Consider the following 57,671-nt stretch of genomic DNA (forward strand, 5'->3'; position numbering starts at 1 on the left):
CCACCGCCGCGAGCTCGTTCACCGTCGTCTCCGACAGCACCATCACCGCCGTCTCGCCGGCCGGCAGCGGCACGGTCCAGGTCACCGTCACCACCACCGGCGGCACCAGCAACGGCCTCCCCTACACCTACACGGTCCCGCCCGCCCCGACCCTCATCGTTCTCAGCCCCAGCCAGGGCACCGCCCTCGGCGGCAACACCGTCACCATCGTCGGCAGCGGCTTCACCGGTGCCAGTGCGGTGAAGTTCGGTACCACCGCCGCGAGCTCGTTCACCGTCGTCTCCGACAGCACCATCACCGCCGTCTCGCCGGCCGGCAGCGGCACGGTCCAGGTCACCGTCACCACCCCCGGCGGCACCAGCAACGGCCTCCCCTACACCTACACCCTCCCGCCCGCCCCGACCCTGAGCGTTCTCAGCCCCAGCCAGGGCACCGCCGCCGGCGGCAACACCGTCACCATCGTCGGCACCAACCTCACCACCACCAGCGCGGTGAAGTTCGGCACCACGTCGGCCTCGTTCACCGTCGTCTCCGACAGCACCATCACCGCCGTCTCGCCGGCCGGCAGCGGCACGGTCCAGGTCACCGTCACCACCACCGGCGGCACCAGCAACGGCCTCCCCTACAACTACCTGGTGCTCCCCACGCTCAGCGGTGCGGCACCGAACCAGGGTCCGCTCTCCGGCGGCAACACCGTCACCCTGACCGGCACCCATTTCACCGGTGCCAGCGCGGTGAAGTTCGGTACCACCGCCGCGAGCTCGTTCACCGTCGTCTCCGACACCCAGATCACCGCCACCGCCCCGCCGGGAACCGCCGGGCCCGTGAGCATCACCGTCACCGCCCCCGGCGGCACCAGCGCCCCCAACGTCTTCTACTACTACGTGAGCAACCCCGCGCTCACCGGTGCGGCGCCGGACCAGGGTCCGCTCTCCGGCGGTACCACCGTCACCCTGACCGGCGCCAACCTCACCACCACCAGCGCGGTGAAGTTCGGTACCACCGCCGCGAGCTCGTTCACCGTCGTCTCCGACAGCACCATCACCGCCGTCTCGCCGGCCGGCAGCGGCACGGTCCAGGTCACCGTCACCACCCCCGGCGGCACCAGCAACGGCGTGGCCTACACCTATCTGGCGCTCCCCACGCTCAGCGGTGCGGCACCGAACCAGGGTCCGCTCTCCGGCGGCACCGCCGTCACCCTGACCGGCGCCAACCTCACCACCACCAGCGCGGTGAAGTTCGGCACCACGCCGGCCTCGTTCACCGTCCTCTCCGACACCCAGATCACCGCCACCGCCCCGCCGGGAACCGCCGGGCCCGTGAGCATCACCGTCACCACCCCCGGCGGCACCAGCAACGGCCTCACCTACACCCGTCTCCTGCCGCCCAGCATCTAGTGCCCCGTGATCCTCTTCGTGCCACCCCGCGTTGCCGTCGGCGCGCCCGGACCGACCGGCGGTCGGGGAACGGAGTCGCGACGCCCGGACAGGACAGCAGCATTGGCTGCAGCGGTCCCTCGGAACCGACCATCCCGATTCCGAGCACCCGGCGCGAGCGAGCTCCGTGCTCCGCCGCAGGTAGGGCCCAACGGCCAGGCCAGGTCCGCACCGGACGGCCGAAGCGTCAGCGGGTCCACCGGTTGGCAACGAGAACCCAGCGGACAACCGCGTCCGCCACGACCTGGTCCAGTTTCGCGATCTGCCGCAACGCGGCGACGTCGCCCACGGCCGGCGGAACACCCGCCTGCGTGAGCGCCTCGGACAGCTCCACCCACCTGTCGACGTTCGCCGGGATCTGCAAGGTGTCCGTGGCCGGTTTCCTCAGGACGACGGTCTCCTCGTCGGCCGGGCGTGGGCCGGGGACGATGGGGAGCATGAGCGTCCAGGCGTCGGCGGGATCGGAGAGGAGCTGGTAGTCGCCGTGAGCTGTCACGCATGAATCAACACCGATTCGGCTCGTCCGGGTGCGCCGGTCGGTGTTGGTTCACCCGTACGCCGCGTGTGGGCCCCAAATTGGTCCGCGACGGGCGGCGGGTGCCGGGCTCCGGGCCTCCCCCACAACGTGTGGGGGAGAGAGAGTCACCTCAGCGGCCGGTCCCGCCGAACCCCTAGGTGGCGACGCCCGCGCGCAAGGTACCGGCAAGGTGCCGCGCGATGACCTCGATATGCGGCGGGTCGATCAACGACAGGTGGTCGCCCGGCACCGGGACGATCTCCAAGGAGGGGCAGAGCGGCGCCCACCCCAGATCGGGCTCGTCGCGCAGGTACCGGGGATCGAGCGCAGTGATCATCACTTGCGGCTCCTGCGCGCGGTAGAGCACGACGTGCTCGGCATACGGACGCGGCCGATAGCGCTCACCGATCCGGGCGTCGACGTACGAGGTTCGCTGGTGCTCCAGGATGCCAGGGCTCATGTACAGTCCTGTCCCGGCGACCAGGCGCATGACTGTGCTGATCTGATCATCATCTGTCATGGAGGCCAACTCCCCGTACGGCAGGGGCAGGTGGTGGCCGAACGTGGTCTCGACGTAGTCGGCGAACCGCCTGAATCGCTCCAGCACGATCTCCTTCGAGTCCGCGCCGGGCAGAGCCGCCGGCAGGATGGTGTCGATGAGACCGAGAAAGCCCACGTCCTCGCCGCCATCGCGCAGCTGTGCGGCGACCTCGTAGGCCTGACAGCCGCCGAAGGACCAGCCGAGCAGCTGGTAGGGGCCCTGCGGCTGGATTTGCCGCATCATGCCGAGGTAGTAGTTGGCTTTCTCCTCCATGGACGCCAGCGCGTCAACGCGGTCGAACCCGTAGACGGGCTGGTCCGCCGGAAGAAGCCGGACGAGCGGTCGGTACACGGACGTGGGGCCGCCGGCTGGGTGGAAGACGAACAGCGGGGCGCGGGTGGTCGTACTCCCGGGATCGCGCAGGACCCGCAGCGAGGTCCCGCCGTCGCCGTTCACCGCGGGGCGGATCAGGTCGGCGATGGACTCCACGGTGGGGTGGGCGAGAATCTGCTGCGCGGTGAGGACAGGTGGGGGCTCGGCCAGCCGGGCGCGGATCCCCGTTGCCAGGGCGTGTGCGACCGCGTCATCGCCACCTGCGGCCCGGAGGTTCTGCTGGACGCCTTCGGGGCGTCGGCCGAGCACCTGCTCCCACACGCCCGCGACCAGCCGCTCGGCGGCGTCCCGGGGTGTGATGGTCGTCGGCAGCGGCTCCCGCGTGCCGGATCCCACGGTCGCGTCCCCGTGCTGCCGCGCGGAACGGAGGCTGTCGTCCGCGCCGGCCGGCTCCGGTGTGCCGGGTAGGTCGAGGGCGCTCAGCAGTCCGTCCGCCAGGTCGTCGAGGCTGCCGCCGCGCAGCAGCAGGTTGCTCGGCAGGACGATGCCGAAGTCCTGCTTGACCGCGTTCCTGATGCGAACGGCCATCAGGGAGTCCAGTCCGAGCGTGGTGAGCGGGACGGAGCCGTCGATGTCCTCGCTGCGATAGCCCATGACGGCGGCGGTGCGGTCGGCGAGCCGTTGGCGGACCACTGCCGGCGCCCGGGTGCCGAGGGTACCCAGCTCGCCGGGGCCGCCCCAGTGGTCGGGGCCACCGGCCGCGTCGCGCAGCAGGTCCGTGAAGAAGGGCACGGATTCCATACCCGGGTAGGCCTGGGCAACGCGGCGTGCGTCCAGGCGCACGACGCCGGTATGGGGCCGCCCGCTGGCGAGAAGGAGCTGCATGGCATCCAGCCCCTGGGTCGGCATGAGGGGTTCCAGCGCCATGGCCGCAGCGTCCGGTGCCGCACCGACCCGAGCCCAGGGGCCCCAGGCGATGGATGTCGCGGGAAGACCGGCGGCACGGCGGTGCCGGACCAGCGCGTCCAGCCAGGCGTTGGCCGCGGCGTAGGCGGCCTGGCCGGGGGAACCGAGGAGAGCTGCGGCAGAGCTGAAGACCAACCACCAGTCGAGGCTGTGGCCTGCCACGGCCGCCTCCAGGCAGAGGGCGCCGTCGACCTTGGCCCGGAACACCTTCTCGACGTCGTCCGGTTCCAGGTCCGTGATGATGCGGTCGTGCAGCACCCCCGCTGCGTGGGCGACACCGCGCAGGGCATGGCCCTCGGCCAGCGCGGCCTCGACAAGGCGTACCGCGACCTCGGGTTCCGCGATGTTGCCCTGCACGACCGCCACCGACGCCCCCAGGAGCCGCAGGTCCTCCAGGACGGCCTGCGCCGTCGAAGCCGGTGGGCGGCGGCCGTTCAGCACGAGTCGGCCGGCACCGTGCTCGGCCATCCGGCGGGCGGCGGCCAGTCCCAGCCCGCCGAGACCGCCCGTGATGATGTAGGCGCCGTCCGGGCGTGCGAAGCGGATCCCGGCGGCTTCACCGGCCGGATCGGCGGCAGCGAGGCGGGCGATGTACCGCGTGCCGCCACGCCAGGCGACCTCGTCGGCCTCGGAGTCGGCAAGCAGCTCCTGGATGAGGTCGTCGGCGAGATCCGGGCCGCGATCGACATCGACGAGGCAGGCTCTGAGCTGGGGTTGCTCCAGGGTCAGGACACGGACCAGACCGCGAAGGCAGCCGCGGTCGGGGATTCCGGCCTCTCCCGGGGCCACCGGCACGGCCCGCTCGGTCACCAGCCAGAGCCGCGGGGTGGTACCCCGGGGCGGCATCGGGCCGGAGGCGAGGTGCCGGGCCACCTCGACGGCAGCCTGGACGGCTCCGCGGGCTCCGGGCCCCTCGGTCGGTCCGGTGAAGAGCAGGACGACCGAGCCGGCGGCGCCCGCGGTGTCCTGGCTCCAGGCATCCAGGAGCCGGCCGGCGGAGCCGTTGCGGCAGTGCCCGACGGTCACCTTGGCTCCCCGGCGCTCAAGGGCTGAGCTGAGCGGGGGGACGAACCGGCTCTCCGTGCCGGACGTGTCATCAGATCCGGTGGTGAGCACCAGCCAGTTGGCTGGGACGCGGTCGGCGGCGGGGAGCGTGGTGACCTCGTCCCAGACGATCTCGTGGGTGGTCTCCCGCAGCAGGAGTGGGACCTCGGCCGGCTCGGGGACGCGTAGTGCCAGGCCCTGCGCCTCGATCACGGTACCGCCGTCGTGGCCGGCCAGGCGGATGTCCCAGAGGCCGCGCGGCGGCGGCCGGCGGTCGGCGCCCGCGGATGATCCGGCGGCCTGGCGGAGACGGCGGTGGAGGCGGTACGGGCGCGGCGGCGTCCGGAGCTCGCCCACCCGCAGGGTGCCGACCGCCACGGGGAACACCCCGCCCGAGCCGGCGGCCGGCGGATCGCCGCCCGGTTCCTTCGTGGCGGAACCGACTTCCTCCTGGGGCCAGGAGGCCGCGTGCAGGCAGGCGTCCAGCAGCTCGCCCAGCACCTCCCGCTCCAGCGGCGGTGCGTCCGACCCGGCGGGGTGGGACGGGGTGACCTCGATGGCGAAGCCGTCGTCATCGTCCGACGTGTCGGGAGCGGGGGGCGGGCTCGCCGGTCCGGTCTCCACGGTGGCTGAGGCATGGCGCAGCCAGGTGCCGGCGGCGGAGCGCGTCTGGATGCTCACGGCGGCCCGATCCGGGCCGGTGGGCTCCCAGACGGTCGTGATCGCCGTGCTGTCGGACACGGGCAGGAGGTGATCAAGCGTCAGGTCCCTGACGAGGACGCCGTCCGTCCGGACGCCGGTGGCGTCGGTTGCCGCGGCGAGGAAGATCTGCGCGCAGGCCGCCAGCGTCAGTACCGCCGCACCATGGAGTCGCCGTTCGGTGTGGTTCCACCCGTCAGTGCCGACGTCGCCCTGCCACAGGACGCGGCTCGTGCCGGGTACGTCCACGCGCAGACCCAGCAGCGGGTGTCCGCCCGGGCGAGTTGTCCGCCTGCGCGTCGCTCCGCCGACCCAGTGGCGGGCATGCCGCCAGGGCGGGGCAGGCAGGGCGGTCCGACGGCCTGTCGGCCACAGCAGGTCGTGCCGACGTTGGGCTCCGGCCAGATGCAGCGTCGCGAGGGAGGTGCGCAGGACCACGGATTCGTCGTCGTCCCGACGCACGGTGGGCAGTACGAGGGTCGTGCGGCCAGGTACCTCCCCCAGGGTCTCCCGCACGGGCAGGGCAGCGATCGGGTGGGGTGAGATCTCCAGGAAGATGCTGTGACCGTCGGCCGCCGCTGCCGCCACCGCGTGCCGGAGCCGCACCGGGCGGCGGGAGTTGGCGCACCAGTAGTCGGCGTCGGCCACGGGCACCGTGCGCGGGTCCTCGGACACCGTTCCGTACCAGGTGATGACGGGCGGCCGGCCGCGGATGTCCCCGAGGGCTCGGCGCAGGGCGGGCAGCACGGGGTCCACCGCGGCCGAGTGACCGGCGCCTTCGACGTCGAGCAGGCGGGCGTCACAGCCCGCTTCCTCCAGTTCGGCGACCAGCCGGGCCACCGGCTGCGCGGGACCGGTGACGGTGCACCGCAGTGGCGAGGAGTGCACGGCGACCTCAATGTCCGGGAACCGCGCCAGCGTTGCGGCTCGGAGTTCCTCGGACAGCGCGACCGTGGCCATGGCACCGAGGTGTGCTCCGGCGACCGAGGCGAGCAGGGCGGAGCGGCTCAGCATCACCCGTAGTCCGTCACGTGCATCGAGGGACTCCGCGACCACGGCTGCGGCCACCTCTCCCATGGAGTGGCCGATGACGGCCCCGGGTTCGACGCCGTAGGCCTGCCAGGTTCGGGCGAGCGCCAGCTGAAGGCCGTACAGCAGGGGCTGCGTGCGGTCGACGGCGGTGACCGGTACACCGCCGGCGATCAGGTCGCTCAGGGGTGTGCCGGTCTCGGCCGCGAACACCGGGTCCAGGTCGTCCACGGCCGCGGCGAACGCGGTGTCGTCCGCGAGGAGGCGGTGGCCCATCCCGTGCCACTGGGCCCCGTATCCGGAGAAGACGAACACGGGTCCTCGGTTGGTGAGGGCCGCGGTGTCGGCGATTTCGGCGGGGCGCACGACACCGGGGACGGGCCGGTCGTGTGCGAGCGCGAGGAGTCCGGCCGCGAGGGCCTGGTGTCCGCGTCCCACGACAGCGGCCGTTGTTGTGCCGCGTGGGCTGTGCCCGAGGGTGTACGCGATGTCCCGCAGCGGCGTCCGTCGGCCGGGCCCGGACGTCAGGTGGTCGGCCAGACCACGGGCCGTGTCGCCGAGCCGGTCTGCCGACCGGGCGGTCACGACCAGGACGTGCGCGCCGCCGTCCGCAGCGGCGGGCTCCGGGGTGGTCGGCCCGCCGTCCTCCCGGGCCGCCTGCGCCTCGGTACCGGCCGGGGCCCACTGCTCGACCACGGCACACGCGTTGGTGCCGCCGAAGCCGAAGGCGGACACGCCCGCCAGTGCCCGGCGAGGCCGCTCCCGCGGCCACTCGACGGCCTCGCTGACGACGCGCAGGCGCATCGCGGCGAAGTCGATGTGCGGGTTGGGCGTGCGGAAGTGCAGGCTGGCGGGAAGGACGCCGTGGTGCAGCGACAGCGCCGTCTTGATCAGACCCACGATGCCCGCCGCACCTTCCAGGTGTCCCACGTTGGTCTTCACGGAACCGATGAGCAGCGGCCGGTCGGCCGGGCGGCCGCGTCCCAGGACCGCGCCCAGGGCGCCCGCCTCGATGGGATCGCCGAGCAACGTACCCGTACCGTGCGCCTCGACATAGTCGATGGCGTCCGCGTCGGCGTCGGCGTCGCGGAGGGCATCGCGCAGCAGAGCCTCCTGAGCGGCCGGATTGGGCGCCATGATCCCGGACGAGCGGCCGTCGGAGTTGACCGCCGTACCCCGGATGACGGCGAGGATCCTGTCATCCGCGCGCAGCGCGTCGTCCAGTCGCTTCAACACCACGACGCCGCATCCCTCACCGCGGACGATGCCGTCGGCCGCGGCGTCGAAGGCCTTGCACCGGCCGTCCGGGGCCAGTGCACCGGCCTGGTCGAAGTTCGCGGTGATCGCCGGTGACAGCAGGACGTTGACCCCTGCGGCCAGCGCGGTGTCGCACTCACCGGCGCGCAGGCTCCGGCACGCCTGGTGCACCGCGACGAGCGACGACGAGCAGGCGGTGTCGATCGTCATGCTCGGGCCGTGCGCGTCGAGCACATAGGACAGCCGGTTGGCCGCGATGCTCCCCGCCGCACCGGTGCTGGTCCAGGCGCTCACACCCGTCAGGTCCGCCACGGTGAGGTGACCGTAGTCGAGGGAGCTGAGACCGACGAACACCCCTGTCGCCGTGCCGCCCAGGGCTGACGGCGGCACGCCGGCGTGGCCGAGTGCCTCCCAGGTCACCTCCAGCAGCAGGCGCTGCTGCGGGTCCATCAGTTCGGCTTCGCGGGGGGTGATCCCGAAGAAGTCGGCGTCGAACCCGGCGATGTCGTCCAGGAAGGCGCCCCAGCGGCTCGTGCGGGCGAGCGCCGCTGCCGTGTCGGCCGAACCGTCGTCGAAGTCCTGCCAGCGGTCCGCGGGTACCTCCCCGACCGCGTCGCCGCCCGCAAGGAGGTACTCCCAGAAGGCATCCGGCCCCTCGACGCCGCCGGGCAGACGGCAGCCGATGCCTACGACCGCGACGGGCTCGTTGCGAGGATCTGCGCCCGTCCCGGATGTGCGCGTTGCGTCCTCGTTGACGGGTGCGGCCTCGTCGTCCGCGCCGGGCGGCGCTGCTTCCGTCGTGAGGCGGTGCACCAACCGGTCGATGGTGGAACACTCCCACAGCAGGGTGGCCGGCAGGACCATGTCGAGAGCCTCCTCCAGCTCCCCGGAGATGGTCACGGCATCACGGGACGTCAGACCGTACTCGGCGAGCGGCCTGTCGTCGTCGACCTCGTCCGGCCGCGCGGCCGACCGCTCGCGGACCAGCCGACGCAGGAGGTCCCGGATCCGAGCGCCGCCGTCCGCCGACCGCGGTGCAGCAGGGTTCGTGCCGGACCCCGAACCACCCGGTGTGCTCCCGCCGACGCCTTCGGCCGTTGTCATGGCGTCCTCCTCCCGGATGCTGCCTCAGGTATCCCGGCGCTCGTCCAAGCGCCGCTCAGGTAGCGGTCACGACTGGCGCGGCGGGCAACCTTGCCGCTGGTGGTGCGGGGAACGGTGTTGCGCGGTGCGAGGACGAAGTCCCTCACGGCCAGCGCGTGGGCGGTGGCGACGGCCACGCGCACCAGGCCGGCCACGCTCCGGCGCTCCATCTCCGAGTCCGCGACGGACGGGGCGTACTCCGCGACGATGACGAGCCCCTCGCCCTCCTCGGCGGGCACGGAGAAGGCAGCCACGTGATCCCTGCGGATGGCCGGATGCGCGTTCTGCACGGTCAGTTCGAGGTCCTGGGGGTAGTGGTTGACGCCGTCGATGATGATCAGGTCCTTGAGGCGGCCCGTGATGTAGAGCTGGCCGGCGTGCCACACTCCCAGGTCGCCGGTGCGCAGCCACTTCCCGGCGCCCTCACCCGGTTGTTCCTCCGCCAGGACCGCCCGGAAGGTTTCCGCACTGCTCTGTGGGCTGCGCCAGTATCCGCGTCCGACGTTGGGACCGCTCACCCAGATCTCCCCCACGGCGCCGCCCGGTTGCCGCCGGCCGGTCGCCGGGTCCACGATGGCCACCGCCTGCCCGTAGGGGTGACCGCAGGCGACGAGTTCGGTGACGGTGAGCGGGTCGGCCTTCGTGGCGACCCTGGCGACACCTCCGGCCAGCCGTTCACGGTCGAAGGCGGTGACCTGCGGCTCCTTCTCGGCCGGTGACGCGGAGACGATCAGCGTGGCTTCCGCCAGCCCGTACGAGGGGCGTATCGCGACTCGGCGGGCCCCGCAGCCGCCGAAGGCGTCCATGAAGTGGTTCAGCGTCGAGGGGCGGATCGGCTCACTGCCGTTGATCATCACAGCGACCTTGTCCAGGGCGAGGTCCTTCCGGTCCTCCTCGCGCACCCGCCGTGCGCAGTAGTCGAAGGCGAAGTTCGGCGCGGCCGTGATGGCCCCGGGGTACGCGGACAGCAACCGCAGCCACCGCACGGGTTGCTGCACGAAGGCCATCGGATCCGTGATCACCGAGTGGACCCGGCGGACGACGGGGAGGAGGGCCATCAGCAGCAGGCCCATGTCGTGGTACAGCGGCAGCCATCCGACCATGTGGTTGCGATCCCGGTGGATGCCGTAGGCCTGCGCCAGGTGCCCCACGTTGGCGACGACGTTGGCATGGGTGATCTCGACACCGGACGGTGTCCTTGTCGACCCCGAGGTGTACTGCAGGTAGGCACAGTCCTCGGGCCGGGGCCGGACGCCGGCCAGTTCGCCGGACACGCCCCGGTCGGCGTGCCCTGACGTGAGATCTTCGATGGCCAGGACCCGGGTGCGGTTCGGAACGCGTCTCTCGGCGCAGAACGCCGCCACGGCCGACCGCTCGGCGCGCGTCGTGAGGACGTGCGTCGGCCGCGCGTCGGTCAGTGCCGCGGCGAGCTTGTCCGCATGGCGGGGCAGGCTCGGCGGGAAGAGCGGCACGGCGATGGCACCGGCGCGGATGGCCGCGAGGAAGCCGACGATGTACTCGGGGCACTGGGAGGCCACCACGGCCACCGGTTCACTGCCGACGCCGGCACGACGCAGAGCGGCGGCCGCCGCCTGCACCCGACGATCGAGCTGCCCCCAGGTGGACACGGCGGTCCGACCGGCGCCGCCGGCGGCGAAGTCGACGAAGGTGAAGGCCGGCGAGTCCGGGGCGTGCGCCGCGGCTTGGGCCAGGAGGTGACCGAGTGTGCTTTCCTGCGTCACCGGCATCTGAGCGTCGCCAAGGTGACTGCCGTTCAGGATGGTCATGACTGCACCTTCCGTGGGTCCGGCGTTGCGGCCCGCACGCCGCCCACGCCGCACGGGCGGGCGGTGGCAAGCTCCTGCTCAGTCGTGGAAGAGACGGAAGCGATCCTCACCGATGCGTGCCCGCCCCACGGGGTCGGTCACGCCCAACCCCGGCTCCGGGGCGAGGCAGAGCACCCCTACCTTCCCGATGTGCTCGTTGACCTGCACGCTGCGGACCGCAGCGGCGACGTCGTCCAAGGAGTACGTCTTCGAAAGCGTGGGTACGATCCGGCCCATAGTGATCAGCCGGTTCACCTCACACTGCTCGTGCAGGTTCGCGCCATGACTGCCGATGATGCGCTTGAGCTTCATCCAGAGATAGCGGTTGTCGAACTCGTGCCCGTACCCGGTGCTGGAGCCGCACGTCACGATCGTGCCTCCCCGGCGGGCGATGAAGACCGAGGCCGCGAACGTCGCCTTGCCCACGTGTTCGAACACGATGTGCGGGTCCTCGCCGACCGCCGCGCGTATCGCCGAGCCGAGTTTCTTCCAGCCTTCGGGCCGCTGAAGCAGCGTGGGGTCCCCGCCCCCGATCTCCGAGCGGTCGATCACCACCTCGCAGCCGAGCTTGCGCAAGGTGTCGGCCTTCTGCGCCGAACTCACCACACCCACCGGGATGCCACCGCCATTACGCACGAACTGCACGGCGTAGGAGCCCAGACCTCCGGTCGCTCCCCAGATCAGTACGACGTCGCCCTGCTTCATCCGGGCACCGCGGTCACTCACCAGCATCCGGTACGCGGTGGCGGCGCACAGCGGGTTGACCGCAGCCTCTTCCCAGGTGAGCAGCGCGGGTTTGGGCAGCAGCTGGCTGGCCCGCGCGACGGTGAAGTGAGCCAGCCCGCCGAAGTTGGTCTCGAAGCCCCAGGCGCGCTGATCGGTGCCGAGCATCCCGTCGCTGTGGGTTGCCGGATCCTGTCCGTCGACGTAGGCCGGGGTGACGACCACATGGTCGCCGACCCGCCAACGCCGTACGGACGACCCGGTCCGCACCACGACTCCGGACGCGTCGGACCCCAGAACGTGGTGCGGCAGGTCGTGTCGTGCGTCCCAGCCACCGCCCCGTCCCATCTGTTGCAGGAAGTGGAAGGTCGGAATCGGCTCGAACATCGCCGACCAGACGGTGTTGTAGTTGACGGCGCTGGCCATGACCGCGACCAGCGCCTCGTCCGGTGCCAGATCAGGCATGGGGACCGCGTCTATTCGCAGCGACCTGCGCACGTCCTTGTCGGGCTCACCCTTGAACATGTGGACATCGCTGAGCCGCACGGTCGCCGCAACGAACCGCTCGGGTAACGGCAGAGCGTCCAGTACCTCGCTCCCACAGCCCGCGATGACTGCTTCGGACAGAGTCATGTTCATGGCGTCTCCCGTGTGGCGCTACCCGCGGACCGGAAGGCATTCCGGCACCCGTGGATCAGGGACCAGCTTTCTGCGCCTCTCTTCCTCGTGGACGGCAGACCTGCCGTTTCCGCGGTGCGTCCGGCCGCAGGCGCGGGCTAGTTCCAGCAAGACATGGACCGCATCGCCTCGCAATCCGAGTGGCACCAACCACCGCCTTCGCGCTGAACGCCGAATCCGGCCCGGAAGCCCCGGCCACAAACCGGTCGGGCGCCCGCTTCTCCCGGGGTACGACTCCATTTGCCGCGGACGGGCGTAGCCAGCGGCTGGCACCGTGGGGCGTTCGAGCATCTCCAGGCGCGTTGTGACGGGCGGTCAGGTCGGACGCCCGTCCTGGGGTGCTCGGGTCAGGGTGTCCTGTTCGGGAGCGGTCCGGTCGGGCGGGGCGACCTCAGGCCTGCCACTCGCGGGCCGGGTCGGCGGGCCCGGCGGGTGCGGGACGGGTGGGGCCTGTACGCGAGGAGCGGGGAGCGGCTCGGCGATGGCCGCGGAGATGGCCGCGGAGATGGTGAGCCCGATGGTTCAAAACGGCGGCCAGGCCGGCTACCGCTACCTGACGCGTCCGTGTGGCATTTCCGCCTCGCGGGGGTGGATGGTGAAGGACGTGGTTCGCCGGCGGCTTCCCGAACCCCGCCTGCGCATACCGGAATCGGGGCCGTATGGCTGAATTCGAAAGCTCATATCGCATGAGGGGCGGCGCGTACCCGAAGGATCGCCCCCTGTGAGGATGACGCTGGATCCGTCGTCCTTCCGACCGGCGAAGGACGAGAATTGGAGACAGCAATGCGCATGAAGATGAAGCTGGCCGCGCTGACCCTCGCGGCTGCGGCGATCGTGGGATCCTCGGCGGCGACCGCCAGCGCCAGGTCGGGTGGACTCGACAGCCTGTTCGGCTTCGGAAGTTCCCAGCACAACGACTGCAGCACCAGTTCCGGCACCATCCTCAACACCTCTGTGGGCGCGGCGACGGGTGACCTCTCCTTCACCACCGACTGCGTCAACTTCGATGAGACGGGCAGGGCGAACCAGAGCAACGACTGCGACACGTTCGGCGGCATCACGACCGTCCTCAGCGGCACCGCTCCCACGGGCAAGATCGACGTCAACACCACGTGCGCCAACATCTCCCGCAACCCCTGGGTCAACCGCGAGCGCTGAGCACCCCGCCCGCCCTCGGGACACCCCCCGGGGCAGGGCGGTGCGCGACTCTGACCTATGACGCGGTTCCCGGGCACCTTCCGTGGATCGTGTCCCCCCTCAGGCCGGGCAGGGCCGCCCATGCGGCTCTGCCCGGCCCGCCGGTTCTGCGGGCGCGGCGCCGGGGCCGGCGATGCCTCAGCCGCGAGCCAGCAGGTGGGCCGCCTCAAGGGCCCAGTAGGTGAGGATCTGGTCGGCCCCGGCCCGGCGGATCGAGGTGAGCGTCTCCAGGATCATCCGCTCCCGGTCCACCCAGCCGTTCGCGGCGGCGGCCTCGACCATCGCGTACTCACCCGACACCTGGTATGCGGAGACCGGCACCGGCGAGGCGTCGGCGATCTGCCGCACGATGTCCAGGTACGCCATGGCGGGCTTGACCATCACCATGTCCGCGCCCTCGGCGAGGTCCTGCGCCAGCTCGCGCAGCGACTCCCGGGCGTTGGCCGGGTCCTGCTGGTAGGCCTTGCGGTCGCCCGTGAGAGACGAGCCGACGGCCTCCCGGAACGGGCCGTAGAACGCCGAGGCGTACTTGGCGGTGTAGGCGAGGATGCCGGTGTCCTGGTGGCCCGCCGCGTCCAGCGCCCGGCGGACCACGCCGATCTGGCCGTCCATCATCCCGGACGGGCCGACCAGGTGGACGCCCGCATCGGCCTGCACCACGGCCATCTCGGCGTAGCGCTCCAGCGTCGCGTCGTTGTCCACGCTGCCGTCGGCGGCCAGCACACCGCAGTGGCCGTGGTCGGTGTACTCGTCCAGGCAGAGGTCGGACATCACCACGAGCGAGTCGCCGGCCTCCGAGACGACGTCCCGGATCGCCTGCTGGAGGATGCCGTCCGGGTTGGTGCCCTCGCTGCCGATCGCGTCCTGCACCTCGGGGACGCCGAACAGCATCACCCCGCCGAGGCCGGCCTCGGCCGCCTGCGCCGCGGCGCGGCGCAGGGTGTCCCTGGTGTGCTGGACCACGCCGGGCATCGAGCCGATCGGCACCGGCTCGCTCACACCCTCGCGGACGAACAGCGGCAGGATCAGCTCCGCCGGGTGCAGCCGGGTCTGCGCTACCAGCCGGCGCATCGCCGGGGTCGAGCGCAGGCGGCGCGGGCGTACGTACGGGAATTCAGCGGACACGGCTTCTCTCTCCGAACGGTCGAGCGTGCAGCGTTGAGACGCCGGGGGAGGCTGCGGGCCTCCCCCGACGCGGGTACTCGGCGACTCAGCGGGCCTTGCGGCGCGAACCGGGGCGGCGCTCGCTGGGCCGGTAGACCGGCTCACCGGCGGCCGTGGCGGTGTCACGACGGCGCCCACCGAAGTCTGCCAGTGCCTGGGCCAGGGCCGAGGCCGACGGCGCCGGGGCCATCACGTCGACCCGCAGGCCGTGCTCCTCGGCGGTCTTGGCGGTGGCCGGGCCGATGCACGCGATGATCGTCACGTTGTGCGGCTTGCCCGCGATGCCGACCAGGTTGCGCACCGTCGAGGACGAGGTGAAGAGCACGGCGTCGAAGCCGCCGCCCTTGATCGCCTCACGGGTCTCGGCCGGCGGCGGCGAGGCACGCACCGTCCGGTACGCCGTCACGTCGTCGACCTCCCAGCCCAGCTCGACCAGGCCGGCCACCAGGGTCTCGGTGGCGATGTCGGCGCGCGGCAGCAGCACCCGGTCGATCGGGTCGAAGACTGGGTCGTACGGTGGCCAGTCCTCCAGCAGACCGGCGGCGGACTGCTCTCCGGAGGGGACGAGGTCGGGCTTCACACCGAAGTCGACCAGCGCCTGCGCGGTGGTCTCGCCGACCGCCGCGACCTTGATGCCGGCGAAGGCGCGGGCGTCCAGCCCGTACTCCTCGAACTTCTCCCGCACGGCGCGCACCGCGTTCACCGAGGTGAAGGCGATCCACTCGTAGCGGCCGGTCACCAGACCCTTGATGGCCCGCTCCATCTGCTGCGGGGTGCGCGGCGGCTCCACCGCGATGGTGGGCACCTCCTGCGGCACCGCGCCGTAGGAGCGCAGTTGCTCGGACAGGCCGGTGGCCTGCTCCTTGGTGCGCGGCACCAGCACGTTCCAGCCGAACAGCGGCTTGGTCTCGAACCAGGAGTGCGAGGAGCGGTGGGCGATCTGCTCCCCGACCACGGCTATCACCGAGGTCGCCGGATCCACCGGGGCCGAGACCGGCGAGGGCAGCACCCGGGCGGCCTTCAGGTCGGCGGCGATGGTGGCCAGCGTCGCGGTGAAGGTCCGCTGGCGGGTGGTGGTGCCGGAGAGCGTCGCGCAGAACGCGGCGTCCGGCTTGCGGCCGTTGGCGACCAGCGCGTTGGCGGTGGCCGGCAGCTGACCCAGCGTGGTGCGGACGACCAGCGTGGTCTCCGGCGCACCGAGGTCCACCGGACCGCCGGCCAGCAGCGCCGCGCCGTCCACGAAGCGCACGTCCGTACCGCCCACACCGCGCAGCGGCACGCCGGCGTACGCGGGCACGCCGACCGACTGGGCGACGCCCGGGATCACCTCGAACGGGACGGCGGCCTGCGCGCAGAGCAGCATCTCCTCGGCGGCGCAGCCGTCCAGGCCCGGGTCACCGTCGACGGTGCGCACCACGTGCTTACCGGCGGCGACGGCCTCGGTGACCAGCTTGGCGAGGTCGAACCCGCCGTCGGCGTCCTGCGCGCCCAGGGTGTGCACCTGGACGCCGGCCGGGCAGTGGCTGCGGACGGCGGCGGCGGTGAGCGGGTCGGCGACGAGGATGTCGGCCGAGCCGAGCACCTCGACCGCCCGCAGGGTCAGCAACCCCGGATCCCCCGGTCCCGCGCCGAGGAAGGTGCAGCGCCCGGTGGGAGCACAGGCTCCGGCCGGGAGCGGGGTGTCGGTGGCGGCGGTGGGGCTCATCGGGCTCGCTCCCCCATCAGAGTGGCCGCGCCGCCGTCGAGCAGCCGGGCGGCGAGGGCGTGGCCGAGGGCCTGCGCCTGCTGCTCGGCCGTCTCACCGGGGGCGAGCGGACCAGAGGCGGACATCGTCAGCAGGGTGCGGCCGTCAACAGTGCCGACCACACCTTCCAGCTGAAGTTCTTTCGGACCGGCCCAGGTCGCGAGAGCCGCGACGGGGGCCGAGCAACCGGCTTCGAGGGCGGCCAGCAAGGCGCGCTCGGCGGCCACGGCGGCCCGGGTGGGGCCGTGGTCCAGCAGGGCGAGCCCGGTGGCCAGCCCGGTGTCACCGGCCCGGCACTCGATGGCGAGTGCGCCCTGGCCGGGGGCCGGGAGCATCAGCTCGGCGTCGAGGTGCTGGGTGATCTCACCGCCGCGGCCGAGCCGGTTGAGGCCGGCCGTGGCGAGCACGACGGCGTCCAGCTCGCCGGAGGCGACGAAGCCGATCCTGGTATCGACGTTGCCGCGGATCGCGACGGTCTCGACGGCCGTGCCGCGCTCGCGCGCCCAGGCGTTCAGCTGGGCCATCCGGCGCGGTGAGCCGGTGCCGATCCGGGCGGTGCGCCCGCTGCCGGCGAGCTTCTCGACCAGCTCGTCCAGGCTCAGGCCGTCGCGGGCGACCAGGGCGTCCCTGGCGTCCTCGCGCTCGGGCACGGCGGCCAGCCGCAGGCCGTCGGGCTCGGCGGTGGGCAGGTCCTTGAGGGAGTGCACGGCGAAGTCGATCCGGCCCTCCAGCAGCGCGTCGCGCAGGGCGGAGACGAAGACGCCGGTGCCGCCGATCTGCGCGAGCGCCTCTCGGGAGGTGTCGCCGTAGGTGGTGATCTCCACCAGCTCGACGGGGTGACCGGTGACCCGGGTCACCTCGCGGGCGACCATGCCCGACTGGGCCATCGCGAGCGCGCTGCGCCGGGTGCCGAGCCGCAGCGTTCTCGCGGTGGCCGGCCCGGCCTGGTCGGTGAGCGGTTGACCATTCATGAGGAGATCGTCCCGGTGGTACTCGTGGGATGGCTGACGGTTCATCTGGTGCCCCCGCCGGCGAGGGTGCCGTTGGCGGGCTTCGCCTGGGCGCCGAGCTGTCCGGCGGCCGGTGGCCCCGACACCGCGTGGACGGCCGCCGGGTCGAGGTCGAACAGTTCGCGCAGCGCGTCCGCGTAGGAGGCGCCGCCCGGCTCGGCCGCGAGCTGCTTCACCCGCACGGTGGGCGCGTGCAGCAGCTTGTCGACCACCCGGCGCACGGTCTGCGAGATCTCCGCGCGGGAGCGCTCGTCCAGGTCGGGCAGCCGGGAGTCCAGTCGGCCGAGCTCGGCGAGCACCACCTCGGAGGCCATCGCCCGCAGCGCCACCACGGTCGGTGCGATCCGGGCGGCGCGCTGGGCGGCGCCGAAGGCGGCGACCTCGTCGGCGACGATGGCGCTCACGGCGTCCACGTCCCCGGCGCCGGGGGTGGCGGCGTGGGCGTGCGAGAGGCTCTCCAGGTCGACCAGCAGCGCGCCGGGCAGCTCGTGTACGGCGTGGTCGACGTCGCGCGGCATGGCCAGGTCGAGGAAGGCCAGCGGGGTGTCGGCGGTCCGCGCGGCGACGGCGGCCGCGACGTCCTCGGCGCTGATCACCACACCGGCGGCGCCGGTGCAGGAGATCACCAGGTCGACGTCGGCGAGCGCCTGCGGCACCTTGGCCAGTTCGAGCGTCCGGGCGGCGCCGGCGCCCAGGTTGGCCACCAGCCGCTCGGCCCGCTCGGGGGTGCGGTTGGCGATCAGCAGGTCGCCGACGCCGGAGCGGACCAGCGTGGCCGCGGCCAGCGAGCTCATCGAGCCCGCGCCGACCACCAGCGCCCGCTTGCCGGCGATGTCCCCGGCGCCCGCGGCGATCTGCTCCAGGCCGAAGGTGACCAGGGACTGCCCGGCCTTGTCGATGCCCGTCTCGCTGTGCGCCCGCTTGCCGACCCGCAGGGCCTGCTGGAACAGCTCGTTGAGGTCGCGCCCGGCGGTGTGCTCCTCCTGTGCGCGCGCGAGCGCGTCGCGCAGCTGCCCGAGGATCTGGCCCTCGCCGACGACCATCGAGTCCAGGCCGCAGGCCACCGAGAAGAGGTGGTGGACGGCGCGGTCCTCGTAGTGCACGTAGAGGTGCGAGGTCAGCTCCTCCAGGTCCACTCCGCTGTGGTGGGCCAGCAGCAGGGACAGCTCGGCGACGCCGGCGTGGAACTTGTCCACGTCCGCGTACAGCTCGATCCGGTTGCAGGTGTTGAGCAGCGCCGCCTCGGCGACGGTCGCGGTCGCGGCGGCGTCGTGCAGCAGCCGGGTCGGGACGTCACCGGTCAGCGCGGCGCGCTCCAGCACCCCGACGGGTGCGGTCCGGTGGCTCAGCCCTACGACGAGAAGACTCATGCCCGCCCCCTGCGCAGACGGTTTCGGTGACTCATGCCGGCATCACCGCGGAGAGTTCGCCCTCGGTGCCCTTGGCCGCGGGCTTGCCCTTGGCCGGCTCGGCCTCGGCGTCGGCCCTGCCCTTGGCGGTGCCTGCGGCGCGCCGCAGCTTGGCGGCCGCGGCCCGGACCGGGCCGGGGGCGCGGTCCAGCACGGACTCGCCCCGGTCGGGCTCCTCGCCGGCCTTGCGCTGCTCGTGGAAGGCGAGGATCTGGAGCTCGATGGAGAGGTCGACCTTGCGCACGTCCACTCCGTCCGGGACGGTCAGCACGGTGGGCGCGAAGTTGAGGATGCTGGTGACGCCGGCCTCGACCAGGCGGTCGCAGACCTGCTGCGCGGCGCCCGGCGGGGTGGTGATCACGCCGATGGAGACGTGGTGGCTCTCCACGATCTCCTCCAGCTCGTCCATGTGGCGGACCGGGAGCCCGGCGGCGCTGCTGCCGACCACGGTGGGGTCGGCGTCCAGCAGGGCCGCGACCCGGAAGCCGCGGGAGGCGAAGCCGCCGTAGTTGGCGAGCGCGTGGCCCAGGTTCCCGATCCCGACGATCACGACCGGCCAGTCCTGGGTCAGGCCGAGCTCACGGGAGATCTGGTAGACGAGGTACTCGACGTCGTAACCCACGCCCCGGGTGCCGTAGGAACCGAGGTAGGAGAAGTCCTTGCGGAGCTTGGCGGAGTTCACCCCTGCTGCGGCGGCCAGCTCCTCGGAGGAGACGGTCGGCACCGAGCGCTCGGACAGCGCGGTGAGGGCCCGCAGGTACAGCGGGAGACGGGCGACGGTCGCCTCCGGGATACCCCGGGCACGCGAGGGTCGGCGCGCGGCGCCCTGGTCGGGCGCCTGCGAACTGCTCTGTGTGGATCGGCCGATTGCCACGGTGCTCCTGTGGGTGAAGCTGGGCTTAGGCAGCCAGGCTATGCGTTTGTGAACGTGTGCACAAAGATGGTGTCCGATTTGTCCGCACACAGTGACGCGCATCACGCCGGAAGCCCCATAGCACCGGCCGGGCCGAGCGACGCGGCCGGGGGCTCGGCTCCCAGTGGCCACGGCCCGAACTGCGGCTCCCGTCTGATCAGCGGCACCTCGGCGCAGTCCCGCCGGGAGCGCGCCCGGCCGAGCCGCGGCCACGGCAACAGGGCCGCCTCGCGCAGCGGTCCGGCCCAGTCGGCCGGCGGGCAGGAGCGCTCGCGTACACAGTGGCGCAGCAGGTCGGCGGTGGCGCGCGCGTCGCCGAGCGCCGTGTGCGCCGGGTACCAGCCCAGGCCCGCCGCCTCCACGCAGGCCGAGAGGCCGAAGCCGCCCGCCTCGGGCAGGTGGGCGCGGGCCAGGCGCATGGTGCACAGCAGCGGGACGGCCGGCATCGGCACCCCGATCCGGGCGAACTCACGATCCAGGAACGCGCGGTCGCAGCTCACGTGATGGCCGACCAGGACCCGGCCGGCGAGCATCTCCAGCAGTTGCGGGGCGACCTCGCGAAAGCGCGGGGCTCCGACCACGTCGGCCTGGGAAATCCGGTGGACGTGGGTCGGGCCGACCGGGCCCAGCGGGTCGAGCAGGGTGGAGAGCTCGCCCTCGGGCCGCAGCTGGCCGTCCAGCAGCACGACGGCGATCTCGACCACCCGGTGGCGCCACGGACTGCGACCGGTGGCCTCCACATCGACCACGGCGAAGCCCCCGGCGGCGGGGGCCGCCCCTGGGCGTTGGCCGGGAAGCATGGCTGCTCTCCTCTTGTGCTCGGCCCCCGTGGCGCAAAACGTGTTAGATCGTAAGCCGACCAAGAGATCGAACTCCAAGCCGATTCCGGTCCGGTTCACAACGATTCGGCGTACCACCCCCGCCGATCGGCGGGGGTGACGGGACCGCCCGGGCCCGCCGGGCCGTCAGGCGGAGGGTCGGCGGGCCGTCGGGCGGAGGGTCGGGCGGGCGGTCAGGCGCCGAGCGCGGCACGCAGCCGGCGCTCGTCGACCCGCCAGAAGTCGTGCTGCCTGCCGTCGATCAGGGTCACCGGGATCTGCTCCGCGTACTCGCGGTGGAGCGCCTCGTCCCGGGTGATGTCCAGTTCCTCGAAGGCGGCTCCGAGCTCCCCGATCACCCGCAGGATCACCGCCCGGGCGTCGTCGCACAGATGGCAGCCCGGCTTGCCGATCAGGGTCACGGTACGGTCGGCCGGCTTCGGGCTCCGGCTCTTGTCACGTCGCAGCAGAGGACTCACCCGGCCATTGTGCGCCACGGCCGCACCCGCACCGCGGCCATGGCCCGGACGTGGGCTGTTTACTCCGGCGGCACACGGCCGTCACGGGCCCGGCCCGGGCGGCTGGCTATGCTCGGTGCCATGGCCGCGCTGCGAAGGCTCTCCCGGACTAGGCGTTCCCCGACCGAGCGCACCGCCCTGGCGGGCGAGGCCGCCGCCGAGGCGGCGCAGACCGCGCCGCGCCCGCCGCAGCCCGGCGCGCCGACCCATCCCGGAGCGTCCGCGGAGCCCGTGGCGCCCGAGGCTTCCGTGGCCTCCCTGGAGCCGGACGCGCCGGTGGAGCAGAAGCCCGGCAAGGCGCCCAAGGCCCCCGCCGGCAACCACACCCCGGACCCGGACGACCCGCACGCCGCCGCGTTCTTCGACTGCGACAACACCATCCTGCGCGGCGCCGCGATCTTCTACCTGGGGGTCGGGCTCTACCGCCGCCGCTTCTTCACCCGCCGGGACGTGGCCCGCTTCGCCTGGCAGCAGGCCTGGTTCCGGCTGCACGGCACCGAGGATCCGGCCCACATGGCCGACGCCCAGCACACCGCGCTCGCCCTGGTCGCCGGCAAGCCGACGGCCGACCTGGAGGCGATCTGCGAGGAGATCTTCGAGGAGGTCATCGCCGAGAAGATCTGGCCAGGCACCCGCGCGCTGGTCCAGATGCACCTGGACGCCGGGCAGCGGGTCTGGCTGGTCACCGCCGCCCCGCAGGAGGTGGCCCGGATCATCGCACGCCGCCTCGGCATGACCGGGGCGCTGGGCACCGTCGCCGAGGCCCACGACGGCGTCTACACCGGCCGGCTGGTCGGCGAGCTGCTGCACGGGCCGGCCAAGGCCGCCGCGGTCTGCGCGCTGGCCCGCCGCGAGCAGCTGGACCTGGACCGCTGCGCCGCCTACAGCGACTCCGCCAACGACATCCCGATGCTCTCCCTGGTGGGCCACCCGTACGTGGTGAACCCGGACGGCGCGCTGCGCCGGCACGCCCGGGCGATGGGCTGGCGGGTGCGCGACTTCCGTACCGGCCGTAAGGCCGCCCGGGTGGGGATCCCCGCGGCCGCGGGGCTCGGCGTGGCGGCGGGGGCCACCGCCGCGGGCGTGGCGCTGCGCCGCCGGCACCGCGCCTGAGCCGGCGCCCACGGCTCCGGGGCGGGCCGTCGCCCCGCCTGACCGGGGGACATGGCGTCAACCCGGGCGCCCCGCGGGAGCCCTCGTACGGGCGAACCCTGGGGACCCGCCGGTTACCGGCCGCCCCCTCCTTGCGAACCTGCCACTCGCTGACCGGATCTGATCGTTCGACAACCGGGCAAAGTCGGGGATTGCCGGGGTCCAACTCAGGGAAACGGCCCACTCTGCCGCCAAATTGGTCACCGAGCGCGCCCAACCGGTCACGTTGAGCCGAGTGAATGATGACATGTTCGATCAGTATCAGCTGGATATGCGCGTGTTGCGGATCTCAAACGACCACTTCGACCACAGGGTGTAGCTGTCATTGCACAAAGCGTTATTCTCTCCTGGATGCACACCGCCTCACGCGTCCCTTCTGACCGAGGGCGTGGAGGTGTGTGCTCTCCGCGCAGGCGGAGGTGATCCGTCCACAGTTCTGCCTCTGGGAGTCCCGTGTACCCACCCGTCCGGAACGACGCGCCTGCTCCCTCCCGCCCGTCGCCCGCGCCCCTGTGCTCCCGTTCCCCCCGCGGCCGGCAGGTCTCCGCCCGGCAGCTCTCCACCGGCCTGGACCTGCTGCGCACCCTGCTCCGAAGCAACTTCGCCCCGCAGCCCCAACTCGTCCCCGCCGGAGCCGCGTTCTCGATCGGCCACCCGCACCCCCCCGGCGCGATCCTGCGCACCACCGCGACCAGCACGGGCACCGGGGCCGGCGCCGGTACGCGCGGGCGGAGCACCGCCGTCGGCACCGGCGGCCGCGGCCGCACCAGAACGGCCCCCAGCAGCCCCGGCTTCGAGACCGAGCACAACCCGATCATGGAGCTGGTCGAACGGGCCCAGGCCGGCGAGAGCGAGGCCTTCGGCGGCCTGTACGACCACTACGCGGACACCGTCTACCGCTACATCTACTACCGGGTCGGCAGCCGGGCCGCCGCCGAGGACCTCACCAGCGAGACCTTCCTGCGCGCGCTGCGCCGGATCGGCACCTTCACCTGGCAGGGCCGGGACTTCGGCGCCTGGCTGGTCACCATCGCCCGCAACCTGGTGGCCGACCACTTCAAGTCCAGCCGGTTCCGGCTGGAGGTCACCACCGGCGAGATGCTGGACTCCAACGAGTGCGAGCGCAGCCCCGAGGACTCGGTGCTGGAGTCGCTCTCCAACGCCGCCCTGCTGGAGGCGGTACGGCGGCTCAACCCGCAGCAGCAGGAGTGCGTGACGCTGCGCTTCCTTCAGGGCCTCTCGGTCGCCGAGACGGCACGGATCATGGGCAAGAACGAGGGCGCCATCAAGACGCTCCAGTACCGCGCGGTCAGGACGCTGGCCCGGTTGCTCCCAGCCGACGCCAGGTGAGCGCTCGCCGGCCCGGGAGGCTGTCCGACGGATCGTCACCAGGACTTTCCGGCCGACACGTCCGGGTGAAGGGTCGGTCCGATGATCAGTCGTGCGTAACCGACCGCCCTCGCCGCTCGTTGCCCAGCGTGCAAGCCTCCACCAGGCGTACGGTCAAGCCGGATCGCGACCTCTCACCCGATGGAGTGGCTTTGGCCCGCCGAGGCAACCGCCCGGCGGGCCGGGGTGTCGACAACGACGAAGGGAGGTGTGGCCCGTGACGGCAAACGTGCTGGAGCACCGGCGGGCGAAGGCCTTCGCCGAGGCGCTGGAGGCCCACCAGGTAGAGCACCGAAGCGATACGGGGCCCGCCGAGGGCGCTCTGGAGCGCGGGGCCGCGATGGCCACCATGATCGCCATGGCGGACTCGCTCGGCGCCCTGCCGGGCCCGCAGCTGGACGCTGACGTCCGAACGGTCCAACGCGCCCGGCTGATGGCCGCGTTCGAGCAGGCATTCGCGGGTGGGCCGGCGGTCACCGTCCCCCGCCAGCGCAGGCACCGCGTCGCCAAGGCCCTGCCCCGCGGGCGCTGGAGCCGCAGGTTCGCGATCGGCGGGCTGGTCGCCGGCATCGCCGTCGGCAGCTTCGCCGGCGCCGCCGCCGCGAGTGGGAACGCCCTCCCGGGCGACACGCTCTACGGGATGAAGCGTGGACTCGAGGGCCTCCAGCTGGGCTTCGCGGGCTCCGACAGCGAGCGCGGCGCGCTGCTGCTCGACCAGGCCTCGACCAGGCTCGGCGAGGCGCAGGGGCTGATCGGACGGGCCGGTTCGCCCTCCGCGCTCAGCCCGGACACGGTGGAGCAGGTCCGCCGGGCGCTCGCCGACATGCACACCGAGGCCATCAAGGGCCGGGAGTTGCTGCGCTCGGTCTACCGCAGCAACGGCTCACTCGAACCGATGCGCAAGCTGGCCGGCTTCGCCGAGGGCGAGGACGGGCGCTGGGCGCAGCTCCAGGACCGGCTGCCCGCCCAGCTCACCCAGGAGGTCAGCCGGGTCGACCGCCTCTTCGACGACATAAGCGAGGACGTCGCGCCCCTGCGTCTGGTCCATCCGCCCGCCAAGGGCGGCCAGGGATCCGGCTCCGGTGCGGGCGGCGGGACTTCGAAGTCCCCGGCGGCCCCCGCGGAAGGCCAGAGCCAGGGCGGCAGCCCGGCGGGCTCGGGCAGCGCCGGCGACGGCGCTGCGAGCGGCGGCAAGGCGGGGGCCACCGGCAAGGCGCCCTCCACGGGCAGCACGCCCAGCGGCGGCGCCGGCGGGGGCTCGGTCAACGTCCCGAGCGGTGTGCCGAGCACTCCCCCGGACGGGGTGGGCACCCTGGTCGACGGGCTGACCAACGGCATCACGGCTCCGGTGCCGGGCACCGGCGTCAAGCCCTCGCCGAGTGCGGACGCCACCCCGGCCACGGCGCCCCAGCCCACCGGCACGCCCAGCACTGCCCCGGGCGGCCAACAGGGGCTCGACCTGCCCCCGCTCGTCCCCGGCCTGCTGCCGGGTCTGCGGGTGCTGGGCTGACGCCCTGACGGACGGCGGTGGGGCCGGGCGGCTGCCCGGCCCCACCGCCGTCGGCGTACGTGCGAGGGCGCCATGCCCGGCGTGCGCGGCCTGCGCGGCGCACCGGTGGCCCGGTGGTGGGCGGCGGAGCGAGCCCGGCCCACCGGAGCGGGGTCAGAAGAAGACCGACCGCCGCTGCACCAGCAGCTTGTAGAGCGTGTGCTGGATCGTCTCGCGGACCTCGTCGGTCAGGTCGAAGACCAGCATCGGGTCGTCCGCCGCCTCCGGCGGGTGGCTGTCGGTCGCGATCGGCTCGCCGAACTGGATCGTCCACTTGGTCGGCAGCGGGACGGCGCCCAGCGGCCCCAGCCACGGGAAGGTCGGCGTGATCGGCACGTACGGCAGCCCGAGCAGCCGGGCGAGCGTCTTGGCGTTGCCGATCATCGGGTATGTCTCCTCGGCCCCGACGATCGAGCACGGCACGATCGGCACCCTGGCCCGCAGCGCGGAGGCGACGAAGCCGCCGCGCCCGAACCGCTGGAGCTTGTAGCGCTCGGAGAACGGCTTGCCGATGCCCTTGAAGCCCTCCGGCCAGACCCCGACCACCTCGCCGCGCTCCAGCAGCGCCTGGGCGTCCTCGTTGCACGCCAGGGTGTGCCCGGCCTTGCGGGCCAGCTCGTTGACGCCGGGCAGTACGAACACCAGGTCGGCGGCGAGCATCCGCAGGTGCCGGTGGAGCGGGTGGTGGTCGTGGATGGCGACCTGCGTCATCAGCGCGTCCAGCGGGACCGTCCCCGAGTGGTTGGCGACGATCAGTACGCCGCCCTCGGCCGGGATGTTCTCGATCCCGCGTACCTCGACCCGGAAGTACTTCTCGGCGATCGGCCGCAGCAGCGAGAGCAGCACCTCCTCGGTCAGCTCGCGGTCGAAGCCGAACTCGTCCACCTCGTAGTCGCCGGTGATCCGGCGGCGCAGGAAGGACAGGCCGTTGGCCGCCCGGCCCTCCCAGCCCTTGCCGAGCAGCCGGGTGGCGACCGGGCCCAGCCGGCCCGCCAGCGCGCCGCCGAGCGCGTCGGCGAGCTGGTCCGCCACGCCCTTGGCCGGGCTCTCGTGCCAGCTGGGCGCGGACTCGATCGGGATGACCCTGGCCTCGCCCGGCGCGTGCTCTCTCGCGGCAGTCATGGCGGCCTCAGCTCCTGTGTCGGGTCGGTCGGGTCGGTCGGGTGGGTCGGTCGGGTCGGGTCGGCCCGTCGGTGCCGGGCGGGGCGTGCCGGGCGTCCGGGGCCAGCAGCCCGGCGAGGCGGTCGGCCACCGCGGTCAGCCGCTCGGGCGGCAGCAGGCCCGGGCGCCGGCCCTTGGCGAAGTCGCCGAAGGCCTCCGCGGTGGTGTACCGCGGCACGTACCCGAAGGTCTCGCGCAGCTGGGTGGTGTCCACCACCCGGCCGTGGGTGAGCAGCCGCAGCTGCTCGGGCGAGAAGTCCGCCATCCTGGTCTGCCGGGCCAGCCCGGCGACCCAGCTGATGGCGGGCAGCAGCAGCGGCAGGGTGGGGCGCCCGAGCCGGCGGGCGCACTGGGAGAGCAGCAGCACGCCCTCCCCCGCGACGTTGAACGTGCCGGCGTTGCTGGTGCCCCGACGCGGTTCGAGGGCCGCCCGGCAGAGCACCTCCACCGCGTCGTCCTCATGGACGAACTGCAGGCGCGGGTCGTAGCCGAGCACGGTCGGCAGCACCGGCAGGGCGAAGTACTCGCAGAGCGGGGTGTCCCCGGCCGGTCCGACGATGTTGGCGAATCTCAGCACGGTGACCGAGACGTCCGGGCGGCGCCGGGCGAAGCCGCGGACGTACCCCTCGACCTCGACCGCGTCCTTGGCGAAGCCACCGCTCGGCAGGTTCTTGGGCTGGGTGCGCTCGGCGAACACCGCCGGGTCGCGCGGCGCGGAGCCGTACACCCCGGTGGTCGACTTCACCACCAGCCGGCGCAGGCCCGGCGCCTTCTGGCAGGCGCCCAGCAGCTGCATGGTGCCGATGACGTTGGACTCCTTGACGGCGCTACGGCCGGTCGAGCCGAGGCCGGTGGCGCTGACGTTGAGGTGGACGACCGTGTCGACCTGGTGCTCGGCGATCACCCTGGCGATCGCCGGACGGCGCAGGTCCACCTGCGCGAAGCGGTACTCGGCGGCGTCCGGGTCGTCCAGACGCTCCGGTACGGCGGCACCGCCCCGGGGCGGCTGGACGTCGACACCGACGACCAGGTCGACGTCGGGCCGGCGGCGGATCTCGGCGACGAAGCGGGCACCCAGCTGGCGTGCCACGCCGGTGACGAGCACGACCTTGCCCACGGTGATGCGCCCTCCTCGGCCTGCAGTCCTGGTTCGGACCTGGTTGGGACTACCGGGTGCGGCTCCGGGCCGGGCCCTGAGCCTCCCCTGCTGAACCGTATCGCGCCGACATTGCGTAGCGGTGTCCCGGCGTGTGCCGACCCGCCCGCGCCCGCGAAGTCTGTCCCGCCCGGCCTGGGCCCGGGCCGTGAAACGCCGCTGCCCGCCGCGGCTCGAAAGCCGGGGCGGGCAGCGGGAAAGCACCAGGCGCGCAGAGTGCGCCGCGGGCTTACTTCTTGTTGCGACGCTGCACGCGAGTGCGCTTGAGAAGCTTGCGGTGCTTCTTCTTGGCCATACGCTTGCGACGCTTCTTGATGACAGAGCCCACGGAACAACCCTCGCTCACTGAGACTCTCGCCCGTGAGAGACGGAGTCCATACGACTGACGGAGGGCCTAGCCTACCTTCCGCGCGGACGGAGCCGTAATCGTGCTCCCCGGCACCGGGAAAACTCGCGGGAAATCTGTGGCAAACGGGTGCGGGCCCACCGGCTGTGGACCCGCCCCGCCGGTGAGTCCTACGCGCTTTCGAGCCGCACGTAGGACTCCTTGAGGTACTCGTGGACGGCCTGCTGGGGCACCCGGAAGGAACGGCCGACCCGGATGGCCGGCAGTTCTCCGCTGTGCACCAACCGGTACACCGTCATCTTGGACACCCGCATGACCGAGGCAACCTCTGCCACGGTCAGGAAGACGACCTCCTGCAGGGGGCGTTCGCCGGAACTCATGACCTCACCCGACCCTTACCCGTGTGCAAGGCACCGGCTTCCCCTCCGGTGACTCCACCGGCACACGTGTATCCCCAGAGTAGTTATGGGTGGTACCAGTGGGAAGGGGGAGAACCGCAGTCCTCGTACGGTGAGAGATCCGCCGGTTGCAGTACGTAGCCGATCGACCGGTTGTCGCACCCCGGGCGCGCAGTCGCGTCCACCGGCGCCACCACCGTGGCCGTGCCGCCCGCGGAGCCGGCCGGGAGGCGGCGTTGGGCCCGGCGTGGGCCGGTACGGGCCCGGCGCTGCTGGGCACTACCGGCCCACGGACGTGATTCTTCCGTGCAAGGAGGGTCCTGCGTCAAGGACTTCAGGTCAGCGCGGCCGGCCGGCCGGCTCGACGGCGCACGACCCGCGCACCCGCGCACGGCCGACCGCGCGGCGTACCGGCGGGTGCTTCGAGCGCCCCGCGCGAACGCCGGTGCCGGGCCCGGGCACCGCGCCCCGGGCCGCGGCCGAGGCACCCGGCCCGGGTGGCGGCCTCAGGCCAGCAGGCCGTGCTGCGGGAAGACCGCGCGGCGGGTGGCCAGGATCGCCTGGTCGAGCCGGTCGCCCGGGTCGTAGCCGTCCTCGAAGTCCCGCCAGGAGGGGACCGCGCCATCGGTCATCCGAAGCGGTGCCGGCCGGCGGGTGCGGCGGTAGACCTCGGCGCGCCACTCCTGCGGGGTCTCGGTGGCCGGGTCGACGGGCCGGCCGGCGGCGGTGGCGACCAGGTGCGTCCAGGCGCGCGGGACGACGTCGACGACTGCGTAGCCGCCCCCGCCGAGGGCGACCCAGCGGCCGTCGCAGTACCGGTGGGCCAGGCCGTGCAGCTCTTCGGCGACCAGCCGCTGGGCGTCCAGACTGACGGCCAGGTGGGCCAGCGGGTCCTCCGCATGGGTGTCCGCGCCGTGCTGGCTGACCAGCACCTGCGGGCGGAAGGCCGCGATCAGTTCGGGGACGATGGCGTGGAACGCCCGCAGCCAGCCGGCGTCGCCCGTCCCCGCGGGCAGCGGCAGGTTGGCGGCGCCGCCGGGTGCGTCGGGGCCGCCGGTCTCGGTGGACCAGCCGGTCTGCGGGAAGAGCGTGGCCGGGTGCTCGTGGAGCGAGATGGTGAGCACCCTGGGGTCGTCCCAGAACGCCTGCTGGACGCCGTCCCCGTGGTGCACGTCCACGTCGACGTAGACGACCCGCTCGGCGCCGAGCTCCAACAGCCTGGCCACGGCCAGCGAGGCGTCGTTGTAGACGCAGAAGCCGGACGCGCGGTCGGGCATCGCGTGGTGGAGGCCGCCCGCGAAGTTCACGGCGTGCGGGGTCTCGCCGCGCCAGACGGCCTCGGCCGCGGCCACCGACTGACCGGCGATCAGCGCGGAGGCCGAGTGCACCGCGGGGAACGCCCAGTTGTCCTCGGTGCCCAGGCCGTGCCGGGGGTCGTGCTCCTCCGGGTGGGCGGCGGCGTGCTTGACCGCCCGGATGTACTCGCGGGAGTGCACCAGGCCCAGGGTGGAGTCGCCGGCGGGCGGCGCCGCGTGGACGCTGACACCCGGGCCGGTGGTCAGCCCGAGCGACTCGGCCAGGCGCATGGTGAGCGCCAGCCGGGTGGGGTCCATCGGGTGGCCGGGACCGAAGTCGTAGCTCGTGACGGCTTCGTCCCAGAAGAGGTGCAGGCCGCAGGCGGCGTCACGATGGGCGTCGGGCATGGCCTCCACCGTAGTGGGTGCCGCCCGGCGGGCCGGGCAACGGGTCGGGTCAGGCCGACTCGGCCGGCACCAGCCGCCCGGCCGGCGCCGGGGCGAAGTGGGCGGCGAACGGGATGACGGCCAGGATCAGCAGCATCGGGGCGAGCATCGCCCAGCGGAACGAACTGGCGTCGGCGAGCGCGCCGACCAGCGGGGAGCCGATCAGGAAGCCCGCGTAGTTGAACAGGTTGAGCCGGGCAATGGCGGCGTCGGAGTCGGCCGGGAAGAGCCGCCCGCCGGCCGCGAAGACCTGCGGGATGATCGCGCAGATGCCCAGCCCCAGCACGGTGAAGCCGAGGATGCCCGCCCAGGCGCCGGGTGCGGCCGCGGCGATCGCGAAGCCCAGCGCCGCCAGCGCGGCGCCCGTACGGACCACCGGCACGGCACCCCAGCGCTGCACGCCCCGGTCACCGAGGGCGCGGCCGAGCAGCATGGCGACCATGTAGCCGAGGTAGGAGAGCTTGGCGACGTCGTCGGCGCTGCCCAGGCCGTCGGTGAGGTACTTGACGCTGTAGTTGGAGACCGAGGCGTCGGCGATGTAGACGAAGGCCATCGCCAGGCAGAGCGGCAGCAGCGGCCGCCAGGGGATCGAGCGGGCGGCGGCGGTGGCGGCCCGGGCAACGGCGTCGCCGAGTTCGGCGGGCCCGGCGAAGCGGGTGCCGGCCAGCAGGGCGAGCGGGATGAGCACCGCCGCGGCGGCGCCGAACAGGGCGCGCAGCCCGAGGTGGCCGTGCGAGCCGAGCCCGGCGAGCGCCGCGCCGAGGATGCCGCCCAGGCTGAAGGCGGCGTGCAGGCCGAGCATGATCGAGCGGCCGTAACGCTGCTGGAGGCCCACCCCGAGCATGTTCATGCTGGCGTCCAGGGCGCCGACCAGTAGTCCGAAGGTGCCCAGCGCCAGCGCCAGCTGCCAGAGCGTGCCGCCCAGGCCGACGCCGGCCAGGGTGAGGCAGACGGCCGGCTGGACGATCCGCAGGACCGTCCGCGCGCTGATCCGCTTCACCAGCAGCTCGGAGCCGATCGAGCCGACCCCGGCCAGGATCGGGACGGCCGCGAGGAACACCGGCAGCAGCGCGTCGCCCAGTGCGTACTGGTCCTGGATCTCCGGGATGCAGGTGACGAGCAGCGCGAAGGTGACGCCCTGGAGCAGGAAACCGACGGCCAACGCCTGGCGCGCCGCGCGTGGTCGGGCCGGTACGGCGGTGCTCATAGGAACCTCGCTACTGGCGGGTACACCGATGTTGGCGAGAGCGTAGGCGGTGCGGCGCGCCTTGGGGAGGGGGCGGGAGGCGGCTTCCTCGCCGGGCCGCCGGCCCGCCGGGCATCGCGGTGCGTCCCCGCAGCTGGGAGGGGTGGGGGCGTACCCAAACCCGCCGCAGCCCGGTGGGAATTTCCCAAGAACAGCCCTGACACCGCGCCGAGCTGGTGGGACATCACTTCGGACGGCAGGCTCTGTGGAGTCCGGGGGAGAACTGCTCGGACGACGTTCACATCAGCGGCCGCTGACCGTCAGGGGCGTGCGGCCACATGGGAGGGAACGCACATGCGCAAGCAGATCATCAGTGGCATCGCCATGGCCGGCGTCATCTTCGCCGGCGGCGTGGTGACCGCGAGCACCGCCTCCGCCGCCCAGCCCGGCCAGCGCTGCTCGGACATCACCACCTGGGAGCCGCTGCTCCGGGGCGGCGAGAACAACTCCGCCGTCATGGCGATGCAGTGCGAGCTGAACAACGCGCTCTACGGCGCCGGCCTGGACCAGGACGGCAAGTTCGGCCCGGCCACCCAGGCTGCGGTCTACAAGTTCCAGAAGTGCGCGGGGATCCAGCAGGACGGTCAGGTCGGCCCGCAGACCTGGGCGAAGCTGGACTACTGGAGCAACTCGACGGCCTGGGTCCCCTGCAACTGAACCGACCGGACCGACTGGTTCAACCGGACAACGGGGGAATCGCCCCGGGGTGGAGCGCCGGAACACGCCGGACCGGCGCTCCACCCCGGGGGCACGATCTACTGCTGCGGCTCGGCCGTGGCGGTGGCGCTCTGGGCGGGTACGGGGGTCCCGCTCGGGCTCTGTGAGGGTACGGGGGTCGGGTTGGGCAGCGCGGGCGCGGTCGCGGGATCCATGATCACCGGGCCGCAGCCCTTGCTGCCGTCCGGCTGCTCACCGCAGACCTGGAGACGGCTGTCGTTCTGCGAGGCGTCCACCATCGGGGAGTACGCGTCGTACCCCCAGTGGACCAGCGCCGTCTGGCGGTCGCCCGTCGCGTTGGTGATGGTCGCCGAGTAGCCGACCGTCGCGTCGGTGATCTTCGCCCACGCCGCCCGGCAATGCTTGCTGTACCGCACGTAGATGGTCATCTGCCGAACATTGGAGGTGGCGATGGTGATGGCGTCGGCCCCGCAGCCGCTCGCCTGCGGATCCTTCGCCACACAGCCGGCAGCCACACAGGCCCCGTTGGCCGTTACGAGGGGAGCGGCCAACGAAGGAGTGGACGCGGCGGGGGCCGGCGCGCCCGCCTTGGGCCACAGCAGGACGGCGAGCACGCCGACCACGGCGACGACCCCCACAAGCACGGCCGCCGGGAGCGACAACCGCCCCCGGCGCGTCCGCGGAGACGGGCCTGGCACGGGCCCCGGTCCGGCGGCGCCCGGCTCTTCCCCCACCGGGTCGGCCGCCGCCGGACGCTCCATCGCCGAAGGGCCGTCAGGCTCCGGGGCGGCCTCGGGCTCGGACGCAGGATCAGCGCCGGACGCGGCCTCGGGATCGGACACGGGATTCGCCTCGGGCGCGGGCTCCGGCTCCTGCTCCGCCTCCACCTCCGCCGCCGCCTCCGATATCGGCTCCGCCGCCGGGTCGGGCAGCTCCACCTCGTCGGCCACGGCAGCCCGCTCCGGCTCGGCCCCGCCCCGCTCGGCCGAGGCCCGCAGCTCCAGCAGGGCGGCCCGCTCGGTGTCGGACGCCCCGGAGAGGTCGCACAACCGCAGCAGGGCGGGCTCGGTCACCAGCCGGTCGCCGTTCAGCCAGCGCTGCCAGGAGGACTTGCTGTAGTGCGTCTTCGCCGCGAGCTCCACCAGCGTCAGCCCGGATCGGCTCTTCATCGAGCGAAGGGCCTCGACGAGCTCGCTCTCCGCTGGGGACAGTTCAGCAGGCAGACCGCGCCAGTTGCGGGCCATGATGCGCTCCTTGATGTAGTCGTGGCCCGGCGGCCGCCCGGCAGCCTACACGCGCCGTCAGGATGGCCACCTCCGGGTTTGCCCCTCGGCATGAGGTGGCCGGGGCCGGCCGCCGGCCAGCTGCCGACATAGCCTCATATATGCGGCGCCGGGGTGCGTCCGGGTAGGGCCGGGGCGGCCCGGGACGCACCGGACCCGGCCTCAGGAGTCCACAGGAGAGCGCGGCAGGGCCGACGGGCGCAGGCCGGAGCAGCGGCCGCGCGGGCTACCGCAGCAGGCCGGGCACCGCGGCGAGGTCGCCGAGCAGACCGGTGGCGCCGGCGGCCGTCAGCTTCGCGGGATCTGTGAGCGCGGTGTAGCCGTACACGTCCATGCCGGCCGACCGGGCGGCGAGCACGCCGTTGACGCTGTCCTCCAGCACCAGGCAGCGCGCCGGCTCCACCCCGAGCGACCGCGCGGCGTGCAGGAACAGGTCGGGCGCGGGCTTGCCCGGGCCGACGTCCTGGGCGCTGAAGATCCGCTCCTCGGGGAGGAACCCGCGCAGGCCGGTCAGGTCGAGGGCGGTGCGGATCCAGGAGTGGTGGGCGGATGAGGCCAGGCAGTACGGGACGGAACGCTGCTGAAGGTCCTTCAGCAGCCGCTCGGCGCCCCGGACGGCCGCCAGTTCGCTCGCGAAGGCCTCGAAGACCCGGGCGTGGAACAGCTCGTCGAAGCCGTCCGGCAGCGTCGCGCCGTACCGCTCGCCGATCACGTCGTGCACCCGGTGGGCGGCGGTGCCCATGAAGTCCCGGTACGAGTCCTCGACCGTGGTGGGGAAGCCGAGTTCGGTCAGGTACTCGGCGAGCACCCGGTTGGAGATCGGCTCGCTGTCCACGAGCACGCCGTCATTGTCGAAGATCACCAGGTCGTAGGCCACGCCGCCGAGCCTACTTGCCGCCGGAGGCCAGCTCCCGGGAGCGGTCGCGGGCGGCCTCCAGGGCACCGAGCAGCGCGGCCCGCACGCCGTGGTTCTCCAGCTCGCGGATGGCGGCGATGGTCGTCCCGGCCGGCGAGGTGACGGCCTCGCGCAGCTTGACCGGGTGCTCGCCGGAGTCGCGCAGCATCACCGAGGCGCCGATCGCCGACTGCACGATCAGGTCGTGCGCCACCTGCCGGGGCAGGCCGAGCAGGATTCCCGCGTCCGTCATCGCCTCGACCAGGAAGTAGAAGTACGCCGGGCCCGAACCGGACAGCGCGGTGGCCGCGTCCTGCTGGGACTCCGGCAGCCGCAGCGCCTTGCCGACCGAGCGGAAGATCTCCTCCGCCCGCTCCAGGTGCGCCTCGGTGGCGTGCGAGCCGCCGGAGATCACGCTCATGCCCTCGTCCACCAGGACGGGCGTGTTGGGCATCACCCGGACCACGGGGGTGCCGGCCGCCAGCCGCTCCTCGAACCACGCGGTGGGGATGCCCGCGGCCGCCGAGATGACCAGCCGGTCCGGGCTGACGTGCGGGGCGAGCTCCTCCAGCAGGGTGCCCATGTCCTGCGGCTTCACCGCGAGGATCAGGGTGTCGGCGAGCTTGGCGGCCTCGTCGTTGCCCACGGCGGTGACGCCGTACCTGGCGGCGAGCTCGGCGGCACGCTCCGGACGGCGGGCGGTCACCAGGACGTCCGCCGGATCCTTGCCCGCCCGCAGCAGGCCGGAGAGCAGCGCCTCCCCGATCTTGCCGGTGCCGAGGAAGGCGATCTTCTGTCCGTGTGCTGCACTGCTGCTCATGGCCGCTCCTTCGTACGGATCTGCCGCCCATCCTGTCACCGCGCGGCCCGGCGGAAGGGGAACGTCCACCCTGCGGGCACCTGCGTCCGGCCGGGCCAGGCCGGGCCGGACGCCCTTACGGGTAAACCCAGGGTTCTCCCCTATGGCCACCGGCGCTCCGGCGGCGCACCGTGGAGGCATGGCAGCACACGGAGACTTGTCGCGACGTGAAAACCGGCAACTGGCCGTCGCCTCGGCGACGACCGGGCCGTGGCGTACGGCCGCGGGTGTCGGTGCGGTGGCTGGCGGTGCGGCGCTCGGGATCGATCTGATCACCGGGCACTGGTCGCTGAGCATCCTGGCCGGCCCGGCGGGCTGGGCCCTGTTCTTCTTCTTCCTGGTCGGCTCGGTGGGCGGCGCGCTGCGCCGGGACACCGGCGACCGGCGGCTGCGGCGCTGGGCCGCCGAGCACCCGTGGCGGGCGGCACTGCCGTCGGCCGGGGCCCTGCTGGTCCTGAACGCGCTGGCGCAGACGCTGCTCGGCGACGCGAGCCTGATCGGGGCGTTCCTGATCTCGCTGCTGCCGGCCGGGCTGGTGCTGGCCGTCGCCGGGGTGGTCGGTTCGGTGAAGCAGGCCCGCAAGAGGGGGTGATCCCGCCTGCTCCCGAGAGCCTGATCACTTCACCGGAAGACGTCCCCCGGTAGGCCACCTGTCACTGGGGGTCGGCATACTGACGCGATGCCGATAGCCGAAGATCCAGAACCCCGCCCCTCCGAGGGGTCCGAACCTGGCGGGCCCGACCCGTTCGAGGGGCTCGTCCTGGACGAGGAATTCATTCGTGGCGCCACCGTCAAGGAGCAGTCGGGGCGCACCAGGATGCTCACCGCCCGCTGGAAGCGGCAACCGCCGGTGGATCCGGGCGGTCGGAATTCGGTACCCGAACCGCCCAAGCGGCGGCGCCTGTTCGGCCGCAGGCCCAGGCCGGTCGACCCGTGGGGCAACGTACGGCGCGGTCCCAGGCGGAACTGGCAGACCCCGGTGTTCGTGCTGCTGGCCATAGCCGTCGTCGCCGCCGGGCTGAACGTCGACGCACTACACGACTGGTACTCGTCCGGGAAGGCCGACGGCGCGGCCGGCGCGGCGCCCCGCCCGGTGGAGACGGTCGCCCCCGAGACGGCGCGGCCCACGACCGCCCCGCCCGCGGTCCCGAAGCAGACCCCGACCGTCGACCACCCCTGGGCGGGCTCCCCGGCCGAGGGCTGGCCCTCGGGCCCGGAGGCGATCGTGCTGCCGCAGGCGCAGGCGACCGGCGTGTTCGACGAGGAACAGGTCGCCGCCCAGCTGAAGCTGGTGAAGGACTTCCTGATCGCCTCGAACCTGGACCCGCAGGTGGTCGCGGGCGCCCGGCCGCAGGCGGCGCTCGACCTGCTCGACCGTGAGGACCAGGACCACGCGGTCAACGCCCTCGCGAGCCCGACCGAGCAGAACGACCCGACCTACCGGTTCAGCCGCTTCAGCCCGCGCGACGCGATCCCAGTCGGCGACGTGGTCAAGGTGCAGGGCCGGACGAGCGTCGAGGGCGACGGCGAGAAGGGCGTCCGCGTCCACACCGACTACACCTTCGTGTACGCGCTGCGCCCGGGGCCGGAGGCCGGAAAGGAGACGGCAGTCCCGAAGCCGTCCGGCAGTCACCGGCCGACCGCGCCCGAGGGCACGGGGACCGCCAAGCCCGTCAGTTGGACGCTGCGCCAGGCCGCGGACGTCGACGGCAGCACGCAGACCGCCCGCACCATCGTGCGCCGGGTGGCGACCTTCCGCTTCTACAACCCGGCCAGGTTCCGGGCCAATCCGAAGAAGATCAACATCGAGGACGAAAACAGCGAGGTCGGCAACAGCGCCTGCTACCGCTACGACGGGTTCTACCACCCGCAGTTCGATCAGTTCGCACCACCCGCCGAAGGCCCGGGTGGCGCGAAGCCGAGCGGTCCGGCCACCGACCCGTACGACCGCAGCAAGCCGCTGCCCGAGAGCGACGGGGGCAGCGCGGACTGCGGCTCGATCAGCCGCAGCTGAGCCCGGTCAGCGCCGGCGCTTGGCGCCCCGGCCGGACGGCCTGCCGTCGGGCCGGCGGCTGCGCTCGGCCTGCCGGCGCTCGTACTGGGCGAGCGACTTCTCGTACCGCCTGCGCTCCACGGCCTCGCCGGGGGCCTCGGTCAGGCTGCGCAGGAAGTACGCGAGGAGCGTGCCGACCCCGCCGATGAGCCAGACGGCGCCCAGCGACCCGTCCTCGGCCATCCAGCCGCCGAGGGCGTCCCGGCCCTCGCTGAGCAGCTTCCAGGTCCGCAGCGCGGCCAGGCAGGAGCAGATGCCGATGGCGCCGATCAGCAGGCCGTTGACGAGGCCGCCGGCGTCCGACAGCTGCACCCCGGTGACGGCGAAGCGCAGCAGGAAGGCACCCGCGACGGCGGCCGCGAGCGCGCCGATCGGGACGAGCGCCCGGCGCAGCCGGTAGCCGGAGCCGCGCTCGACCCAGCTGGTGCCGAAGAAGCGGACGTCCTGCGGCTGCGGGGCACCGGCAGGGCGGGGGGCGGGGGTGGGGTCCTGGCTCACGCGTCCGATTATCACCCGCCCGGTCGCGTACGACGGGAGCCGTCCCGGTGGCCGGGACGGCTCCTGTGCCTGGCTCGCGGGGTCGGTGCAGGGTCAGCCGAGCTTGCTGACGTCCCGGACGGCGCCCTTGTCGGCGGAGGTGGCCATCGCCGCGTACGCCTTCAAGGCGGCGCTGACCTGCCGGTCGCGGTTCTTGGGGCGGTAGCCGCCGGCGGCCTCCAGCTTGAGCCGGCGCTCGTGCAGCTCCTCGAAGGAGACCTTCAGCTCGACCGAGCGGCCGGGGATGTCGATCGAGACGATGTCGCCGTCCTCGACCAGCGCGATGGTGCCGCCGGAGGCCGCCTCGGGCGAGGCGTGGCCGATGGAGAGGCCGGAGGTGCCGCCGGAGAAGCGGCCGTCGGTGATCAGCGCGCAGGCCTTGCCCAGGCCCCGGCCCTTGAGGAAGGAGGTCGGGTAGAGCATCTCCTGCATACCGGGGCCGCCCTTGGGGCCCTCGTAGCGGATGACGACGACGTCGCCCTCCTTGACCCGCTTGGTGAGGATCGCGTCGACGGCGTCCTCCTGGGACTCCAGCACCACGGCCGGGCCGCTGAAGGTCCAGATCGACTCGTCGACGCCGGCGGTCTTCACGATGCAGCCGTCCTCGGCCAGGTTGCCGTACAGCACGGCGAGCCCGCCCTCGACGGAGTAGGCGTGCTCGACGCTGCGGATGCACCCCTTCGCGGCGTCGGTGTCCAGGCTGTCCCAGCGCTCGGACTGGGAGAAGGCGGAGGCGGAGCGCACGCAGCCGGGGGCGGCGTGGAACAGCTCGACGGCCGTCGGGGAGGGCGAGCCGCCGCGGATGTCCCAGGTCTTGAGCCACTCGGCGAGCGAGGCGGAGTGCACGGTGTGCACGTCCTCGTTCAGCAGCCCGCCGCGGTAGAGCTCGCCGAGGATGGCGGGGATGCCGCCGGCCCGGTGGACGTCCTCCATGTAGTACGAGCCGTTGGGCGCGACCTTGGACAGGCAGGGCACCCGGCGCGAGATCGCGTCGATGTCCCGCATGTCGAAGTCCAGCTCGGCCTCCTGGGCGGCGGCCAGCAGGTGCAGGATGGTGTTGGTGGAGCCGCCCATCGCGATGTCCAGCGCCATGGCGTTCTCGAACGCGGCGCGGGTGGCGATGTTGCGCGGCAGGACGCTGTAGTCGTCCTCGTGGTAGTGCCGCTTGGTGATGTCGACGATCGTCCGGCCGGCGTCCTCGTACAGCGCCCTGCGGGCGGTGTGGGTGGCCAGCGTGGAGCCGTTGCCGGGCAGGGCCAGGCCGATCGCCTCGGCCAGGCAGTTCATCGAGTTGGCGGTGAACATGCCGGAGCAGGACCCGCAGGTCGGACAGGCGTTCTCCTCGATGATCGCGATGTCCTCGTCGGAGACGTTCTCGTTGACGGCGTCCGAGATCGCGTTCACCAGGTCGAGCTTGCGGACCGTGCCGTCCACCAGGACGGCCTGGCCTGCCTCCATCGGACCGCCGGAGACGAAGATCGTCGGGATGTTGAGGCGCAGGGCGGCCATCAGCATGCCGGGGGTGATCTTGTCGCAGTTGGAGATGCAGATCAGCGCGTCCGCGCAGTGCGCGCTGACCATGTACTCGACCGAGTCGGCGATCAGGTCGCGCGAGGGCAGCGAGTAGAGCATGCCGTGGTGGCCCATCGCGATGCCGTCGTCCACCGCGATGGTGTTGAACTCGCGCGGGATGCCGCCGGCCTCCTTGATCGCCTCGGAGACGATCCGGCCGACCGGCTGGAGGTGGGTGTGGCCGGGCACGAACTCGGTGAAGGAGTTGGCCACCGCGATGATCGGCTTGCCGAAGTCCTCGCGGGCTACGCCCGCCGCCCTCAGCAGAGCACGCGCGCCCGCCATGTTGCGACCGTGGGTGACCGTACGGGACTTCAGCTCGGGCACTGTGCTCCACTCCTTCGGAGGCTACCGCGGCCGACTGCGCTGGTGGGAGGGTGCAGGGCCGCTGCTAGCTATCGAGCGTACGCCTCCCGTCCAGCGCGTGAACGCTCCGTCCGCGATGCGGTCAGGGCGGGTCGGCCACCGGTACACCGGCGGCCGGCCGGGGGTCAGTTCCCGGTCACCGCGACGGTCAGGTCCAGCACGTACGGCTCGGTCACCCAGCCGTCCGGGAAGCGGGCGAGCAGCTCCCGCCGCTCGACGGCGAGCACCGGCTCGCGCTCGGCCGGCTCGAGCGCCGCCACGTAGCTGCGCGAGGTGAGATCGGCGATCAGGTGGTCGACGGTGATCCGGCGCTCCCACCGCAGTACGGCGCTGCCCACCCGCAGGTCGTACGGCTCCAGGTGGCCGGCGATCCGGTTCACCGCGCCGTAGCCGTGGTAGCCCGGGAGCGCCCCGAGCCGCTCGCCCATCGCCCGTACCCACTCGACGGAGCCGTCCTTGACGTTCCACCACACCGCCAGCGCACCGCCCGGGCGCAGCACCCGCAGCGCCTCGGGGATGGAGCGGGCCGGGTCGGTCCAGTGGAAGGCCTGGGCGTAGGTGATCAGGTCGGCGGTGCCGTCGTGGAACGGCAGGTCGTCGCCGTCCCCCCGGACCAGCGGCAGTTCGGGGCTGACGGCGCCCAGCTTGGCGGCCATGCCGGGGGTCGGCTCGACCGCGATGACCCGGGCGCCGCGCCCGGCGAGCAGCCGGGTGGCGATCCCAGTCCCCGCGCCGACGTCCAGCACGTCGGCGCCGGCGAGCGGCCTCCCGGCCAGCCGCTCCACCGCGTCGAAGAGCGCGTCGGGGTACGAGGGGCGGGCCCGGTCGTACTCCTCGGCGACCGAGCCGAACGACGTCGCAAGCTCCCGAAAGGTCGTCATGTCTCCCCCTCCGGACGGTGGTTGGATCTTCAGCGTACTCGGGCCGGGGTGGCCAGATGGAGCCGGGTGAAGGCGAGCGCCTCGGCGAGGTCGGCCTCACGTTCGGCCGGGGAGGCGGAGCGCCTGGTGTTGACCTCCAGCACCACATGGCCGTCGAAGCCGGTGCGGGCCAGGTGCTCCAGCAGCTCGGCGCAGGGCTGGCTGCCGCGGCCGGGGATGAGGTGCTCGTCCTTGCCGGAGCCGCTGCCGTCGGCGAGGTGGATGTGCGCGAGGCGCTCGCCCATCCGGTCGACCATCGCCAGCGCGTCGATCCGGGAGGTGGCGGCGTGCGAGAGGTCGATGGTGAAGTGCCGGTACTCCTCGTCGGTGACGTCCCAGCCGGGGGCGTAGGCGAGCATCTCGCGGTCGCGGTAGCGCCAGGGGTACATGTTCTCGACCGCGAAGCGGACCTCCGTCTCGCCCGCCATCCGGTGGATCCCCTCGACGAACTCGCGGGCGTACTGCCGCTGCCAGCGGAACGGCGGGTGGACGACGACGGCGCTCGCGCCGAGCTTCTCGGCGGCGGCGCGGGCCCGCAGCAGCTTGGTCCACGGATCGGTGGTCCACACCCGCTGGGTGATCAGCAGGCAGGGGGCGTGCACGGCCAGGATCGGCATCCGGTGCGCGTCGGAGAGCCGGCGCAGGGCCTCGATGTCCTGGCTGACCGGGTCGTTCCAGACCATCACCTCCACGCCGTCGTAGCCGAGCCGGGCGGCCAGCTCGAAGGCCACGGCGGTGTTCTCCGGGTACACCGAGGCGGTGGACAGGGCGACCTTGGTGTCCGGGATGTGCAGTGCCGGGTGCGGCGGCAGCACCAGCCGGTCGGTGGTGCGCAGCAGCGGGGCGGGCTTGGCGGCGGCCTTGCGGCGGGCGGCGCGCGCCGCGACCGCGCGGCGTGGGGGCTTGGCGGTCGTCATGGCGGCCTGCCCGTTGCCGCCGGCGGCCCTCGCCCGTTTGCGCACCGGGCCGCCCACCGCCGCCTCCTGCGGTGCCCTGGCCGTCCTGGCGGGCTTGGCCTTCGCGGGCGTCGCCTTGGCCGCCACGGCGCTCCCGGCGGGCCCTGCTGCCGGGGTGGACTTCACAGGCTCACCGCCCTTGGCGGCCTTCGCGCTCCTGGCGCCCTTGGCACCCTTGGCCGAGGTGACGGACTTCACCGTTCTGGCCGTACGCGAGGCGGCCTCCATCGTCCGCTTCGCCGCCGTGCTCGCCCGTGCCCGACGCGGGCCTCCCTGCCGCGGCTGCCCCGCCCGGGCAGCGCGGCCCTGCTGCGTCCCGTCCTCGTCCGCTGGTTGCGCCACGGGAGACAGCGTATGCGGCCCACGCCCGGAACGGGACTGCGGCCGGCACCGCGGCGCCCGCCGCGCGGATCAACCGGTGACGGCGAGCCGGTTGCGGTCGGCGGGGCTGTCGAGGGTGTCCAGGCGGCGCAGGATGATGCCCTCGCGCAGCGCCCAGGGGCAGATGTCCAGCTCGTCCAGCCCGAACAGGTCCATCGCCGCGTGTGCGACCAGTGCGCCGGCGAGCAGTTGCTTGGCCCGCCCCTCGGAGACGCCCGGGATCCGCGCCCGCTCGGCCACCGTCATCGACGCGAGCCGCGGCACCCAGGCCGACAGTCCGCTGCGGGTGATCCGCCGGACCACGCGCGGGCCGGCCTCGGCGGGGGCGGCGCCGGTCATCCGGGCCAGCTGCTTGAAGGTCTTGGAGGTGGCCACCGCGTGGTCGGGCGGCCCGAGCCGGGCGATCTCACCGGCCACGATGGCGATCTCGGCCCGGATGTGGCGTCTGAGCTCCCGTACGGCCTCCGGGTCGGCGAGGTCCCCGGGCAGCCAGGCCGCCGTCAGCCGGCCGGCGCCGAGCGGCAGCGAGCAGGCGACGTCGGGCTGCTCGTCCTGCCCGCAGGCGATCTCCAGTGAACCGCCGCCGATGTCGAGGTTGAGCAGCCGCCCCGAGGACCAGCCGAACCAGCGCCGGACCGCCAGGAAGGTCAGCCGGGCCTCGTCCTGGCCGGAGAGCACCCGCAGCGCGACGCCGGTCTCCTCGGCGACCCGGCGCAGCACGGCCTCGCCGTTGATGGCCTCCCGGACGGCGGAGGTGGCGAACGGCAGGACGTCCACGACCCCCTTGTCCTCGGCGACCCGGATCGACGAGGAGATCATGCCGACCAGCTTGTCCACGCCGACGGCGCTGATCGAGCCGTCCTCGTCCAGCAGCTCGGCGAGCCGTAGCTCGGCCTTGTGCGAGTACGCGGGCAACGGGGCAGCACCGGGATGGGCGTCCACCACGAGGAAGTGGACGGTGTTGGAACCTACGTCTAGAACACCGAGTCGCATAACCCTCCACGCTACGCGATCCGGTCACCTCGCGACCCTGGCAGGCCGCCCGACCTTCCCTGACGGCTGATCAGGTGGCCCTGGATCGGTCCCCCACAAGGCCCCACCCGGCCCGCCCGGCGGAGGGTCAGAGCAGGCCGTCCCAGAGCTGCTCGACGATGACGGCCCACCAGTTCTCCGGGTCGCCGAGGGCCGTCGGGTCGAGGGCGGCCAGGCCCTGCTGGAGTTCGGCCACGGCCGCGCCGGCCGCCTGCGGTGTCAGGCCCCGCAGGCGGGGGAAGCGGTCGGCGAACAGGGCCAGGCAGCGGATGAAGGCCGTCAGGTCGCCGTTGCAGTGCCGGGCCGTGAGGTAGTCCGGGTCGACCGCCCTGACCTGGCCCTGCGCGGTGTCGACCGTGATCAGCGACCAGCCGTCGGTGCCCAGCAGCAGCTGGGACAGCAGCTGCTGGCGGGCCCGGACGGTGGCCCGGGTGCCGCGGCCCAGCTCGTCCAGGTACGCCGCGAGCTCGGGCAGCACCGGGTCGGTCCTGGTGCCGTCCGCGATGCCGTCCGGCAGCGGGTGGTGCAGCGCGAAGAAGCCCTCGACGAACACCGGTAGACCCACCCGCAGCAGCGCCCCGGCGCTCCCCTCCGGCAGATCCGCGCGGTACACGTCGGCGGGGTCGAAGCGGCGCACCCCCTGCGGGCCGAACTGCTGCTCCAACCGGGCCGCCAGGGCCTGCTCGGGCTCGGCCGGCACCGGCGGCACGGACCTGGGGAACGGCAGCCGGTTGCGCGGCGGCCCGTCCTGCGCGGGCAGCGCCCGGACGGCCTGCGCCCGCCGGTCGAAGCGCGGGCCGTAGGCGAGCTCGAAGCTCACCTTGGCGCCCGGCAGCTCGGCGGCGAGGGCGTGCGCCCAGTAGCCGCCGGGCAGCGCGGCGAGCCGCAGGTCGGTGTGCACGGCGAGGACGTCCTCCGGTCGTACGCCCTGCTGCTGGAGCCGGCGCCAGGCCCGCAGCGCGGGGTGCGCCGCGCCGGGTTCGGAGGCCAGCGCGAGCGTGCGCCGCTCGCCCATCTCGTCCCGGTACGTCAGCTCGGCGCGCGCGCCCCGGCCGGTGGCCGGCGTCAGCGCGGGGTCGTAGGAGCCGGCGCCCAACCGGTCGCGGTAGAGCTGCACGACCTCCTCGACGGGCACCGAGGGCCAGACGCTCAGCTCGCCGCTCAGCCGGTCGGCCACCGCGCAGGACGCGCCGATCTCCTCGGGTGCGCGGCGCTCACCGGTGAGCGGGTCGACCTGGGCCGGGGAGGGCTCGGCCCACAGCACCCAGCCGAGGTCGAACTCGTGGGAGTGGACCCGGCGGATGCCGGTGGCGGCGTCGGCGGAGGCCCGGGGCAGATCGCCGTTGATCCAGCGGTGGGCGGCGTCGAGCGCCTGGGCGCGGGTGATCACTGGTCGGCGCTCCTGCCGGTGCTGGTGGTCTTCTCGGGCGTGGCCGGCGCGGGCGAGGGCGGCGCGGGTGTGGCCGGCTCGGGTGCGGGCTGCTCGGGTGCGGCCGGCTCGGCTGCGGGCACCGGGTCCGCAGCCGGGTCCATCGCCGCCTCCGCAGCCGCGCCCGCCGGCTGCGTGGCCGACGCCGCCGGGCGGGCCTGCTGACGCGGCGCGAGGTCGAGCGGTTCGCAGTCCGGGTCGAGGGCGATCGCCCAGAGACCGTGGTCCGCGCTGTGCAGGGGAGCCGCGCCCTGACGGCCCGTCTGGTGGTCCAGGTAGGTGATGACCTCCTGGTGGTTGACGACGTTCCACGCGTGCGGGCGGCCGAAGCCGTCCAGCGTGAGCAGCACCGCCTGCGAGCCGTGCCCGCGGCGGCGCAGCTCGCCCGCCACCCGTTCGAAGGCCGCCTCGCCCTGGCCCAGATCGCGGAACTGCGCACCGAGCTCCCGCTCGGCGCGGTCCCGGCCGCCGCGCTCGCCCGCATCGCCCTCGGTGGGGATGCGCGGCGCCGCACAGGTGGGCCGGCCGGCGAAGGTGTCCACGGCGGAGAGCGCGATCTCCAGGCTGTTGTTGGCCCGGCCCGGCTCGCGGTAGCCGCCGTCGTCGATCACCTCGGCCCAGCCGCCCACGGCGGGGTCCGGGTGGCGGACGGGCAGTCCGTCCGAGCCCCGGGGCACCCGGCGCTCGACCTCGCGCTGGTGCTCGGGGTCGACGGGGCCGAGCCCGCCGGGCACCCCGTACGGGCGGCTGTCGGCGATGCTGCGCACCCGGACGCGGTCCGGGCCGTCCACCGGTGCACCGCCGGCCGACCTGCGCATCGCCATGCGCAGGGCCATCGCCTGGGCGGTGACCAGCGGCGCGGCGCCCCAGGCCGCTGAGGGCTGGCCCTCGGCGGGGGCGTGGTCGGAGCGGCGGCGCGACTCGCCCGCGCCCTCCGGCAGGTAGCGGCCGGTGCCCGGGCCGGGGGTGACGACCGGCCCGCCGACCGGCGGCGCGGGTGCCGGTCCGGTCGCGGGCGGGTGGCCGGCCCCGGGCGGCGGGGTGCCGGTGCCGGGCTTGGCTCCGGCGGCCGCACCCGCGCCCGCTCCGGCGCCCGGACGGGCCTCGGTTCCGGGCTGGGCGGCGGAGCCGGGGGCGCCCGCGGCGGGGGTGTTGGCCCCGGGGACGCCGACGACGGCGCCGACCGTACCGGCGCTCCCGGGGGCGCCCTGCGCACCGGGCACATGGCCGAGCCCGCCGGCCACGGGCGCGTGCGAGGCCGAACCGGCGCCGGCGCCGATCCCGCCACCACCGCCACCACCGGCCGGGCCCGCACCACCGATCGAGCCACCGGTCGAGCCGCCGACGGACACATGTCCGCCACCACCGGAGATCGGGCCGCCGCCCGACAGACCGCCGATCACCTCCGTCCTGGTCGAGGCCGACGGACGGTTGTCACCGTGCCAGGGCACGTCGCCGCGGCTGCCGCCGCCGGCCAGATCGGGGCCGGGTGACGGCGCCGTGGCGGTGGAGTCCGTCCGTACCGAAACGGGACCGCCGCCACCCGCCGACGACGTGGCCGGAGCCGACACCGGGCCCGGCACGTAGGAGTCCACCGGGACGCGGTCGTACGGGCGCCCGCCCCCGGACGAGCCACCCGAGCCGCCGTACCCTCCGGCCCCGGAGCCGGAGGAACCCGATCCGGAGGAACCGGAGCCGGGGAAGCCGGAAGAGCCGCCGGAGCGCGTCCCGGCGTCCCGGCCCGCGCCCGTCTCGGGGCCCGCACCGCCACCACCCTGCGGCCAGTCGCCCGGGTACCCCCGGCCGCCGGATCCGCCGCCGGCCGGCCCGGTCGGGACGCCCTGCCCGCCGACGCCGACACCGCCCCCGCCCGCACCCGGCAGACCGGGACCGCCGGGCTCACCGGTCTTCACGCCGATGTCGATCCCGCCGCCCGTGCCGTCGGCGCCCGCACCCCCGCTGACCGGGCCGGTCTTCACGCCGCCCCCGGCGTCGACCGGCAACCCGTCCAGGACGGGACCGCGCGCCGGGCCGGCCCCACCGCTCCTGGCGTCCGCCGCCAGGTCCACGCCGACGACGGGCTTGCCGTCCGTGCCCATCACCACCGACAGGCCGCCGGCGTCGGCCACCCGCGTCCCGTCCGCCCGGACGATCACCGGCCTGCCCTGCGCGTCCACCTGCGGCCGGCCGTCATGGCCCAGCTTCACCGACAGCCCGTCCACCCCGACGACCGGCTTGCCGTCCGCACCGAGCACCGGCTTGCCGTCCGCGCCGACGACCGCGGACAGCCCGTCCACGCCGACCACCGGCTTGCCGTCCGCGCCCATCACCACGGACAGGCCCGTGGCGTCGGCCACCCGTGTCCCGTCCGCCCGGACTATCACCGGCTTGCCCTGCGCGTCCAGCACGGGCCTGCCGTCCTGGCCCAGCTTCACCGACAGACCGTCCGCCCCGACCACCGGCGTGCCGTCCGCGCCGAGGACGGGCTTGCCGTCCTTGCCGACCACGACCGACAGCCCGGCGTCGAGCACGCCGGGTTCGCCGAGGGCGGCCGCCAGGCCGGCTGCCGCCGGGTCGAACGCGCCCGCCGCGGCGCCGCCGACCGAGGCCAGTGTGGTGGCGGCCCGCCCGTGGGCCGAGCCGGACGCCTGCCGGATCCGCTCCAGGGCGGTCAGCGGCGGTTCGCCCAGCGCCGCCTGGAGCGGGGCCTTCATCGCCCGGCCTAGCTCCTCCAGCAGCCCGGCGATCTTCAGCCGGGCCACCTCGACGGCCACCGCCTGCAGCGCCTCGCTGACGGTGTCGGCGGCGGCGTCCTTGACCTTGGTGGCGACCGCGCCGACGGTCTGCGTCACGGCGCCGAACACGCCGTGGGCGCCCGTCCCGCCCGCGACCTCGGTCGAAGCGCTCGACACGGCCGCCGCGGCCCGCTGGGCGGCGGCCGCCTGCTCCTGCGCCCGCTTCAGCTCCTCGGCCAGCTCGGTCAGCGTGGCGACCAGGTCGGCCTTGCAGCTGTCGGTGGCCTGCGCGGCCGAGTCGAAGGCCTTGGCCACCAGTTCGGCGGCGGACTGCGCGTCGTCCAGGTGGCCGCGCCCGCCACCGGTGAACTTCAGCCAGTGCTCGGCGAAGGCGTCCACCGATCCGCCGGAGTTCTCGCCCGTCACCCGGCCCGCGGACTCCTTGCCCCGGCTGCTGAGCCGGTCTGCCTCGGTGGCGAACTCCCGCCACAGCGCGGCTGCTCGGCGCAGCCCGTCCTCGTCGGCCTGCGGCCAGCTGTGGCCGGTCCTGGCCAGTACCGGCGCGAGTTCCTCGGGCAGCTTCCGGGACACGCGGTTCCCCCTTCGAATGCGACATCACGCCGGGCCGGCCGTAACGGCCGTGCCGGCAAAGGACGGTGGGCTCAGACCGCCCGGCCGACGGCCGGGGGGTTGTCCTTCGCCTTCGCGGCGCCCCCGCCCTGGGGGACGACCCCAGCGGCCATGGAGGTTGCGCTCCGGCCGAAGTCCGCCGAGATGTCCTGGTCGGTGCCGGTCACCTGGTCGGCCATGGTGTGCAGGCCGGCGCCGATCTGCCCGAGCCTGTCGGCGAGGCCGTGCAGGCCGCCGAACACCGCCTGATGGGCCTCCTGGTAGCTGGCGGCGAAGCCGCTGCCCGGCGCGTCCTGGCCCCAGGGGGTGCCCAGCGCCGCGAGCTTCTGCTCCAGGGCCGACGCGGCCCGGGCGAAGTCGGTGGAGATGTGTTCGAACTCGCGTGCCTCGCCGTGGACTTCCCACGGCTTGATGGAGAACTGCCCGCTGCCCGCGCCCGCGCTCCCCGGTGAACCCTTGCTGCCCATCCCCGTACCTCCCCGTAGCGGGCCACCCCTCGCCCTGCCGCCGCGGCTGTACGCGGCGCGCGGGGGATGACTCCGGCGGCCGCCATCCTAGGGCGCCCGCCGGGGCCGCCCGCAGGCCGCGGAGCGGCTTTTCACCCCGCCTTCACGTGCCCCGGCGACGCCACCCGCCGGATTTCCCGCCAAATCACCGTAAAGGCCTCGGCCGGGAGCAGATCCACACCCCGCGAAGGCTCTACCCTTGGCCGGGTGGCAGCAGCAGAGACCTCGAAGATCAGCCCGTCGGAATCCCCCCAGAAGATCCACAAGCCCCGCAAGGCCGAGAAGTCCGAGAAGCCTGAGAAGGCCGGGACCGCCGAGAAGGCCGGCCGGAGCGACATGTCCGGGAAGGCCGGCAAGCCGAAGAAGGGCCGGGCCGGATCGACCACCGTCGACCTCGCCATGCCCACCCGGGTGCCCGTGCCGGAGGTCCGGCTCGACTTCCCGCGCGCCTGGGTCGAATTCACCGACCCCGCCGACGAGGAGCAGGTCTTCCGCTGCGACCTGACCTGGCTGACCTCCCGCTGGGGCTGCATCTTCGGCAAGGGCTGCCACGGCATCCGCCCCGGCCGCGGCGAGTCGGACGGCTGCTGCACGCTGGGCGCGCACTACTCCGACGAGGACGACGAGCAGCGGGTGGCCGGCCACGCGGCCCGGCTGACCCCGGAGATCTGGGAGAACTTCGCGCACGGCACCGACGCCGAGGGCCGGATCAGGCTCGACGACGGCATCACCATGCTCGACGAGGACGGCGACCGGCAGACCCGCCGGGTCAACGGCGCCTGCCTGTTCCTGAACAGCCCGGGCTTCCCCGGCGGCGCCGGCTGCGCGCTGCACACCCTTGCCCTCAAGGAGGGCAAGGAGCCGCTGGAGACCAAGCCCGACGTCTGCTGGCAGCTGCCCGTACGGCGCACCTACGACTGGATCGACCGCCCGGACGACACCCGCTACCTCCAGGTCACCATCACCGAGTACGACCGCCGGGGCTGGGGCCCGGGCGGGCACGACCTGCACTGGTGGTGCACCAGCAGCCCGGAGGCGCACCAGGGGCCCGACCCGGTGTACGTCAGCTACCGGCCGGAGCTGATCGAGCTGATGGGCGAGGAGGGCTACGCCGTGCTGGCCGGGCTCTGCGAGCAGCGGATCGCCTCCAAGGCCGACCGCCGGCTCGCCCCGCACCCGGCCGACCCGGCGCCCCGCAAGAAGTAGCGGGCACGAGGTACTCCAGCGCGAGGGCGGCCCGGTCGTACCGGGCCGCCCTCCGCGCGTCCTGCCGCTCGGTGCCGCCGGGCTACTTGTCGATGTCGCCGACCACGAAGAACATCGAGCCCAGGATCGCCACCATGTCGGCGACCAGCGTCCCGGGCAGCAGTTCGGTGAGCGCCTGGATGTTGTTGTACGACGCCGAGCGGAGCTTGAGCCGCCACGGGGTCTTCTCGCCGCGCGAGACCAGGTAGTAGCCGTTGATCCCGAGCGGGTTCTCCGTCCAGGCGTACGTGGCGCCCTCGGGGGCCTTGAGCACCTTGGGCAGCCGCAGGTTGACCGGGCCGGGGGCGAGTGTCGCCAGCCGGTCCAGGCAGGCGTCCGCGAGGTCCAGCGAGTTGGCCGTCTGCTCCAGCAGGCACTCGAAGCGGGCCAGGCAGTCGCCCTCCTCCCGGGTGACCACCGTGAGCACGTCCTGGAGCTCGCCGTACGCGAGGTAGGGCTCGTCCCGGCGCAGGTCGAGGTCGACCCCGCTGGCCCGGGCGATCGGGCCGCTGACCCCGTACGCGTGCACGTGCTCGGGCGAGAGCACGCCGACGCCGGCCGTCCGGGCCCGGAAGATCTCGTTGCCCAGCACCAGGTCCTCGAAGACCGGCAGCTGCGACCTGACGGTGGCGACGGCCGCCCGCACCCGCCCCAGCCAGCCGGCCGGCAGGTCCTCCTTGAGGCCGCCGACCCGGTTGAACATGTAGTGCATCCGGCCGCCGGAGGCCTCCTCCAGCACGTGCTGGAGCTCCTCGCGGCCGTGGAAGGCGTGGAAGACCGGGGTGATCCCGCCCAGTTCGAGCGGGTACGAGCCGAGGAACATCAGGTGGTTGAGCACCCGGTTCAGCTCGGCCAGCATGGTGCGGATCCACACCGCCCGCTCGGGCACCTCCATGCCGAGCATCCGCTCGACGGCGAGCACCACGCCCAGTTCGTTGGAGAACGCCGAGAGCCAGTCGTGCCGGTTGGCCAGCATGATGATCTGCCGGTAGTCCCGGGCCTCGAAGAGCTTCTCCGCGCCCCGGTGCATGTACCCGATGACCGGCTCGGCGGAGACGATCCGCTCGCCGTCCAGCACCAGCTTCAGGCGCAGCACGCCGTGCGTGGACGGGTGCTGCGGACCGATGTTGAGCACCATGTCGCTGGTGCCCAGCTCGTCTGCGACGTTCTCGACGCCCGCGCCGATGCCGACCGTGGTCTCCCTCATGGCATCAGAGTCTGCCATCCCGCCACCCCCTCCAGGCTCCGCGGTACCGGCATGCGGACGCTCTGCGCCAGCCAGCCGAAGCCGCCCAGCCCGGCCGGATCGGTCAGCTCGGCGGCCTCCCCCGCGCCGCCCAGCGCGCGCAGGTACGCCACCGGATCGCTGGAGGCCAGCGCCAGCGGCGGCCGCCCGCCGCTCACCCCGAGCGCCCGCAGGGCCTCGCGCTGCGTCGTCCACAGGCTGTGGAGAGCGGGCACGGCGGCCGAGTCCAGCGCCACATGGGCGGTGACGTCGCAGGAGCCGTCCGGCACCGGCCGTACCTCGCGGCCGTCCCGGAAGCCGGCCAGCGAGCCGAAGGCGGGGCGGTCGGCCCTGCGGTGCGCGTAGTCCACCGCGACCGCCAGCCCGCGCTCCAGGGTGCCGACCGCCGTCGCCCAGGCGGTGTCCCTGGGCCCGCCCAGCTCCACCCGCTCCCCCGGCCGGAGGGCCGGCCACCAGCGGGCCGCCCACCGCGCGTCCTCGTCCTCGACCGGCTCGGCCGGGCGCTCCAGGCCGCTCGCCGGCTGCACCTCGACGTAGCGCAGCACGCCGTCCTCGTCGACCTCGGCGATGTCCAGCGGCACGTTGTCCAGCCACTCGTTGGCGAACAGCAGGCCCGTCACCCCGCTCGGCGGCGCGGCTGTCCACAGGACTGTGGACGGCAGCCCGGCCGGGCGCGTCGCGATCTCCACACCGTACGGGCGCAGCCGCCCCGCCAGCTCCGCCGGCGCCGCCGCGAGCACCCCCGCCAGCAGCTCGCCCCGCCCGGCGCCGACATCGACGAAGGCCAGCTCCGGGGGGTGCCCGAGCGCCTCGTCCACCTCGGTCAGCAGCCGGGCCACCGCCCGGGCGAAGTGCGGCGAGGCGTGCACCGAGGTCCGGAAGTGCCCGGCCGGGCCCTCCGGCCTGCGGTAGAAGCCCTCCGGGCCGTACAGCGCCGCTTCCATGGCCGGCCGCCACCGCATCCACGTCATGGGGGTCGACGTTACCGGTGGGGGCCGGTCTCCACCCTGCGGAGTAGACGGGACGCGGGAGGATCGCCCTCCCGGCGGACCTTTGCGGCTTCAACCACTGCCTAGGCTGGACACGTGCATCGACTCAACGCCTGGTTCCGACGACACCCCATGGTGGTGGACTCCGCCTGGGCGCTGCTGCTGCTCTTCTTCTCGGTGATCTCCGACGACAACCAGGCCGCGTGGAAGCACGAGTACGGCCTGGCGGTGGCCGGGGCCGTCGCGCTGCTGATGATCTTCCGCCGCCGCAACCCGAACATCACCACGGCGGCCGCGGTCGCGCTCGGCATGAGCCAGCTGGTGCTGGGAGTCGAACCCGGCGCACCGAGCATCGGCTACCTGGTCTTCGCCTACACCGCCGCTGCCTACGGCTCCCCCTGGGCCTCCCGGCTGGCCGTCGGCGCGGGGCTGGCGGCGGGCCCGCTGACGGTCATGCGGTTCGGCCCGGACACCACGGGGGACCGCGGCTGGGCGCAGAGCCTGTTCTTCTCCCTGCTGATGTCCAGCCCCTTCGTGCTCTGCTGGGCCTGGGGCCGGCTGACCAGGGTGCGCCGGGCGTACCTGGTCGAGCTGGAGGACCGGGCCGCCCGGCTGGAGCGCGAGCGCGACGCGCAGGCCAAGGTCGCGGTCGCCGCCGAGCGCGCCCGGATCGCCCGCGAGCTGCACGACGTGGTCGCGCACAACGTCTCCGTCATGATCGTCCAGGCCGACGGCGCCGCGTACGTACTGGACAACTCGCCCCAGCAGGCCAAGGAGGCGCTGGGCACCATCGCCTCCACCGGCCGCCAGGCCCTGGTCGAGATGCGCCGCCTGCTCGGGGTGCTGCGCACCGCCGACACCACCGAGGAGTACGTGCCGCAGCCGGGCGTCGAGGAGCTGCCCGAGCTGCTGGACCAGGTCCGCACCGCCGGCCTGCCGGTGGACTTCGACACCTCCGGCGATCCGCGGGAGCTGCCCAGGGGCGTCGAGCTGACGGTCTACCGGATCGTCCAGGAGGCCCTGACCAACGTCCGCAAGCACGGGGGCCCCGACGTGCACGCCCGGGTCGCCGTCGACTTCGGCGAGCGCGAGCTCGCCGTACTGATCGAGGACGACGGACGCGGCACCACCGACGAGCAGCTCAGCGGCGGTGGAACGGACGGGCTCGGCCATGGTCTGATCGGCATGCGGGAGCGGGTCGGCATGGTCAGCGGCAGCCTCGACATCGGGCCGAGGCCAGGCGGCGGCTTCCGCATCCGCGCAGTGCTCCCGCTCAAGGCGTCCAAGTAGGCCGCACACCCCCACCGCCCCGCCGCCCCCGGCGTCCACGTAAGCCCAGGCAAGGCCCCGACCTTCGTAAGGAAGCCCATGACCATCCGCGTGATGCTCGTCGACGACCAGGAACTGCTGCGCACCGGCTTCCGGATGGTCCTCCAGTCCCAGGGCGACATCGAGATCGCGGCCGAGGCGGGCGACGGCGCCCAGGCGCTCGACGTGCTCGCGCACACCCCGGTGGACGTGATCCTGATGGACGTCCGGATGCCGCGCATGGACGGCGTCCAGGCCACCCGGCGGATCTGCCTGGACGGCACCGGCGCTCCCGTCCCCGGCGCCCCGCACGTACTGATCCTGACCACCTTCGACCTGGACGAGTACGCCTTCGCCGCGCTCAAGGCCGGCGCCAGCGGCTTCCTGCTCAAGGACGTCCCGCCGACCGAGCTGGTGGCCGCGATCCGCGCGGTGCACGCCGGCGACGCCGTGGTCGCCCCGACCACCACCCGCCGGATGATCGACCGCTTCGCCGAGGTACTGCCCACCCCGCAGACGGCGCCCGGCGCGGCCACCCTGGCGCCGCTGACCGAACGGGAGCGCGAGGTGTTCCTGCTGGTCGCGCAGGGCCTGTCGAACAGCGAGATCGCCGCGAAGCTGATCCTCTCGGAGGCGACCGTGAAGACCCACGTCGGCCGGATCCTCGCCAAGCTCAACCTGCGTGACCGGGTCCAGGCGGTGGTCCTCGCGTACGAGGCCGGGCTGGTCCGGGCCGGCGCCGGCGACTGACGCCGCCCCTGCCCGCTGCCCGCGCCCGCCGGACGGGCAGCGGCGGGCGGGCGTACACCGGGAGCCGCTCCGGGCGGCCGTAGAATGGGCCGGAACGTCCGGGACCCGAAGCGGCCCGGAACGGAGAGTGAGGACGAAGGCCAGCCGTGAGCACCCCCGACCTCCCCGACCCGTTCGGCGACCCCACCGACCCCGGCAACCGCCCCGCGCGCCTGGCCGTCGGCGTGATCGGCACCGGCCGGGTCGGACCGGCCCTGGGCGCCGCCCTCCAGCTGGCCGGACACCGCGTCGTCGCCGCCTCCGGGGTCTCCGCCGCCTCCCGCCGCCGCGCCGAGGCGCTGCTGCCGGGCGTCCGGCTGGTCACCCCGCCGCAGGTGATGGCCGCCGCCGACCTCGTTCTGCTGACCGTCCCGGACGACGCCCTGGCCGCGCTGGTGGCCGGCCTCGCCGCGACCGGCGCCATCCGCCCGGGCCAGCTCATCGTGCACACCTCGGGCGCGCACGGCGTGGCCGTGCTCGAACCCGCGACCCGGGCCGGCGCCCTGCCGCTCGCCCTGCACCCCGCGATGACCTTCACCGGCACCTCGGTCGACCTGGCCCGGCTGGCCGGCTGCCCGTTCGGGGTGACCGCCCCCGCGGAGCTCCGCCCGGTCGCCGAGGCGCTGGTGGTGGAGATGGGCGGCGAGCCCGAGTGGGTGCCCGAGGAGGTCCGCCCGCTCTACCACACGGCCCTGGCGCACGGCGCGAACCACCTGGTCACGCTGGTCGCGCAGGCCCTGGAGCTGCTGCGCACCGCCGGCGTCGCCGAACCCGGCCGGCTGCTCGGCCCACTGCTGGGCGCCGCCCTGGACAACAGCCTGCGCTCCGGTGACGCGGCCCTGACCGGCCCGGTCGCCCGCGGCGACGCGGGGACGCTGCGCCGTCACCTGGGGCAGCTGAGTACGGTGTCCCCCGACATCGATCAGGCGTATCGCGCGATGGCCCGGGCCACGGCGCAACGGGCGGTCCGCAGCGGATCGCTGAAGGAAGAGTCGGCGGCTGCGCTGCTGGACGTACTCAACGAGGAGAACAACTGATGGCGGGCAAGAACCAGCGCGGCAAGCAGCCGATGAGGGCCCCGAAGGTCCGCAAGGCCGTCCTCACGCACACCGTCGCGGAGTTCGAGCCGGCCTTCTGGCCCGACGAGCAGCCGGTGGACAACGCCGTCGTGATGACGATGGGCGCGCTGCACGAGGGCCACGCCGCGCTGATCCGCGCCGCCCGCAAGCAGGTCGGCCGGGACGGCCGGGTCGCGGTGACGGTCTTCGTCAACCCGCTGCAGTTCGGCGAGGGCGAGGACCTGGACCGCTACCCGCGCACGCTCGCCGCCGACGTACGCCTGGCCGAGGAGAACGGCGCGGACGTGGTCTTCGCCCCGCTGCCGGAGGAGGTCTACCCCAACGGCACCCCGCAGGTTCGGCTGGCGGCCGGCCCGATGGGCGAGCGCTTCGAGGGTGCCACCCGGCCCGGTCACTTCGACGGCATGCTGACGGTGGTCGCCAAGCTGCTGCACATCACCGACCCGGACTTCGCGTTCTTCGGCGAGAAGGACGCCCAGCAGCTGGCGATCGTCCAGCGGATGGTGGCCGACCTGGACTTCGACGTCGAGGTGATCGGCGTGCCGACCGTCCGCGAGGAGGACGGCCTGGCGCTGTCCTCGCGCAACCGCTTCCTCTCCGAGGGCGAGCGCACCAACGCCCTCGTGCTCTCCAAGGCCCTGTTCGCCGGCCGCGACGTGGCCGCGCAGGGCCCGAAGGCCGTCCGTGAGGCGGCCTCGGCCGTCCTGGACACGGCCGAGGGTGTCACCCTTGACTACCTCGCCCTGATCGACCCGGAGGACTTCACCGAGGCCCCCGACGACTTCCAGGGTGAGGCGGTGCTGGCCGTCGCCGCGAAGGTGGGCTCCACCCGCCTGATCGACAACGTCCGCATCATCGTTCGGTAAGAGTCCCGAAGTACCCGGCATGCACTTCACTGGAGGCGTGACCCCTTGCTCCGCACCATGCTCAAGTCGAAGATCCACCGCGCCACCGTCACCCAGGCCGACCTGCACTACGTAGGTTCCGTGACGGTCGACGAGGACCTGCTCGACGCCGCAGACCTGCTCCCCGGCGAGCTGGTCCACATCGTCGACATCAACAACGGCGCCCGGCTGGAGACGTACACCATCGCCGGCCCGCGCGGCTCCGGCGTGATCGGGATCAACGGCGCCGCCGCCCGCCTCGTCCACCCCGGCGATCTGGTGATCCTGATCGCCTACGGGCAGATGGACACCGCCGAGGCCAAGGGCTACCTGCCGCGGATCGTGTTCGTCGACGGGGACAACCGGATCACCGGCCTGGGCGGCGACCCCGCCGAGGCCCGGGAGGGCACCGGCCTGCTCCGCGGCGACAAGGCGTACGGTGACCCGAACGGCGCGGCCACCACCGCCGCGCACTGAAGGAGCCACTGAACGCCATGTCCGTCACGCACCGCCTCACCGCCCCCGCCCCCGGCTGGACGGCCACCACCGACGTGGTCGTGGTCGGCTCCGGCGTGGCCGGCCTCACCGTCGCCCTCAACGTCCGCAAGGCCGGCCTGCGTGCCACGGTGGTCACCAAGGCGATGCTGGACGACGGCTCCACCCGCTGGGCCCAGGGCGGCATCGCCGCCGCCCTGGGTGAGGGGGACACCCCCGAGCAGCACCTGGACGACACCCTGGTCGCCGGCGCCGGGCTCTGCGACGAGGAGGCCGTGCGCACCCTGGTCACCGAGGGCCCGGACGCCGTCCGGCACCTGATCGCCACCGGTGCGGCGTTCGACCTCGACGCCGAGGGCGAGATCCTGCTCACCCGCGAGGGCGGCCACCACCGCCGCCGGATCGCGCACGCGGGCGGCGACGCCACCGGCGCCGAGATATCGCGGGCGCTGGTCTCCGCCGTCCGCTCCGACCCGGGTCTGGAGCTGATCGAGCACGCCCTGGTGCTGGACCTGCTGACCGACGCCGAGGGCCACGCGGCCGGGCTCACCCTGCACGTGATGGGCGAGGGCCAGCGCGACGGCGTCGGCGCGATCCGGGCCCGCGCCGTGGTGCTCGCCACCGGCGGCATGGGCCAGGTCTTCTCCGCCACCACCAACCCGGCGGTCTCCACCGGCGACGGCGTGGCGCTGGCGCTGCGCGCCGGGGCCGAGGTCACCGACCTGGAGTTCGTCCAGTTCCACCCCACCGTGCTCTGGCTCGGCCCGGAGGCCGAGGGCCAGCAGCCGCTGGTCTCCGAGGCCGTCCGCGGCGAGGGCGCCCACCTGGTCGACGCCGAGGGCACCCGCTTCATGCTCGGGCAGCACGAACTCGCCGAGCTGGCGCCGCGCGACATCGTCGCCAAGGCGATCACCCGGCAGATGCAGGCGCACGGCGCCGAGCACATGTACCTGGACGGGCGGCACTTCGGCCCCGAGATGTGGGCCGAGCGCTTCCCCACCATCCTGGCCTCCTGCCGCTCACACGGCATCGACCCGGTCACCGACCTGATCCCGGTCGCCCCCGCCGCGCACTACGCCTCCGGCGGCATCCGGACCGACCTGCTCGGCCGCACCACCGTCCCCGGCCTGTACGCCTGCGGCGAGGTGGCCTGCACCGGGGTGCACGGCGCCAACCGGCTCGCCTCCAACTCCCTGTTGGAGGGCCTGGTCTTCGCCGAGCGGATCGCCGCCGACCTCACCGCCCGGCACACCGCCGGCGAACTGCCGGAGCGGGCGGTGGACGTGGCCGCGACCAGGGCCGCGCAGAGCGTGCCGCTGCCGGCGCCCGAGGCGCGCGCCGAGATCCAGCGGCTGATGTCCACCGGCGCGGGCGTACTGCGCTCGGCCGCCAGCATGGCCGCCACCGCCGCGGGCCTCGCCCGCCTCGGCGAGCAGGCGCACGCCCAGCTCGCCGACGAGAAGCCCGCCGACCCCCGGGTGGAGACCTGGGAGGCGGCCAACCTGCACCTGGTCGCCACCGCGCTGGTCGCGGCGGCCGCCCAGCGCGAGGAGACCCGCGGCTGCCACTGGCGCGAGGACTTCCCCGAGCGGGACGACGCGCACTGGCAGCGCCACCTGATCACCACCCTCGCCACCGCCACCGGCACCCCCGTCAGTACCCCTGAGGAGCAGTAAGTCATGTCCCACACCCACGAGGAA

46 protein-coding genes (1 of these 46 only partly in view) are annotated in these 57,671 nt (G+C 73.6%); 16 read left to right on the plus strand and 30 right to left on the minus strand.

Annotated elements, in window-relative coordinates; all coding sequences use genetic code 11:
- On the plus strand, nucleotides 1-1,397 hold a 1,397-nt coding region (locus tag ACIBH3_RS16840; RefSeq protein WP_396312730.1), incomplete at its 5' end, for an IPT/TIG domain-containing protein.
- 226 nt (nucleotides 1,398-1,623) lie between these two features.
- Here ACIBH3_RS16840 and ACIBH3_RS16845 read toward each other — a convergent pair.
- The 4 genes from ACIBH3_RS16845 to ccrA all read right to left on the minus strand — a co-directional run bounded on the left by ACIBH3_RS16845 (nucleotide 1,624) and on the right by ccrA (nucleotide 12,147).
- A complete protein-coding gene (locus ACIBH3_RS16845; protein ID WP_396312731.1) occupies nucleotides 1,624-1,932 on the minus strand; it encodes a hypothetical protein in 309 nt (102 codons plus the stop codon).
- A 175-nt stretch (nucleotides 1,933-2,107) separates the two neighbouring features.
- Nucleotides 2,108-8,926 (minus strand): SDR family NAD(P)-dependent oxidoreductase, encoded by a 6,819-nt coding sequence (locus ACIBH3_RS16850; protein ID WP_396312732.1) that lies wholly within the window; start codon nucleotides 8,924-8,926, stop codon nucleotides 2,108-2,110.
- Nucleotides 8,923-10,752, minus strand: coding sequence for a fatty acyl-AMP ligase (locus ACIBH3_RS16855; RefSeq protein ID WP_396312733.1), 1,830 nt, complete (start codon nucleotides 10,750-10,752; stop codon nucleotides 8,923-8,925). The genes ACIBH3_RS16850 and ACIBH3_RS16855 overlap by 4 nt, the downstream gene beginning before the upstream one ends.
- Before the next feature lie 78 nt (nucleotides 10,753-10,830).
- Complete coding sequence (gene ccrA / locus ACIBH3_RS16860; protein WP_396312889.1) at nucleotides 10,831-12,147, minus strand: crotonyl-CoA carboxylase/reductase; 1,317 nt, start codon at nucleotides 12,145-12,147, stop codon at nucleotides 10,831-10,833.
- Nucleotides 12,148-12,975: 828 nt separating this feature from the next.
- Between ccrA and ACIBH3_RS16865 the strand changes: the two genes are divergently transcribed.
- Entirely contained in the window at nucleotides 12,976-13,350 is a 375-nt protein-coding gene (locus ACIBH3_RS16865; protein ID WP_396312734.1) for a hypothetical protein, read from the plus strand.
- A 177-nt stretch (nucleotides 13,351-13,527) separates the two neighbouring features.
- Here the strand turns inward: ACIBH3_RS16865 and hemB are convergent, their stop codons facing one another.
- The 7 genes from hemB to ACIBH3_RS16900 form a co-directional block, all read right to left on the minus strand.
- Nucleotides 13,528-14,514, minus strand: a complete 987-nt coding sequence (gene hemB, locus ACIBH3_RS16870; RefSeq protein ID WP_396312735.1) for a porphobilinogen synthase — start codon at nucleotides 14,512-14,514, stop codon at nucleotides 13,528-13,530.
- 85 nt (nucleotides 14,515-14,599) lie between these two features.
- Nucleotides 14,600-16,258: a uroporphyrinogen-III synthase gene (locus ACIBH3_RS16875; protein ID WP_396312736.1), complete on the minus strand. Its 1,659-nt coding sequence runs from the start codon at nucleotides 16,256-16,258 to the stop codon at nucleotides 14,600-14,602.
- Entirely contained in the window at nucleotides 16,255-17,268 is a 1,014-nt protein-coding gene (gene hemC / locus ACIBH3_RS16880) for a hydroxymethylbilane synthase (protein WP_396312737.1), read from the minus strand. The genes ACIBH3_RS16875 and hemC overlap by 4 nt, the downstream gene beginning before the upstream one ends.
- A gap of 41 nt (nucleotides 17,269-17,309) precedes the next feature.
- Nucleotides 17,310-18,677, minus strand: a complete 1,368-nt coding sequence (locus tag ACIBH3_RS16885; protein ID WP_396312738.1) for a glutamyl-tRNA reductase — start codon at nucleotides 18,675-18,677, stop codon at nucleotides 17,310-17,312.
- A gap of 31 nt (nucleotides 18,678-18,708) precedes the next feature.
- Nucleotides 18,709-19,590: a redox-sensing transcriptional repressor Rex gene (locus ACIBH3_RS16890; RefSeq protein WP_396312739.1), complete on the minus strand. Its 882-nt coding sequence runs from the start codon at nucleotides 19,588-19,590 to the stop codon at nucleotides 18,709-18,711.
- A gap of 101 nt (nucleotides 19,591-19,691) precedes the next feature.
- Entirely contained in the window at nucleotides 19,692-20,429 is a 738-nt protein-coding gene (locus ACIBH3_RS16895; protein WP_396312740.1) for an exonuclease domain-containing protein, read from the minus strand.
- Between the two features lie 212 nt (nucleotides 20,430-20,641).
- The gene (locus ACIBH3_RS16900) at nucleotides 20,642-20,926 is read right to left on the minus strand and encodes a glutaredoxin family protein (protein WP_396312741.1); all 285 of its coding nucleotides are present in this window, start codon (nucleotides 20,924-20,926) and stop codon (nucleotides 20,642-20,644) included.
- 120 nt (nucleotides 20,927-21,046) lie between these two features.
- Between ACIBH3_RS16900 and ACIBH3_RS16905 the strand changes: the two genes are divergently transcribed.
- From ACIBH3_RS16905 to ACIBH3_RS16915, 3 genes are all read left to right on the plus strand, one after another.
- Nucleotides 21,047-22,078, plus strand: a complete 1,032-nt coding sequence (locus tag ACIBH3_RS16905) for an HAD-IB family hydrolase (protein WP_396312742.1) — start codon at nucleotides 21,047-21,049, stop codon at nucleotides 22,076-22,078.
- Between the two features lie 606 nt (nucleotides 22,079-22,684).
- A complete protein-coding gene (locus ACIBH3_RS16910) occupies nucleotides 22,685-23,467 on the plus strand; it encodes an ECF subfamily RNA polymerase sigma factor, BldN family (protein ID WP_396312890.1) in 783 nt (260 codons plus the stop codon).
- Nucleotides 23,468-23,723: 256 nt separating this feature from the next.
- Nucleotides 23,724-25,016: a DUF5667 domain-containing protein gene (locus ACIBH3_RS16915; RefSeq protein ID WP_396312743.1), complete on the plus strand. Its 1,293-nt coding sequence runs from the start codon at nucleotides 23,724-23,726 to the stop codon at nucleotides 25,014-25,016.
- Nucleotides 25,017-25,169: 153 nt separating this feature from the next.
- On the opposite strand, the gene ACIBH3_RS16920 is transcribed toward ACIBH3_RS16915, so the two are convergent.
- The 6 genes from ACIBH3_RS16920 to ACIBH3_RS16945 all read right to left on the minus strand — a co-directional run bounded on the left by ACIBH3_RS16920 (nucleotide 25,170) and on the right by ACIBH3_RS16945 (nucleotide 31,065).
- Nucleotides 25,170-26,177: a lysophospholipid acyltransferase family protein gene (locus ACIBH3_RS16920; protein ID WP_396312744.1), complete on the minus strand. Its 1,008-nt coding sequence runs from the start codon at nucleotides 26,175-26,177 to the stop codon at nucleotides 25,170-25,172.
- A gap of 7 nt (nucleotides 26,178-26,184) precedes the next feature.
- Nucleotides 26,185-27,333: an NAD-dependent epimerase/dehydratase family protein gene (locus tag ACIBH3_RS16925; protein WP_396312745.1), complete on the minus strand. Its 1,149-nt coding sequence runs from the start codon at nucleotides 27,331-27,333 to the stop codon at nucleotides 26,185-26,187.
- A 268-nt stretch (nucleotides 27,334-27,601) separates the two neighbouring features.
- Nucleotides 27,602-27,700, minus strand: coding sequence for a 30S ribosomal protein bS22 (locus ACIBH3_RS16930; RefSeq protein WP_003948845.1), 99 nt, complete (start codon nucleotides 27,698-27,700; stop codon nucleotides 27,602-27,604).
- A 188-nt stretch (nucleotides 27,701-27,888) separates the two neighbouring features.
- Nucleotides 27,889-28,098, minus strand: a complete 210-nt coding sequence (locus tag ACIBH3_RS16935) for a helix-turn-helix domain-containing protein (RefSeq protein ID WP_063351305.1) — start codon at nucleotides 28,096-28,098, stop codon at nucleotides 27,889-27,891.
- 524 nt (nucleotides 28,099-28,622) lie between these two features.
- Nucleotides 28,623-29,819, minus strand: a complete 1,197-nt coding sequence (locus tag ACIBH3_RS16940; RefSeq protein WP_396312746.1) for an acetoin utilization protein AcuC — start codon at nucleotides 29,817-29,819, stop codon at nucleotides 28,623-28,625.
- A 49-nt stretch (nucleotides 29,820-29,868) separates the two neighbouring features.
- On the minus strand, nucleotides 29,869-31,065 hold the full coding sequence (locus ACIBH3_RS16945; protein WP_396312747.1) for an MFS transporter: 1,197 nt from the start codon (nucleotides 31,063-31,065) through the stop codon (nucleotides 29,869-29,871).
- A gap of 333 nt (nucleotides 31,066-31,398) precedes the next feature.
- Here ACIBH3_RS16945 and ACIBH3_RS16950 point away from each other — a divergent pair, with 333 nt between their 5' ends.
- Nucleotides 31,399-31,761: a peptidoglycan-binding protein gene (locus tag ACIBH3_RS16950; protein WP_396312748.1), complete on the plus strand. Its 363-nt coding sequence runs from the start codon at nucleotides 31,399-31,401 to the stop codon at nucleotides 31,759-31,761.
- 98 nt (nucleotides 31,762-31,859) lie between these two features.
- Here the strand turns inward: ACIBH3_RS16950 and ACIBH3_RS16955 are convergent, their stop codons facing one another.
- The 3 genes from ACIBH3_RS16955 to proC form a co-directional block, all read right to left on the minus strand.
- Nucleotides 31,860-33,026 (minus strand): helix-turn-helix domain-containing protein, encoded by a 1,167-nt coding sequence (locus ACIBH3_RS16955; RefSeq protein ID WP_396312749.1) that lies wholly within the window; start codon nucleotides 33,024-33,026, stop codon nucleotides 31,860-31,862.
- A gap of 265 nt (nucleotides 33,027-33,291) precedes the next feature.
- Nucleotides 33,292-33,942, minus strand: coding sequence for an HAD family hydrolase (locus ACIBH3_RS16960; protein ID WP_396312750.1), 651 nt, complete (start codon nucleotides 33,940-33,942; stop codon nucleotides 33,292-33,294).
- A 10-nt stretch (nucleotides 33,943-33,952) separates the two neighbouring features.
- Nucleotides 33,953-34,780, minus strand: a complete 828-nt coding sequence (gene proC / locus ACIBH3_RS16965; protein ID WP_396312751.1) for a pyrroline-5-carboxylate reductase — start codon at nucleotides 34,778-34,780, stop codon at nucleotides 33,953-33,955.
- A gap of 196 nt (nucleotides 34,781-34,976) precedes the next feature.
- Between proC and ACIBH3_RS16970 the strand changes: the two genes are divergently transcribed.
- Together ACIBH3_RS16970 and ACIBH3_RS16975 are read left to right on the plus strand one after the other, a co-directional pair.
- Complete coding sequence (locus ACIBH3_RS16970; protein ID WP_396312752.1) at nucleotides 34,977-35,411, plus strand: hypothetical protein; 435 nt, start codon at nucleotides 34,977-34,979, stop codon at nucleotides 35,409-35,411.
- 87 nt (nucleotides 35,412-35,498) lie between these two features.
- Complete coding sequence (locus ACIBH3_RS16975; RefSeq protein WP_396312753.1) at nucleotides 35,499-36,833, plus strand: hypothetical protein; 1,335 nt, start codon at nucleotides 35,499-35,501, stop codon at nucleotides 36,831-36,833.
- Nucleotides 36,834-36,839: 6 nt separating this feature from the next.
- Here the strand turns inward: ACIBH3_RS16975 and ACIBH3_RS16980 are convergent, their stop codons facing one another.
- The 8 genes from ACIBH3_RS16980 to ACIBH3_RS17015 all read right to left on the minus strand — a co-directional run bounded on the left by ACIBH3_RS16980 (nucleotide 36,840) and on the right by ACIBH3_RS17015 (nucleotide 47,897).
- Nucleotides 36,840-37,370 (minus strand): hypothetical protein, encoded by a 531-nt coding sequence (locus ACIBH3_RS16980; protein WP_396312754.1) that lies wholly within the window; start codon nucleotides 37,368-37,370, stop codon nucleotides 36,840-36,842.
- Nucleotides 37,371-37,463: 93 nt separating this feature from the next.
- Complete coding sequence (gene ilvD / locus ACIBH3_RS16985) at nucleotides 37,464-39,308, minus strand: dihydroxy-acid dehydratase (RefSeq protein ID WP_396312755.1); 1,845 nt, start codon at nucleotides 39,306-39,308, stop codon at nucleotides 37,464-37,466.
- A 164-nt stretch (nucleotides 39,309-39,472) separates the two neighbouring features.
- A complete protein-coding gene (locus ACIBH3_RS16990; RefSeq protein WP_396312756.1) occupies nucleotides 39,473-40,228 on the minus strand; it encodes a class I SAM-dependent methyltransferase in 756 nt (251 codons plus the stop codon).
- Between the two features lie 29 nt (nucleotides 40,229-40,257).
- Nucleotides 40,258-41,085 carry a sugar phosphate isomerase/epimerase family protein gene (locus ACIBH3_RS16995; RefSeq protein WP_396312891.1) on the minus strand — a complete coding sequence of 276 codons (828 nt, stop codon included), beginning with the start codon at nucleotides 41,083-41,085 and terminating at the stop codon, nucleotides 40,258-40,260.
- A gap of 549 nt (nucleotides 41,086-41,634) precedes the next feature.
- The gene (locus ACIBH3_RS17000; protein WP_396312757.1) at nucleotides 41,635-42,597 is read right to left on the minus strand and encodes a Ppx/GppA family phosphatase; all 963 of its coding nucleotides are present in this window, start codon (nucleotides 42,595-42,597) and stop codon (nucleotides 41,635-41,637) included.
- Between the two features lie 127 nt (nucleotides 42,598-42,724).
- The gene (locus ACIBH3_RS17005) at nucleotides 42,725-44,026 is read right to left on the minus strand and encodes an SUKH-4 family immunity protein (protein ID WP_396312758.1); all 1,302 of its coding nucleotides are present in this window, start codon (nucleotides 44,024-44,026) and stop codon (nucleotides 42,725-42,727) included.
- Nucleotides 44,023-47,391, minus strand: a complete 3,369-nt coding sequence (locus tag ACIBH3_RS17010; RefSeq protein ID WP_396312759.1) for a toxin glutamine deamidase domain-containing protein — start codon at nucleotides 47,389-47,391, stop codon at nucleotides 44,023-44,025. The genes ACIBH3_RS17005 and ACIBH3_RS17010 overlap by 4 nt, the downstream gene beginning before the upstream one ends.
- Before the next feature lie 71 nt (nucleotides 47,392-47,462).
- The gene (locus tag ACIBH3_RS17015; RefSeq protein WP_396312760.1) at nucleotides 47,463-47,897 is read right to left on the minus strand and encodes a WXG100 family type VII secretion target; all 435 of its coding nucleotides are present in this window, start codon (nucleotides 47,895-47,897) and stop codon (nucleotides 47,463-47,465) included.
- A gap of 438 nt (nucleotides 47,898-48,335) precedes the next feature.
- On the opposite strand from ACIBH3_RS17015, the gene ACIBH3_RS17020 reads away from it, so the two are divergent.
- The gene (locus tag ACIBH3_RS17020; RefSeq protein ID WP_396312892.1) at nucleotides 48,336-49,142 is read left to right on the plus strand and encodes a hypothetical protein; all 807 of its coding nucleotides are present in this window, start codon (nucleotides 48,336-48,338) and stop codon (nucleotides 49,140-49,142) included.
- 82 nt (nucleotides 49,143-49,224) lie between these two features.
- On the opposite strand, the gene ACIBH3_RS17025 is transcribed toward ACIBH3_RS17020, so the two are convergent.
- Complete coding sequence (locus tag ACIBH3_RS17025) at nucleotides 49,225-50,388, minus strand: NADH-quinone oxidoreductase subunit D (protein ID WP_396312761.1); 1,164 nt, start codon at nucleotides 50,386-50,388, stop codon at nucleotides 49,225-49,227.
- Nucleotides 50,385-51,398 carry an SAM-dependent methyltransferase gene (locus ACIBH3_RS17030; protein WP_396312762.1) on the minus strand — a complete coding sequence of 338 codons (1,014 nt, stop codon included), beginning with the start codon at nucleotides 51,396-51,398 and terminating at the stop codon, nucleotides 50,385-50,387. Before ACIBH3_RS17030 ends, ACIBH3_RS17025 begins: the two co-directional genes overlap by 4 nt.
- Before the next feature lie 114 nt (nucleotides 51,399-51,512).
- Here ACIBH3_RS17030 and ACIBH3_RS17035 point away from each other — a divergent pair, with 114 nt between their 5' ends.
- From ACIBH3_RS17035 to nadC, 7 genes are all read left to right on the plus strand, one after another.
- Nucleotides 51,513-52,706 (plus strand): sensor histidine kinase, encoded by a 1,194-nt coding sequence (locus ACIBH3_RS17035; protein ID WP_396312763.1) that lies wholly within the window; start codon nucleotides 51,513-51,515, stop codon nucleotides 52,704-52,706.
- Between the two features lie 78 nt (nucleotides 52,707-52,784).
- Complete coding sequence (locus tag ACIBH3_RS17040; protein WP_396312764.1) at nucleotides 52,785-53,474, plus strand: response regulator; 690 nt, start codon at nucleotides 52,785-52,787, stop codon at nucleotides 53,472-53,474.
- A gap of 146 nt (nucleotides 53,475-53,620) precedes the next feature.
- The gene (locus ACIBH3_RS17045) at nucleotides 53,621-54,550 is read left to right on the plus strand and encodes a Rossmann-like and DUF2520 domain-containing protein (RefSeq protein WP_396312765.1); all 930 of its coding nucleotides are present in this window, start codon (nucleotides 53,621-53,623) and stop codon (nucleotides 54,548-54,550) included.
- Nucleotides 54,551-54,582: 32 nt separating this feature from the next.
- Nucleotides 54,583-55,458 (plus strand): pantoate--beta-alanine ligase, encoded by an 876-nt coding sequence (panC, locus tag ACIBH3_RS17050; RefSeq protein ID WP_396312893.1) that lies wholly within the window; start codon nucleotides 54,583-54,585, stop codon nucleotides 55,456-55,458.
- A 45-nt stretch (nucleotides 55,459-55,503) separates the two neighbouring features.
- Entirely contained in the window at nucleotides 55,504-55,953 is a 450-nt protein-coding gene (panD, locus tag ACIBH3_RS17055) for an aspartate 1-decarboxylase (protein WP_396312766.1), read from the plus strand.
- A 17-nt stretch (nucleotides 55,954-55,970) separates the two neighbouring features.
- Nucleotides 55,971-57,647 (plus strand): L-aspartate oxidase, encoded by a 1,677-nt coding sequence (locus ACIBH3_RS17060; RefSeq protein WP_396312767.1) that lies wholly within the window; start codon nucleotides 55,971-55,973, stop codon nucleotides 57,645-57,647.
- 3 nt (nucleotides 57,648-57,650) lie between these two features.
- Nucleotides 57,651-57,671: the 5' portion of a carboxylating nicotinate-nucleotide diphosphorylase gene (gene nadC, locus ACIBH3_RS17065; RefSeq protein WP_396312768.1), read on the plus strand. The gene runs 951 nt beyond the window's last position; only the first 21 of its 972 coding nucleotides appear in the window; the start codon lies at nucleotides 57,651-57,653; its stop codon lies off the right edge, out of view.

The organism is Kitasatospora sp. NPDC050543 (assembly GCF_044457565.1).
Classification (GTDB): Bacteria; Actinomycetota; Actinomycetes; order Streptomycetales; family Streptomycetaceae; genus Kitasatospora.

What these genes read in the sequence shown, in the direction of transcription:
- ACIBH3_RS16875 (WP_396312736.1), bottom strand. Translation starts at nt 16,258, where the DNA reads ATGAGCCCCACCGCCGCCACCGACACCCCGCTCCCGGCCGGAGCCTGT.
- ACIBH3_RS17025 (WP_396312761.1), bottom strand. Translation starts at nt 50,388, where the DNA reads ATGAGGGAGACCACGGTCGGCATCGGCGCGGGCGTCGAGAACGTCGCA.
- ACIBH3_RS17040 (WP_396312764.1), top strand. Translation starts at nt 52,785, where the DNA reads ATGACCATCCGCGTGATGCTCGTCGACGACCAGGAACTGCTGCGCACC.
- ACIBH3_RS16940 (WP_396312746.1), bottom strand. Translation starts at nt 29,819, where the DNA reads ATGCCCGACGCCCATCGTGACGCCGCCTGCGGCCTGCACCTCTTCTGG.
- ACIBH3_RS16945 (WP_396312747.1), bottom strand. Translation starts at nt 31,065, where the DNA reads ATGAGCACCGCCGTACCGGCCCGACCACGCGCGGCGCGCCAGGCGTTG.
- ACIBH3_RS16895 (WP_396312740.1), bottom strand. Translation starts at nt 20,429, where the DNA reads ATGCTTCCCGGCCAACGCCCAGGGGCGGCCCCCGCCGCCGGGGGCTTC.
- ACIBH3_RS16950 (WP_396312748.1), top strand. Translation starts at nt 31,399, where the DNA reads ATGCGCAAGCAGATCATCAGTGGCATCGCCATGGCCGGCGTCATCTTC.
- ccrA (WP_396312889.1), bottom strand. Translation starts at nt 12,147, where the DNA reads ATGACTCTGTCCGAAGCAGTCATCGCGGGCTGTGGGAGCGAGGTACTG.
- ACIBH3_RS17060 (WP_396312767.1), top strand. Translation starts at nt 55,971, where the DNA reads ATGTCCGTCACGCACCGCCTCACCGCCCCCGCCCCCGGCTGGACGGCC.
- hemC (WP_396312737.1), bottom strand. Translation starts at nt 17,268, where the DNA reads ATGAATGGTCAACCGCTCACCGACCAGGCCGGGCCGGCCACCGCGAGA.
- ACIBH3_RS16885 (WP_396312738.1), bottom strand. Translation starts at nt 18,677, where the DNA reads ATGAGTCTTCTCGTCGTAGGGCTGAGCCACCGGACCGCACCCGTCGGG.
- panC (WP_396312893.1), top strand. Translation starts at nt 54,583, where the DNA reads ATGAGGGCCCCGAAGGTCCGCAAGGCCGTCCTCACGCACACCGTCGCG.
- ACIBH3_RS16920 (WP_396312744.1), bottom strand. Translation starts at nt 26,177, where the DNA reads ATGACTGCCGCGAGAGAGCACGCGCCGGGCGAGGCCAGGGTCATCCCG.
- ACIBH3_RS17000 (WP_396312757.1), bottom strand. Translation starts at nt 42,597, where the DNA reads ATGCGACTCGGTGTTCTAGACGTAGGTTCCAACACCGTCCACTTCCTC.
- ACIBH3_RS17015 (WP_396312760.1), bottom strand. Translation starts at nt 47,897, where the DNA reads ATGGGCAGCAAGGGTTCACCGGGGAGCGCGGGCGCGGGCAGCGGGCAG.
- ACIBH3_RS16975 (WP_396312753.1), top strand. Translation starts at nt 35,499, where the DNA reads ATGCCGATAGCCGAAGATCCAGAACCCCGCCCCTCCGAGGGGTCCGAA.
- ACIBH3_RS16990 (WP_396312756.1), bottom strand. Translation starts at nt 40,228, where the DNA reads ATGACGACCTTTCGGGAGCTTGCGACGTCGTTCGGCTCGGTCGCCGAG.
- ACIBH3_RS16905 (WP_396312742.1), top strand. Translation starts at nt 21,047, where the DNA reads ATGGCCGCGCTGCGAAGGCTCTCCCGGACTAGGCGTTCCCCGACCGAG.
- ACIBH3_RS16865 (WP_396312734.1), top strand. Translation starts at nt 12,976, where the DNA reads ATGCGCATGAAGATGAAGCTGGCCGCGCTGACCCTCGCGGCTGCGGCG.
- ACIBH3_RS16855 (WP_396312733.1), bottom strand. Translation starts at nt 10,752, where the DNA reads ATGACCATCCTGAACGGCAGTCACCTTGGCGACGCTCAGATGCCGGTG.
- ACIBH3_RS16850 (WP_396312732.1), bottom strand. Translation starts at nt 8,926, where the DNA reads ATGACAACGGCCGAAGGCGTCGGCGGGAGCACACCGGGTGGTTCGGGG.
- ACIBH3_RS16935 (WP_063351305.1), bottom strand. Translation starts at nt 28,098, where the DNA reads ATGAGTTCCGGCGAACGCCCCCTGCAGGAGGTCGTCTTCCTGACCGTG.
- proC (WP_396312751.1), bottom strand. Translation starts at nt 34,780, where the DNA reads ATGAGCAGCAGTGCAGCACACGGACAGAAGATCGCCTTCCTCGGCACC.
- ACIBH3_RS17030 (WP_396312762.1), bottom strand. Translation starts at nt 51,398, where the DNA reads ATGACGTGGATGCGGTGGCGGCCGGCCATGGAAGCGGCGCTGTACGGC.
- ACIBH3_RS16955 (WP_396312749.1), bottom strand. Translation starts at nt 33,026, where the DNA reads ATGGCCCGCAACTGGCGCGGTCTGCCTGCTGAACTGTCCCCAGCGGAG.
- ACIBH3_RS17020 (WP_396312892.1), top strand. Translation starts at nt 48,336, where the DNA reads ATGCCCACCCGGGTGCCCGTGCCGGAGGTCCGGCTCGACTTCCCGCGC.